The sequence below is a fragment of the Lyngbya aestuarii BL J genome (genome assembly GCF_000478195.2).
Lineage (GTDB): Bacteria > Cyanobacteriota > Cyanobacteriia > Cyanobacteriales > Microcoleaceae > Capilliphycus > Capilliphycus aestuarii.
The window spans coordinates 1-57,671 of record NZ_AUZM01000021.1; the positions used below are offsets into that span (position 1 = coordinate 1).

A 57,671-nucleotide genomic window follows, 5' to 3' on the forward strand; every position below is an offset into this window, starting at 1 on the left:
GGTGATCCGCGTATTTTATATTAATAAAGCTAAACCCCGTTACAATAACGGCAAACAGCGACGAGAAGGCTATAATAATTCTTATTAGATTTCATTAAATCATCTTTAAAATGCCTCACTTTGATCGGGTTTTGCAGCTTTTGCAAGACCCTTTTTAAGTTGGATTTCATATTCGAGTTGGACAGGTTAAACCATTTTTGTTTTTTGTTTAATTTCAGATAACCTGTCCGCTTCACATCGTCAATTTCTAAAACGGAATTAAACAAACGTAAAGTAATCTTCTTCAAGCACAACAGGGAAAGATGTTCCCTGAATAATCGCAATCAGTTCATCTTGACCCCCAACAGTATGATAGAGTGCAGTTCCTTGAGGTAAACCCTCGGGTTGAACATCCAGTCGATAATCTTCCGCATTTCCTGCGAGTTGAATAATATCTTGAGTGCTGTCGAAATCTTGAACTATAGCGTAATCTTCTAAACCGAGGTTATTGAGATCGCCATCTTCATAATAAACTTGAATCTCATCACCCAGAACAAATGTATCCGCTCCTGTTCCCCCTACTAAAGTATCAATTTCGTTCTGTCCGGCATCAGTTATATTGGGATCGGCACCAATCAAAATATCATCTCCATTATCTCCACTAACAAAGTCATTTCCCGCTTCACCTTCGAGAACATCATTACCTTGTCCTCCGTAGGCTAAATCATCACCGTCTCCTCCTTTAATGGTGTCATTTCCTAAATTACCATTGAGCCAGTCTGCATTTTCTCCACCATAGAGGAGGTCATCATCTTGATCGCCAAATAGACTATCTTCACCTGCATGACCGAGTAATGTGTCATTTTGTTTACCGCCAAATACGGTATCGTTTCCTTCGTTTCCTTCTAGGAAATCCTCATTTTGATTTCCAAACATCAAGTCATTACCCTCACCTCCAAAAAAGTTATCTGGTTGAGCGAAACCAAAGATAATATCGTCTCCAGAAAATCCTCTAAAAATTTCACTGTCATTGTCACTACCGAGAAGATTATCGCTGAGATCGGTACCATTAATGGTCAAAACTGTGAAACCGGATATATCTGGAGGAGTCGGTTCAAACTCAGGTTCGGGTGTGAGAACAGGTTCTGTTGGGGTGGGATCATCTAATCCTGTCCCCGATGGAGATTCATCTCCGGTGGTCGGATCATTGGATTCTGTCCCGGATGAAGACTCCTCTTCGGTGGTCGGTGGAAATTCATCATTTGATGGAGGATCAACAACAGGTATATCCTCACCAGAGGAATTGTCTGGAGTCGAAGGCGGGTCTACATCCGGGTCGGGTTGAGAATCCGGTTCTTGTTCATTCTCAGGCGTTTCAACGGAAGGTCTGTCATCCGTAATCGGATCGTCGATCTCAGCTTTTGGAGGAGGATCGACTTCAGTTTCATCGGTTTCTTCTTGTGGGTCTAAATCGGCTTCATTTTTCGATGGGGGAGTCTCGGGAGTTTGAGGTTCGGGTAAAGCTGCGTTCTCTTGACTGGGAGATTCCGGTTCAACTTCTGTACGAGTTTCAGATTCCTGATTTGAGTCTGAACCCTCATCTGAATTTGAGGGTTCAGAGGGTTGGGGATCTTCCGGCGGATCTTCCGATGGAGGTCGGGATTCTTCCTCAGTGGGATCAATATCGGCTTTTGGAGGAGGTTCGACTTCAGTTTCATCGGTTTCTTCTTGTGGGTCTAAATCCACTTCATTTTTCGATGGGGGAGTCTCGGGAGTTTGAGGTTCGGGTAGAGGCGTTTCCTCTTGAGTGGATGGGGATTCCGGTTGGATTTCTATGCGAGTTTCGGGTTCCATATCTGATTCTGAAGAAGGTTCTATTTCGGAAGGAGATTCCTCGTCTGAATTGACATCAGATTCGGACTCGGGTTCAGAAGGTTGCGGATCTTCTGATGGAGGTCGGGATTCTTCTTGAGAGAAATCAATATCGGCTTTTTCAGGAGGATCGACTTCAGCTTCATCGGTTTCTTGTGGTAGATCTACATCCACTTCATTTTTCGATGGGGGAGTCTCGGGAGTTTGAGGTTCGGGTAGAGGCGTTTCCTCTTGAGTGGATGGGAATTCCGGTTGGATTTCTATGCGAGTTTCGGGTTCCATATTCAGCTATTAAGATGGGTTTTCTGGTCAGTTATATGGAGATTAAAGTCCGAATTGATCTTCTGCTAGAATTGAGGAAGTTAGAGATTAAATTCTCTCTTGAATCCAATTATAAATTCGCTCTCATTCGATAGATTTATCCAATTAAACCTCATCTTCGATTCAGTTAAAGAATTGAGAAAATGAGGTAATATTATCAATAAAAACCGGAATGAGATGAAATGATTAATTCGGCTTTTCTCCTGAATATTTTCTGCCGTATAATGCCCCAAACTGGGGGTTTAGACATCAGGAAATATGCTTGCCGTGTAAATTTCCCAGTCATTTCCATCCCAAGCTTCCCAAGTGACATAATTACCTGCAATTTGAGGGTTAACTTCATCATTGGTACTGTTAACCAAAGTTTGAACCGTTGAACCATCATAAACAGTTGAACCATCATACAGAAGAATATCTGTATCTGAGGAATCATATTCATGTTCCCAGACGACAAAACCTAAATCAGAAACTTGGGGATTAATGTCATCTTGAGAATTATTGGTGAGTGGAGTGATCGCGCCTGTGAGTCGATCATGGAGATAGATCTCCCAGTCATTGCCATCCCAGGCTTGCCAGGTGACATAGTTTCCTGCTATTTGAGGATTGATTTCATCAAAACCACTACTGGCTAAGGTAAAAGTATTTCCGGTAGAGAAATCACGGAGATAAATATCTGTATCCGTGCTACTAAACTCATACTCATAAACAACATCTCCAAATTCAGAAACTTGGGCATTGGTTTCATTGCGTATAAAGTTGGTTGCAACTGGAATTTCGATTCCCGTTAAGTCATTATAGAGGTAAAGATCGGTGTTAGAATTACTATTTTCTCGTTCATAAACAACGAAATTACCTGCAATTTGGGGATTAATTTCATTAAAAGCCGTCTCTGCGATGGGAGTGTTTGTGTTGGTAAACTCATTATATAAATAGATGTCTGTATCAGAGGAAGTAAACTCGTATTCATAGGCAATAAGATTCCCTGAAATTTGAGGATTGGTTTCATCCCGTGCTATGCCAATCGGAAGCAATGTTGTCGTATCAGTATTTACATCATACAAACGGACATCAATATCACCAATGCCATATTCCCACTCATAAACAACGTCACCACCGTCAGAAATTTGAGGGTTGGATTCATCATTGAAAGTTGAAGCAATGGTTGTTATTTCCTCTGTAATGCCATTGTAATAACCGAGATTAAGATTACCGAAAACCTCAGATTCCCAAACAACATCACCGTAATCGGCTGCCACTTGAGGATTGGTGTCATCATTAAAATTATCGGTGAGTTGATTAATATTGAGCTTGGCCATCGTGATACTCCTATTGGGTAGATGTCGGTTGATTTCAGTCGGGAAATTTGCACAAAAAATCCCCCGAGCAAGCAGAATTTTAAGCTTGACCTTTCGTTTGTTTGTTTCTCATTGATCGTCAGCAATTCTCGCAAGCAATGGGACTAGCATTGAAAACAAGAACGGTGCTGACAATATTCGCTTTGATCGAGTTTTAAACCCTCGAACAGCTAGTAACGGTTAAACCGTTCACTTCCTCTATCAGATGGGGTTGGCGGTTTTTACGGGAATTCTGGAAGAAGTTACAAAACTTTATTATTTTTTGGGAGTTTGTGGTGCAGCCAACTCGGTCAAATCCCTGAAAATCAATGTATACAGTTGTATGTGGTTTACTCAGACAGCAAGCCATTGACCCGAAGCTAATGACTCTTCCGACTAGACTCTCAACCTAAATTAAGAGGGTAAACACTTCTCAAACCACTCTACATCCCAATATCGATCAAACTTACGACCCACCTCTCGATGAACGCCAACACTCTGAAACCCAAACTTTTGATGTAGCGCAATAGAGGCTGAATTTGGCAACGTAATTCCCGCATAGGCGCGATGCACATCCTCAGTTTTCAAAGATTCAAATAGAGCCGAATAAAGTAAACTTCCGATTCCTTTTTTGATGGTTTTGGGATGAATATAAACACTGGTTTCTATAGACGTTTCATACGCTGCTTTAGCTCGAAAACAACTACTACTTGCATAGCCAACGACTTGATCTTCAACTTCAGCGACAAACAACTGATAACGACCTGTAGAAGAATAATGTTCAAACCATTCTTCCCGGCGACGTTCTACCGTAAACAGTTTGAGATCAAAAGTAATCGCCGTATTGAGAATATAATAATTATAAATTTCAGTTAGCTGAACAATGTCTGAGGGTTGAGAAAAGCGAATGATAGGAGTCATTTGAGCTTTAAAAAATTCACTAGATCATCAATAAAAACACTCAACAAGCACTCAACATCAGTTAAAATCAACAGAAGTTGAGGAATAATTTCATTATCCGTTATCCTGGAGAGTGTCAAGTCAGTTTTCCGACTGGATATCCGTTCCTTAAGATCAAAATTTGAGCAGATTATAAAGATACGATAGGGTGAGAGCGCAGAGAAAGAACCCACTGCGGGGAGTTGAAAGGAATCAGATGAACCTAGACGACGAACTTAACAATACAATTTTAAACTTCACCGACATTCAAGCAGAGTTAAACCTGCGGGATGCTCAAGAGGTCATGCGTGAAATTATTGGCCATCTAGATTTAACCCCCGAGGAACGAGCTGGACTCGAAACGGAAATACACGGGTTAGAAACGATGATGGATAAACTCGAACAAACTCGCATCCAAATTGCAGTGTTTGGGATGGTAGGACGGGGTAAGTCCTCGATTTTGAATGCACTTTTAGGTCAAAAGATCTTTGAAACAGGCCCAATTCATGGTGTGACTCAAGCCACTCAAGCCCAAAGTTGGCAAGTTTCTGATACGCCTATCCAAACTTCTGATCTGGGAAATGATGTGGTTTCCTATCGCATTTCTCAAGTTGAATTAATAGACACTCCGGGAATTGATGAAGTTGATGGAAAAACCCGAGAAAAAATTGCACATCAAGTCGCACAACGGGCAGATTTACTTTTATTTGTGATTGCGGGAGATATTACTCAAGTTGAATATGAGGCGTTATCTCAACTGCGTGAAGCCGGAAAACCGATGTTATTGGTGTTTAATAAAGTTGATCAATATCCTGAAGCAGACCGTATGGCAATTTATCATAAAATTCGAGATGATCGAGTCAAAGAATTGTTGTCTCCTGATGAAATTGTCATGGCTGCGGCATCTCCGTTAATCGCGACCGCAGTTCGTCGTCCTGATGGGAGTATTCAACCTCAATTAACTCGCTCTGAACCTCAAGTTGAAAACCTCAAACTCAAAATTCTTGAAATTTTAGATCGGGAAGGAAAATCATTAGTGGCACTCAATACAATGCTCTACGCTGGAGATATTAACGAACAGTTAGTACAGCGAAAGATGGAGATTAGAGAACAAAGTGCTAATCGGGTGATTTGGAATGGAGTGATGACCAAAGCCGTCGCGATTGCCTTAAACCCAATGACGGTTATTGACTTAGTAAGTGGGGGGATTATTGATATTAGTATGATCCTGACTTTATCTAAATTATATGGAATTTCTATGACCCAACAAGGTGCTATTGATTTATTACAAAAAATCGCGATTGGTATGGGTGGAATTACGGCGAGTGAATTAGTGGCGAATTTGGGTTTAAGTTCTTTAAAAGGATTATTAGGAGTGACCGCACCGATGACGGGAGGGGCTACGTTAATTCCTTATATGTCGGTGGCGATTACACAAGCGGGTGTTGCTGGGGTTTCTTCCTATGGGATTGGACAGGTCACAAAAACTTACCTTGCTAATGGTGCGTCTTGGGGCGATGATGCGCCAAAAGCTGTCGTTAAACGGATTCTTGCTTCTTTGGATGAGACGTCTATCCTCAACCGCATTAAAGCTGAATTACAAGCCAAACTGGATTTAACTCGCCATTCGACACCCCAAAAAGAATGATTTGAATCCCCCCTACATCTAGCAGGGATGCGAGCGTTAAGACCCTAAAATTTGATTTCTGGGGAGGTGAGGAGGTAGGGAGATAGGGAGATAGGGAGATGTTTAAAATTAGTCTATCTCCTAACGGGTGATTGTCGGGCTAAAAATATTAAAAAAGGCTTTAATTTTGCGAACTTGAGAACAAAATAGATTTTAATTTTATCAAATGTTTAATGATCTAATCTGGCTATAATTTGTGAGTGTTTAATGACGAGTATTCAATTAGTTGTCTTTGACATGGCAGGGACAACCGTTCAAGATAACAACGAAGTTCAAGACTGTTTTTGTCAAGCTGCTGAAATCACCGGATTAAAGGTAGACTCTGAACGTATTAATTCTATGATGGGATGGTCAAAAAAGTTGGTTTTTCAAACTTTGTGGTCTGAACAAATGGGTACAGATAATCAGAGTTATGCCCCTCAAGTTGAACAATCTTATACTCGATTTAAACAAATATTAGAACATCATTATTTAACTCAATCTGTTGAACCGACTGTCGGTTGTTTAGAACTATTTCACGGGTTAAAACAACAACGAATTAAAATTGCTCTCAACACTGGATTTTATAGAACTGTTACTAATATTATTTTACACCGCTTAGGTTGGAATCAAGGCTTGAATTCTGACTATGTTGGCTCAGATGATACAATCATTCAAGTTTCAGTTACACCGGATGAAATTTATAATAATGAAGGTCGTCCGGCTCCCTATATGATTCAAAAAGCAATGTATAAATTAGGAATTAAAGACTCAAAAAAAGTGATTCATATTGGTGATACTCCCGTTGATTTGGCAGCAGGAATGAATGCAAATTGTTTATTATCTTTAGCCGTAACAAATGGCACACATACCCGAGAAAAATTACAACAATATCCCAATCATGGTTTACTTAATTCCTTGATTGAACTTAAAAATATAATCATTAATTTGTAAAATAAAAACAAAAGTCTCAAATATTATGACTCAAATTCAATCAACAGAAATTGCAATTGTGGGGGCGGGAATTGTTGGTTTAGCCCATGCTTTAGCCGCAGCTAAACGAGGATTTAAAGTGACTGTTTTTGAACGCAATCAACAAGCAGTCGGGGCTTCAATTCGCAATTTTGGTATGATTTGGCCGATTGGTCAACCTCAAGGTTTACTGTTTAATCGAGCCTTAAAATCTAGGGAAATTTGGCTAGAAATTGCCGAAAAAGCTAAGTTTAATACAGATAGTTGCGGTTCGCTTCATACTGCTTATCATCCAGATGAATTAGCGGTTTTAGAGGAATTTATTGCCACAACAGGTCAACAAATTGATTCAGTCGCTTTGTTAACACCCAAAGAAGTCACTCAAAAAAGTGCAGCCGTCAAGACAGAAGGGTTACTGGGAACATTGTGGAGTTCAACGGAAGTTATTGTTGATCCGCGAGAAGCGATCGCCAAAATTCCGGCGTTTTTAGCAGCCGAATATGGGGTAGAATTTGAATGGGGAACTGTTGTCACCCAGATTAATTATCCTCAGTTGATTGCAGGGGGAAAAACCTGGACAGCTGATCAGATTTTTGTCTGTAGTGGGAGAGATTTTGAAACCATCTATCGAGAGGTTTATGCTCAAAGTGGGATAACAAAAGTTAAACTACAAATGATGCGGACTATCCCTCAACCCAATCAATTTAAAATTGGGGCTTCTCTTTGTGGAGGGTTAACTTTAACCCATTATGCGGCGTTTTCTCAACTCCAATCTTTGAGGGCTTTAAAAGATAGAATTCAAGCCGAAACGCCTTATTTTCCCGAGTGGGGAATTCATGTGATGGTTTCGCAAAATTCTCACGGTGAATTAATCATCGGAGATTCTCACGAATACGGTTTAACTCCTGATCCGTTTAACAAAGCGAAAATTAATCAATATATTCTCGACTATCTCCAAACCTTTGTACAAGTTCCCTCATTAGAAATAGCAGAAACTTGGAATGGAGTCTATGCAAAAATCCCTGGAAAAACAGAATTAATCGCCCCTGTTGAAAAAGGCGTTACCCTCGTTAACGCTTTGAGTGGGGCGGGAATGACGCTTTCCTTTGGTTTAGCCGAAGAAGTCTTTGCTTCTCTGTAAAAGGTCTTATACTCAAACTTAAGCAGACTCAGGTTTGGGTAACGAAGACGGATGAACTAACAACTCCGCCGTTGATCGTTTTTCAACCATTTCTTTCGTCACCTGACATCGTTTTACATCCTTGCGAGAGGGTAATTCATACATGACATCAAGCATCAATTCTTCCACAATTCCCCGCAATGCCCGAGCGCCCGTTTTACGACGAAAGGCTTCTTGGGCGATCGCTTGAATGGCATCTTCTTCAAACTCTAGCTGCACATTATCCATTCGCAGCAATTTCTGATATTGTTTAACTAAGGCACTGCGAGGTTCAGTCAGAATCGCCATCAAGGTCTTTTCGTCTAACGGATCTAGAATGGCGACCATCGGAATACGACCAATCAACTCTGGAATTAACCCAAATTTCACCAAGTCATCGGGTTCCATTTTCTTCAAGGTTTCAGGCGATTGTTGATCTTTGACTTGTTCCTTTTCACCCTGAATAAAGCCCATTGACTTTTTGCCCGTTCTCTGATCGATAATCCGATCTAGCCCGACAAAAGCACCCCCGCAGACAAACAAAATATTACTGGTATCAATTTGAATACAATCTTGGTAGGGATGCTTACGTCCACCTTGAGGCGGGACATTAGCCACTGTTCCTTCTAACATTTTCAGAAGCGCCTGTTGAACTCCTTCTCCTGAAACATCCCGTGTAATTGAAGGATTTTCGCTTTTACGGGCGACTTTATCAATTTCGTCAATGTAGACAATTCCTCGTTGGGCTTCTTCGACATCAAAATCTGCTACTTGTAACAATCGCAACAGAATATTTTCAACATCTTCGCCCACATATCCCGCTTCTGTTAGCGTGGTTGCATCCGCCACGGCAAATGGAACTTCCAACATCTTCGCCAGTGTTTCTGCTAACAGCGTCTTCCCGCTTCCGGTAGGGCCAATCAGCAAAATATTAGACTTTTGTAACTCAATATTATCTTCTGAGGATTGGCGATTTTTCCCTTGAATAAAGCCAAGCCGTTTGTAGTGATTGTAAACGGCGACCGAAAGAACTTTTTTGGCTTCATCCTGACCAATCACATGATTATCTAGATGAGCTTTAATTTCTACAGGTTTGGGAACTTGGTTGAGCGCAACTCGACTAGGACGAGGGCGGCGCTTAGGCGGAGGAGCAGCTTGTGGACGAGCGGGAGGAGGAGAGCTGCTGGGATTGGAGTCGAACAACTCCTCATCTAAAATCTCATTGCATAACTCCACGCATTCATCACAGATATAGACCCCAGGCCCCGCTATCAACTTCCGAACTTGTTCTTGGGATTTGCCGCAAAAGGAACATTTTAGATGGGAGTCGTACTTAGACATAGTTGCCTCGTCTTATGTTGCTGGGACAGATTCTCCAGGAATAGGACGATTCTGTTTAGAGATCACCTGATCTATTAGACCATATTCTTTGGATTCTTCAGCGGACATAAAGAAGTCCCGTTCAGTGTCCACCTCAATTCGTTCAATCGGTTGGCTTGTATTTTGCGCCAGAATTTCATTAAGAATGCGCTTATGATACAGAATTTCTCGGGCTTGAATTTCGATATCTACCGCTTGTCCTTGAGCTCCGCCGAGAGGTTGGTGAATCATCATGCGGGCATTCGGAAGTGACATTCGTTTTCCGGGAGTCCCGGATGACAACAAAAATGCTCCCATACTGGCCGCTAAACCATAACAGATTGTCACCACATCAGGACGAACTTGCTGGATAGTGTCATAAATTCCCATTCCGGCGGTTACCGAACCCCCTGGAGAATTAATGTAAAGTTGAATGTCTTTTTCGGGATCTTCAGCATCTAGAAATAACATCTGGGCGCTGACGGCGTTAGCAATCTCATCATCAATTGCGGTTCCCAGAAAAATAATTCTGTCTCTGAGCAACCGGGAGTAAAGATCAAACGCCCGCTCTCCCATACCCGACTGTTCGACGACCATAGGAATCATTACGTTCGCCGGATTTGTTGAATGGATTTCTTTTTGGCTAACGCTTTGGAGATCACGATTGTTAAAACTCACAACAGGCTGATGAGAAGACTCAGATGTAATCATGGGATAGAGAATAGGTTTTCAACAGTTGATTTTAAATTAACCCCTTGATTTTATTAAGTAGTGCCTTCCGCACGTTGGGCAATTATTGCATTCAAATGAACTTAATACGATCTATTATGCCTTAACTCAACTCAAACGGCTCAAGATTAACTGAGATTCACCTCTAAAAATTGGGCGGGAGTGGGGACTCGTCAGTTTGCTGGTGTTGATTGTTGACTCTGTAGGTTGAAAAACTGAAATGTCACCAGTTGGTGACTCGATCGGGTAAAAAGGCAAAACTCAGACCTGAGAAGTTTTTTTCTTTCCCCATCTCCCTACCTCCGGTCCCGTTGACAGGGGTAAGGGGATGAGAGATTTTTAATCCTTAAATCAAGTTTGGGAATTAACCCTCAAACTTACTCCGAGGTTTCGGAGGTCAAGACTTCGACTTCCACTTCCGAGGTGACTTCTTCGGACATTTCAGTTTCTTCAGACTCCTCAGACTCCTCAGATGGACTTAAAGAACCTTCTGGAACCAATTCCACTGTGGAATTTTCTTCTAACCAACTATAAGTCTTTTTCTTGAGTAAGTTTTCGTTAACCACTTCACGCAAACGGTCAGGGTCAACCTCTTGTCCCTGTAATTGCGCCATTGTTTTGGCTTCTTCTGCCTGGATTTCCTCCTCAGAAACCGTGATCGATTCTTGCTTGGCAATTTCCTTTAACGCTAAGGACTGCTTTAGCTGTTCAATCGCTTGGGGACGAGAACGCTCTCGCATTTGAGGAATCATTTCTTGGGTAAACAGCCGCTTAATATCGACACCCATCTGACTTAACTGCATGGCTTGCTGAGTCAGAACTTGATCCACTTCCTCTCGAATCATCGTTTCCGGTAATTCGACTTGCAAATTTGCAACAATCGCCTCAATTAAAGCTTTGTTTTTGTTCGCTGTTGTTTGTTCGTCGGCTTCCTCTTGAAATCGCTTTTCTAAAGACTCTCGGAGTTCGGCTAAGGTTTCAAACTCACTGACTTCTTCAGCAAAGTCATCATCAAGTTCTGGAAGTTCTTTGACCTTAAGTTCATTTAAGGTAATCGTAAACACCGCAGCCTGTCCGGCTAATTCCTCATTACCATAGTCATCGGGAAAAGTCACTTGAAGTTCCTTCGTTTCGCCGGGGTTCATCCCAATCATTCCCTCTGTAAAACCGGGAATAAATTGTCCCTCAACTAACTCAACTTGGAAATTTTCCGCGCTTCCTCCGGGAATTTCTTGGGGTTCGCCTGCAACGTTAGTTTCCGTCGCAAATACGCCTTTGAAGTCTACAAATGCTACATCACCCGTTTGAGCGGGTCGGTTTTCAACGGGAACTAACGTTGCTAGTTTCGTCTGTTCCTGTTCTAACACTTCCTCTACGCGAGCTGGATTAAACTTCACTTCTTCGGCTTGCACATTTAAGCCTTTATATTCACCGAGTTGAACTTCAGGGGCAACATCAACCGCCGCTTTAATGGTTAAAAGCTGTCCGGGTTCGTACAAGGAAACCAATTCTTCAACATCACCCCGGAGTTCAAAACTCCCAATAGCAGGGATATTTTCCTGTTCAACCGCCTTGGGTAAGCACTGCTGCATCAAATCATCGAGGGCCGCCGCTTTAATACGACCGATTCCTAAGCGTTGGACGAGAATATGACGCGGTACTTTCCCTTTGCGGAACCCAGGAATATTGACTGAACGAGCATATTGACGAATCACTTGCTCGTAAGCGTTCTTGGACATTTCCGGAGAGATTTCGATATCTAGCCCAATTTGGCTAGCGGGGAGTTTTTCCTGGGTAACTTTCATAATCGTGGTATTCTGGAATTCAATAACCCCTCAACACATTTTGACTCTGGGGAACTATAATTTGGGTTGAGTTAGTCGATAGACTAGATGTGCAATTGTATCTTATCTCGCGATCGCTATGGGTTGTGAGCCGCAATTCACCCCGGTGTTTGATCGCCAAGTGGCTGACCCAAACTAAGATTCAGACGATGTAACGGGGAGAGGAGAGTTTTAGATACAGAGTCTTATTGTAGATTAACGATTTTGTTTGTTATTAATTTTGTTATTGAAATTTCAGGTTTATTTTAGAATTGTCTCTGAGGGAGGGTTCTGAGTTTGTCTAAGTCTTACCGAGTTGCAATTTTAGGAGCAACAGGTGCAGTTGGAACAGAATTAATACAGTTATTGGAAAGTCGCAGCTTTCCAGTGGCCGAATTAAAACTGTTAGCCTCGGCGCGTTCAGCCGGAAGCCAACTGCTGTTTAAAGGAGAAAATATTACAGTCGAAGCGGTTGATGAACAGTCATTTAACCAAGTAGACATTGTTCTGGCCTCAGCAGGTGGAGAGACGTCCAAACGATGGGCGGCAAAAGCCGTAGAAGCTGGTGCTGTCTTCATTGACAACTCCAGCGCCTTTAGAATGGATGCTCAGGTGCCGTTAATCGTACCCGAAGTGAATCCCGAAGCGGCTGCATCTCACCAAGGGATTATTGCCAACCCCAACTGTACAACCATTTTAATGGCGGTTGCCATTTGGCCTCTTTACCAAGTTCAGCCCATACGCCGGATTGTGGTTTCGACCTATCAGTCAGCCAGTGGGGCAGGAGCCAGAGCGATGGAGGAAATGATTACTCAGGCTCAAGCCATTTTACAAGGAAAAACACCCCCGACGGAAATTTTTCCCTATCCCTTGGCTTTTAACTTATTTCCTCATAATTCACCCTTGGATGAATCGGGATATTGCCAAGAAGAACTCAAAATGGTGAATGAAACTCGGAAAATATTTGGCGTGGAAGAGTTGAGAATTTCTGCGACCTGTGTGCGGGTTCCCGTACTTCGCGCTCATTCCGAAGCGATTAACCTAGAGTTTGATCAACCCTTTGATGTGGCAAAAGCACGAGAAGTCCTTTCTCAAGCACCAGGGGTAGAACTCCGAGAAGACTGGAAGGCAAATTACTTCCCCATGCCCATTGATGCAACGGGTCGTGATCCGGTCTTAGTCGGTCGCATCCGTCAAGATATTTCTCATCGGTGTGGGTTAGAACTGTGGCTGAGTGGGGATCAAGTTCGCAAAGGGGCAGCATTAAACGCCGTACAAATTGCTGAGTTATTAGTGGCGAATAATCTTTTACGTTCGTCTCTAGTCGCGAGTCATTAATGAGAGTGAGGTTGGCAGTCGGACAGGACAACACCGCTTGGGAACGTGAGTTGAGTCCATCGTCAATTCAAATAGAGAAGGGATTGGAAAAGATTGAGTCCACACCTGATGGCAGGCGATGCGAACAGAAACAGCACAACTGATAGAAGGTAGATGGTGAGTTTTGGAAAGGTGATGACGGCGATGATTACGCCGTTTAAAGAGGATGGTAGCGTTAACTATGAAGTGGCAGAACAGTTAGCCGCTCATTTGGTTGACAACGGTACAGATACCCTAGTCGTCTGTGGAACAACAGGAGAATCTCCCACACTCACTTGGTCAGAGGAGTACGAACTGTTTCAAGTGGTGCAGAAAGCAGTTTCTTCTAAAGCCAAGATTATGGCGGGAACCGGATCAAATTGTACTCGAGAGGCGATCGAAGCCAGCCAAAAAGCTGCTAAACTAGGATTAGATGGATCGTTGCAAGTGGTTCCCTATTACAATAAACCTCCTCAGGAGGGGTTGTACCAACATTTTAAGGCGATCGCCCAAGCCAGCGACGATTTACCCATGATGCTCTATAATGTCCCGGGTCGCACCGGACAGAGCTTACAACCCGAAACGGTCGCTCGTTTAGCAGAAATCTCTAATATTGTTGCAATCAAAGAAGCCAGCGGCAATTTAGACCAAGTTAGCCAAATTCGACGCTTGACACCTCCAGAATTTAAGATCTACTCTGGAGATGACTCTCTAACATTGCCCCTATTGGCAGTGGGCGGTATCGGAGTGGTGAGCGTTGCGAGTCATTTAGTGGGAGATCGATTACAGCACATGATCAAGGCGTTTGAAGCGGGTCAAGTGCAAGTCGCCACTGAAACTCACCTACAACTCTTCGGATTATTTAAGGCACTTTTCTTAACGACAAACCCTATTGCGATCAAAGCAGCCCTCAAACTGCAAGGCTGGAAAGTTGGTCAGACTCGCCCGCCTCTGTGTGACCCTTCTGCGGTCGTAACCCAACAACTACAGCAAGTGTTAAGTGAACTTAATTTGCTCAAAGCTTAAAAGCAACAACATGGATAGATCGAGTGTGCGCCCGCAGGTGATGCACCCCTATCTTCCAAAAAGCAAAGTTTCAGACAACTGAATATTGATGAACATTTAATCGTTAGTGGATCAAAGATTTAGTGATCGAGTTTTCGACTCAGATTAACATTCAGCTATCGAAGTTCATTGTTAAACAATAAACCTTCACACAAAAAGGAAAACATGGTTAAAAACGGAACAACACCCATCATTAAAAGTAAAAATTCAGTTCGTAAACCCCTCAGTAAAAGTGACGGGAATGGCTTAAAAATCATTCCTTTAGGTGGCTTACATGAAATTGGTAAGAATACCTGTGTGTTTGAATATGACGATGAAATTATTCTCCTCGACGCCGGACTTGCCTTTCCCACAGACGGAATGCACGGCGTTAATATTGTTCTCCCGGATGTCACTTATCTACGGGAAAATCGCCATAAAATCAAAGGCATGATCGTGACTCATGGTCACGAAGATCATATTGGCGGTATCGCGTTTCACCTCAAACAATTTGATATTCCCGTCATTTACGGCCCGCGACTGGCGATGGCATTACTTCAGGGGAAATTAGAAGAAGCGGGCGTTTCGGATCGCACTGAGTTAAGAAGTGTTCGTCCCCGAGAAATTGTGAGACTTGGCAAGAGTTTCCTGGTCGAATATATCCGCAATACTCATTCAATTGCTGATAGTTTCACCGTAGCCATTAATACCCCGGTCGGTGTCGTCATTCATAGTGGTGACTTTAAAATTGATCACACCCCAGTCGATGGAGAACACTTTGATTTTCAACGACTCGCAGAATACGGCGAAAAAGGGGTTCAGTGCTTGTTGAGTGATTCGACCAATGCAGAAGTTCCGGGATTTACACCCTCAGAAAGTTCAGTTTATCCCAACTTAGATCGGATTTTTTCACAAGCACCTGGACGTATTTTAGTCACCACCTTTGCCTCTTCAGTCCATCGGCTAAATATTATTTTGGATATTGCCCAAAAACAGGGGCGTTCAGTCGCCGTTGTCGGTCGGTCGATGCTGAATGTAATTGCTCATGCCCGAAATTTAGGGTATATAAAATGTCAAGATGATCTGTTTATTCCATTGAATACGTTGCGAGATACACCCGATGATCAGGTGTTAATTCTCACCACCGGGTCACAAGGAGAACCGCTTTCGGCGATGACTCGTATTGCCAATGGCGCTCACCGACAAATTAGCATTAAGCAAGGTGATACAGTCGTCTTCTCTGCTAACCCGATTCCGGGTAATACCATCGCAGTTGTCAATACCATTGATAAGCTGATGATGTTAGGCGCTAACGTGATTTATGGTCGTCATCACGGCATTCATGTTTCAGGTCATGGCTGTCAGGAAGATCACAAATTAATGCTGGCATTAACTCGTCCAAAATTCTTTGTTCCCGTCCATGGTGAACATCGGATGTTGATTAAACATTCTCAAACTGCTCAAAGTATGGGAATTCCTGCCGAAAATATGATCATCATCGATAATGGGGATGTTGTCGAACTGACCAAAGATTCTATTGGTGTGATCGACAGAGTGAAAGCAGGGGTTGAACCTGTTGATTCTTCCCGCACAGGTGTCGTTAAAGATGATGTCATGCAGGAACGGCGTCAACTGGCTGAAGATGGAGTTGTAACCGTGGCAGTGGCGGTTGACTTGGAAGGTAAGTTAATTTCACAACCGAAGATTCATTTCCGAGGTGTCGTCACCTCTGTAGACCAGACTCTGCTACAGATGTCAATTAATAAAGCGATTGAATCTACTTTGAATAATCGCTGGTCAGAATTTGTACGGTCTTTTGAGGGTCAAAAAGAAGTAGACTGGGTAGGGGTAGAAACTCAAGTTGAACGTTCAATTGAGCGATCGCTCAAACGGGAACTTAACAGAAGTAATCCGTTAGTCGTGTTGCTGATGAATACCCCAAATGGGGATACCTCTGATCATGCTGAACAAGAGGAGAAACCCGCACCCAAAACAACCGGACGGCGACGGACTCGCACTGCGGCTAGAGTGGCGTCTTAAAGTGTCGCTATCACTTCAATACCAAAGGATGGGTTGTTAACTGGCCTATCCTTTACCCTTGACTTTACCCTCGGTGATACTCGAAGTCCGCTAAAGCCCAACAACGAAGCTAAAAAAGATTTTTGGGGAAAGGGGTTGACAATCTCGCGAAAGCTCTGTACTATTAGTAATTGTCGAAGGTTACAGAAGAACGCGAAACAAAGCAACTTCTGATTAACTCAAAGACATAAGAAAGCATTTTAAAGCTTTTTTGGTGTCTATGGCTCGATGGAACCACACCGATCCATCTCGAACTCGGATGTGAAACGTTGACACGGCGAAGATACTTGGTGGGTAGCTGCCTGGGAAAATAGCTCGATGCCAGGATAAATATAAAACTAGAGCTTCTTATCCAGTGATAAACGGAAAGAGGCTCTAGTTTTTGATGGATCTGTGTTAATCAATCACAAACCATGAACGCAATTTTACCTCCCCCGATTGTTTTAGACCCGCTCCTACAACAATGGCTTTGTGAAGATATTGGTCGAGGCGATCGCACCACCGCGAGTCTGTTCTTGCAAAATCATCCGTTGGGAAGCGCTCATTGGGTGGTGAAAGAATCAGGAATGGTGGCGGGATTAACAGTAGCGGCGCGAGTTTTTGAACTGTTAGACAGAGAAGTAAAGTTTACACCGATGATTACCGAGGGGCAATGGTGTGAAGCTGGCCAAATGATCGCCCAACTCAAAGGGCCATTAGAAGCCTTGTTAACTGGGGAACGAGTGGCCTTGAACCTAGCGATGAGGTTAAGTGGAATTGCGACCCTGACAAACCGATACGCTGAAGCCATTGCTGACTTACCAACACAACTGGTAGATACCCGTAAAACCACGCCAGGACTGCGACTATTAGAAAAATATGCAACCCAAGTCGGAGGGGCAAAAAATCATCGTCTAGGACTCGATGATGCCGTGATGATCAAAGATAATCATATCGCAGCGGCCGGAGGAATACAAGCAGCGATCGCCCAAATTCGAGGAAGTATTCCCTATACTCTCACCATAGAAGTTGAAACAGAAACCCTCGAACAAGTTCAGACGGCATTAGAAAATAAAGCTGATATTATTATGCTGGATAATATGCCGCTGAAAATGATGTCTGAGGCGGTGGAGAAAATACGCGCTGAAAATGATCGCATTAAAATCGAAGCCTCGGGCAATATTACCCTAGAAACCATCCGCAGTGTTGCAGAAATGGGTGTTGACTATATCTCAACAAGCGCCCCAATTACCCGTTCAACTTGGCTAGATTTAAGTATGAAATTGGGCGCGTGGAGATTGGGGAATGAATTATCCGTTTAGTCGAACCGTTTAAAGTGAGAAACAGACAATTTATTAACAAGTTGATTAATCATTTCCCCCTTTCTCTCAACAACTTTACTTAGAAATAAAATGAACCCAAAAATTACCATCAGGGATACAAAGTCGCCGAATTAATCCATAAGAATAATGTAGATAAGCACCACTTAAATCGGTACGATATCCCGTAGAAAACCACTCTCCATAGGGATCATGAACAATCAATCCATATTCATCATATCCAACCACGACAACGATATGACCAAAGGAGGTAAAATAACCGTGAATGACAGAAGGATTTCCTGCCGAAATCCAGTCTAGAACATCTTCAATAATGGCGTATTCTGTAAAATAATCTTGACAGCCATAATCTCTAACAATTCGGGCTAAATCATAGGGATTGTGACGACTGTAGCCTCGGTCGAGTGCATACTCATACAGTTCATCTTCAAACTGTCCATAACTGAGCCGTCTGGATGCTTTTAAATACTCCAAACACATGGCAATTGAAGTCACATTACAGGCACCCGTCGGATTAAACCAATTATCAAGTTGATAACGATAGGGAAAATTATTGATTCGATAACTTGTGGGTAAACGCTTAGGATAAACTAACTTATCCTCTTCATAAATTTCGGCATGAGGCCCCCAAATATATAACATCGAATATCCACCGAAGCTTTCACTGCGAAGTGCAACTCTCAAATGTCCTCGAATCGGATCATGAGCCAAAATCGCAAACTCTTGACCTCCGGCTAGGGGAAATTTTTCGGAGTCGCTTAACTGAGAAGAAGCAATCGGTTTTACCTTGAAAACCGTACTTTTAACGGTTCTTAGAATGGGAGTAGGAATGGGAATATCTGCGAGTTTTGTTTCAATTAACTTCTCAGCAGTGATCGCACCTAAAAATCCCGGTTCACCACATTTCATTAACTTTTGAAACCGATGCAGGGCTGCCGTTGACTTCGGGCCAAATATTCCATCGGCAGGGGGATCAAGGAGTCCCAAATCAATCAGGCGAATCTGAATCTGACGACTCAGTTCGGGGTCAGCATCAATTTTCTTGACATCATACTTGATATCTGTTCCCAGAAAGTCTTGTAATCTCATGCTCACTTACTTAAATTAATCGCGGTTGTAGGGAGAGGAAAGTCATGGTAATTTTACCGATATTATCAGCTTTGATGACGACTATTGACAAAGATAACCGGATTTTATACCCGATTTGTCTGTCCACTCGCTGCAATCTCCCGACTCATCCGGTATAGCAGATAATTTAACTGTGAGAAAATTCAAGATTTCAAAAAAAACTAAAAGCCTACACAGCGGGTAGGCTCAAGTTCAAGGGGCAAGTTCATCGAATCGAAAATCAAACCGACTGAACTATTCAGCTACTTCCTGTAAAGATGACTTCAGGAAACTTCGCCTGAGCTTCTGGTAGCGGACGCCCTCTGCCTTCTTCTTGCCAATAGTTGATCACTTCGGTTGCTTTGTTGAGCAACTCAACCCGCTCAATATCTGAAATCCAACGTTTAGATTCCATTTCAGTTTTGAGCTGTTCCCAGGCATCATTTCTTGGCCAGAAAAAGTAAGAGGTTAAAGGGCTAGAACCTTTGCCCACAATTTGGTCTACGGCTAATGCTACGTTGTCGTCGAGCCACAAAACCTTGAGTACAAATCGATCCTGCGATACTTCTGTTTCCATCGGCAATTTTAAAAAATATTACAACCTACTACTCTATCACAGTATTCGACTTCTGTGCTATTGAGTGGATAGTTCATTCTTCAACTGAGATCGATGAAAGCCATTGCAATTTTTGATATTGACGGTGTAATTCGGGACGTGGGGGGTTCCTATCGACGGGCGATCGCTGACACTGTAGAACATTTTACTCAAAATGCCTATCGTCCCACTCTCCAAGACATCGACAAACTCAAGTCTGAGGGCATTTGGAATAATGATTGGGAAGCGTCTCGGGAGCTAATCTATCGGTATTTTGAACATCAACCCAATTCCATCCCTTCCCCTGATTCAACGGAGTCTGCGGTGAGTGTAGGCTTGTCTCGTAACCCGATTGATCTCAACTATGATGATTTAATTGCATTTTTTCAATCTCGTTATCGAGGGCCTGATCCTAACCACTGGACAGGCTATATTTGCTCAGAACCGTTGCTGTGTGAACCCACGTATTTTGAACAGTTAACTCAAGCGAATATTGGTTGGGGATTCTTTAGCGGGGCAATGCGGGATGAGGCTTTATATGCGCTGACGGGGAAGTTAGGGTTGGTTTCACCTGTGTTAGTGGCGATGGAGGATGCACCGGGAAAACCCGATCCAACCGGACTATTGATGGCAGTTGAACAGCTACAGCCAGAGAACTCCACAACCATTGTCTATGTCGGTGATACGGTTGGCGATATGTACACCGTTCAACGAGCCTCTGAACAGCAACCTGAGCGGGCTTGGATCGGTGTGGGAGTGTTACCTCCTCATGTTCAACAAAACTCTCAGCAGGCTCAAGCTTACCGTCAAACCCTGAAAGCCGCAGGTGCAATTCTGGTGATGCCGAGCGTTGAACAATTAGCTGCTGTTGTGATCGAACAATTGGTTACTGCAAATTAAGAAACTTATCCAAGGCATTGACCACTTCAGGCGGCCAACGACGCACTTGAGTAACCCATTCAAGATCTTTGTACCGCCCATCTAGTCCAATCACCGCAACCCAATTACTTTCAGCTTCTCCGCGTTTGCCTTTTTCCCATAAACACGCACTTAAAGCGGCTCGCATATCGGCAAAATTCGGATATTTACGAACTAGATTTTTCATCGTGCGAATTGCTTTTTCCGTTTGTCCGTCTTGATAGAGTGCTAAGGCATAATTTGCCCGAGCAAAGGCATAATTGGGATCAAGTTCTGCTGCGGTTTCATAGTCAATAATGGCGGCTTTCCAATTCCCTAAACCCGCTTCAGCATTGCCTCGGTTGTTGTAGGCAACGGCATCTTCGCCGGAGAGTTCTAATACATGATTGTAGTCTGCGATCGCCGACGCCCAACGTTCTAAGCGCTCATAAGCGACGCCTCGGTTTAAATAGGGATCAGGAGCATTGGGAGCGAGTTCTATGGCTTTATTGTAGTCAGAAAGGGCTGCTTCTATCTTATTTTGACTCACACGAACATTACCCCGATTACTCCACATTGCAGCGTTATCGGGGTACTGTTTAATAATCTGAGTCCAGTAGGTTTCGGCTTCAGCAAATTTTCCGGTTGTTGTCGCATCAAAGGCTTGGTTGAGAAGGTTCTCGACGTCTTGAACAACTGGTGTTGATTCTGCTAAAGTCTCAGAAGCGGCAAAGGCAGGATTTGAATATCCTCCCAATGTGTAAAGGCTGAAAACAATCAAAGTGACAATAATCGAGATCAATTGCATCATTTGAGTGAACCGATAACGGTGATTAGTGTTTAATTCTAATCGATTACTGTCTCACTTCAAAGAGAATCTTCTTGATTTTGTCTGTTCCTCTCGACGCTTGAAATTTAACTATCTTTCAGAGCGAGTTGTGTAATCGGAGTGGCTCGGTTAACAATTCTAATTAATTGTAGAGGGGTTGTATAGCGGTTGACGGGAACTCTAGAAATTTGGAAAGGATTTCTGAGGCGGTTGGGTCGAGAAATAATTCCATCATATAAGTATCCAGTTAAATGATATTTTGGTAAATATTTTTCGACTTTTTGGCTAACTGAACCATAGGGATAGGCAATATGAGCGGCGACCCATTTATTGGGGTCTAAATCTGCCGTACATTCTCTAAGTTTTGTTTTAGATTTTTCTAACTCAAGTTCTAGATTTTTGAGATCTAATTTGCTGAGGTTTTGATGAGCAAACCCATGAGACTGAATATCATAAAATCCTCGTTTGTAGCCATCTCTGAGATCATTACAACTCATGTGAGGAACAAAATATTTGATATTAACTCCCATATAACCAGGGTTGATAAAGAGAACAATTTTGACTTTTTCTCTGTAGGTTTTTTCGAGATCTTTTAAGATCGGTAAAACATTTTCATGGACTCCCAAGTAACCATCATCAAAGGTAATCATAATGGGTTTACGATGCAAATATTCAGGCGGGATAGGTTTGGATTTTTGAATAAAGTAAGTAAACAAATCTTGACTGGTTAAAAACCAATAGTTATTTTCAACTAAGTAGTTTAATACAGTATAAAGTTCTCGTTTACCATAATCGTGATCAAAGGAAAGGGGTTTAATCTTTGTCTGTTTTGCGATTTCAAAGTCAATAATATTATGAAAACCGAGGATGGGAACCCGAATTGAGGGTGTTACGGCTGATTTTGTCGCACCTGAAAGACTTAAACCCAAAACAAACATTAGTAACAAACAGATTAATCTATTTTTGATCAGGGTAGAAAACTTGAGGGGTAGATACTTTTTAAGCCAGTTTATCATCTTACATAAATCTTCACTCCTGATACCGTATCGTTGGATCTTACAGGAGGATTATTTCACAATCCGAATAATTTGTCATCTTTTAAGCTTAGTTTAGAGTTGGCTGTTTAATGTCACCTAAAAGATGTTATCCTGAAGCCAAAGTCTCAAAAATAACCCTTGCTCAGTTAGTAACGAGGAAGTTGATTTCTATCCCTGCTGAAAAGGCTGAGTTTAGAGACTCGAATAAGTTGATAAATACCCTCTTGATCAAGTTGCTGGTATTGCGGAACTTGTAACCCTGTCTTTAAAATTTCTTGGGGAGCAGCTAAGATTAAAATAGTATCGGGTTGAGTCTTTTGAATGCGAGGAGTGCGAAGATAGTCAACAGCATCACTAGGATATTGGAAATATTGTACAGGATTTTGGGTATAAAAAACTAAACTGGGTTTCTTAAAGCCAATCATCACTAATTCTTCTTGAAAGACTCTTTCTATTCTGACGGTTTCCGCGAGTTGTCGTAGGGGGTGCTGGCGATGAAGATCAAATAATTGATTAGCGGGAATAATTGCAAAGATCAAAAAAGCGACAAACCCGATTAAATTAACGGTTACAATTCGTTGCGGTTGTTTTTTCAACCAAAAAAATAATATAAATATAGCCGTCATCATCCAAATTAATGCACTAAATTCGAGTAATCCTGAAGTCTGAAGTTGTTCTCGAAAATCAGGAATCTCAGGATCATGTCCTATCCAGTGATAACTCCAAAGAATGAGAAAAGAAATTCCAATAACAAAAACAATATTTAAGCCAAATGAAATAGAAGTTAATAAATATTTTTTTCGAGACTTAGACTGTAAAAAAAATATCTTTTTGTGTTTGAAAATATCATTCCAAAATAAAGCAGTTAGTAAAGCAGCGGCAGGCATCAAGGGTAAAATATAACTAGGCAATTTAGTAACAGAAATTGTAAAAAACAAGAAAATACATCCAAACCAAAAGCAGGCAAATAATGATAAATGTTCGATTCTATGACGATTTTTCCAATATTTTCGCTTCCAAAAATTAGCTTTAACAATAGCAACGGGTAAATAAACAAACCAAGGTGCAAATCCAATAACAACCACAATAAAATAAAAATACCAAGGTGCTGCATGATGATTAACAACTTGAGTAAAGCGTTGAAAATTGTGATAACCAAAGAAAGCGTTAAGATAGGTAAACCCGTGTTTAGATGTGACTAAAATGTACCAAGGTAAAACAATAACAAAAAAAATGATGCTTCCTAAAAATGGATGAATTTCTCGTAAAACTTTCTGAGTATTTCCGAGATAGAGCGTAAATGATCCAATAATAAAAACAGGTAAAACAAAACCAATCGGCCCTTTAGTTAAAACAGCCAAAGCCAGAAAAATATAAAACGCTAAATACCAAGGTGAGATTCTTTGATTAGATTTTTGATCAGATTTAATAGACTGAGGTTCAGCATAGCCCCGAAAAAACGCAAATAAAGCCGAACCCATACAGGCATTTAATAACATATCCGAAACACCAATTCTAGCCCAAGTAATAGTTTCGGGATTCAATGCAATTAAAGTGGCACCGATCCAAGGTAAAGGATGAAAGAGAATATTGGGTTGAATTAAATTTGGAGAAATTCGGGAATTAATCTTGATATTTTTGACATAAAATAGTAAAATATAAAAACAAAAAACAGTTAGAAAAAAAGCAGCGATCGCAGAAGGAAGACGCACACCCCACTCATTCACCCCAACAATCCGATAAGCGATCGCCATCAACCAATAGATCAAAGGGGGCTTATCAAAGCGAGGTACTTCATTAAAGACAGGCGTGATCCAATCTCCCGTGATCAACATTTGACGGGCGGCTTCGGCAAACAGAGGTTCTGTCTCATCGACTAAACCTGTGTTCCCCAAATTCCAGAAAAAAGCAATCCAACCGATTAAACTTAACCCACTAATCGCCAGCAGACCCCTAAACAGAAAAGACTTGAATTGAGATGGAAATTTAGAGGTGAACACAAGTTTAGACTTCAGTTTCATCCCGTCGTTTGTTGATGAATTCGCCACAACTTATAGATTGTATTGCCAATGGGGTTCATTAGCAGACAATGTTCGGGAAATGGGGTGATAGGGACAGATGAAGTCATCTTTCTGACCTGTCTCCTGTCTCTTGTCATCTGTTTCTAGGGTTGGACAAATAACTGCCATTCCTCAACTTGAGAATTCCACGTGGGTGAGGCTGTTTTCCCAACAATATAAGGCCCCCAGTATCGCCGAGAACCATCTTGTGCAAAGACAATCAAGATATCTCCCGGTTGCAACGTTAAATCGGTATCTGGAAGCGATAACATCAGTCCATTGACACTTCCTTCTTGAGGGGCAAAATCCCAGTGAACAGGTTCAGAAGTTGGGGATCGCGATCGCCATGCTATTCTGACGGGATGATTACTCTGGTTACTGACCCGAAAAGCAGCTTCTTGTCCCCTAGAAACAGGCTCAGAACTGGGCTTTAATCTATTTTCTGGTGTTGCATTTTCCGTTAAACTCGGAGTCGGAGTCGGATTCGGTGTAGAATCAGGGATTGTAGAAGGAATAAAAACAGGTACATTGTCGGGATCAAGTGATTGTTCAAATTCTGTTGAACTGATACAAGTGTTTAACCAAAGTTGCCGGAAGCCTAAACTCAAAACGATAATCGCCCCGGCAACCCAAATTCCAGGGTAAGGTCTAAATTTCATGGTCTTTTTTGTTGAGCGTCTAATTCGATTAATTTCACAAGTTGTTCTATGCAGAACACTCGTCTAAACCGATTAACAAATGTTCTCAGTGAGCGACTGGGGCGATGGTTACGCAATCCTTGGCGACGGATCTCACTGCTAACGATTAGTGTGCTATTTGGCTCATTCTCCGGTATTGTGATTTCTACGATAGCCGGACAGGAAGCAGAGTGGGATGTAACAGCAGCTTTTCTTTTATTATTGATCACCGAAGGCATTAATTGGCTAACTTATCGCAGCAAACCCCTCCTTCGCCAACCCCTATGGATTGAGAACCTCAATGCCTTTAAAATTGGTGTAGTCTACAGTTTATTTTTACTCGCGTTTTTACTCGGTTCCTGATGATGTTAACGGTTCTCGGTAAAAAGCAAAGTCTCCCAGTCTCCCTATCCGTCAATGCTTGACAGTTATCCAATTATGATTGAGATTCTAGAGGCTTGGGCGAGGGGAAATGAACCCTCAGCCGATGAACTCAAACAGTTAGCAATATTAGAACTCAATGATCGCCTGCGATCAACTGCTTTTGGAATCACAACCGAAAATGTTGAAACTCTCCTGGAAAAGCGATCGCAATTATTTTGCTCTCTACTTCAACACCACTGTGATTTACCTCAAGTAAAAACGGGTTTAGAACTGTTGTGGAAATTGTGGCTTCCTTTAGCAACTCAACTCACCCAACATTATCAAAGCTTAAATCGGCCAATTATTCAAGGGGTTCTAGGCGGACAGGGTACGGGTAAAACGACTTTAGGTAAAGCTTTAACTGCAATTTTAACATTTCAAGGTTATAAAACTCTCAGTTTATCGATTGATGATCTCTATAAAAGTTATGCTGATCGAGAACATTTGCGACAGCTTGATCCCCGGTTGATTTGGCGTGGCCCACCCGGAACCCACGATGTGGAAATCGGGTTAAAGGTGTTAGATGACTTGCGTCAAGGTCAGACTTCTGTGAGGGTGCCTCAATTTGATAAATCATTGCACAATGGATTAGGCGATCGCATTGAACCACAACTCGTTACCGGGATCAATATCGTCTTATTTGAAGGATGGTTTGTGGGTTGTCGTCCCGTTGACAATAGCCGATTTGATCAGGCTCCTGAACCGATTATCACAGAAAGCGATCGCCAATTTGCTCGGGATATAAATCAGACGTTAAAAGATTATCTCCCGTTGTGGGAATGTTTGGATCGATTAATGGTTCTCAATCCCATTGATTATCGCTTATCAAAACAATGGCGTCAACAAGCCGAACAAGAAATGATCAAGAGTGGAAAGTCAGGAATGACGGATGCAGAAATTGAACAGTTTGTAGACTATTTTTGGAAATCTCTGCATCCAGAACTATTCATTTCGCCGTTAGTTGAAAACCCACATTTAGCAGATCTTGTGGTTAATATAAACGCCGATCATTCAGTCGGTCAAATTTATCGGCCTGGGGATTTCATCTAACAAGATTCTAACAACATTCTGAGGGATCACAGCAAGAATCACTGTCGGGTGTTGTCGTCAAATGATAGTCAGTTCCTTTCGTTTCTTTGGGGTTGCGAGTTGCTTTTGGTTTACAGTTGAAGTTTGTGGCATCTTCGAGGGGAATTTCTTGATAGGGTGAAAGGGCTAAAATATTCTCAGCATAAGGCCCATTTGCATCCGTATAAAGGTTGAACGTTTGATCACAAACGGCCATCCGTTGGCCTCGACAAAGGGTATGACCATCATCATCAACTACTTGCTTCCACGGGCCTTTATAGATTACCGCTTGTTTGCGTTCTAAACAAGGGCCTTCTTTTCCTTTAAAGGCTTGAACCGTTACAGAACGAAATTCTATCCCTTCTACAACTTGCCAAGGTTCGGGTTGACGAGCTAAAATTTCAATACCGTAGAACCCCGCTTGTTCAAACATTTCTAAAAAGGTATCTTCTCGAAACGCCCCCGAAATACAACCACTCCAAAGTTCGGGATCTTGAATCATTTCTGGGGTCGGATTTTCATCACAAACAATATCAGAAATAACCGCCCGACCTCCTTTTTTGAGAACTCGATAAATTTCTTGAAACAGTTGCTTTTTGTCTTGGGGTCGAACCAGGTTTAAAACACAATTAGAAATGACAACATCAACGCTATGATCAGTGATTAATGGGTTTTCTTGTCGCAGGCGATCGCATTCGGCTTCTAAGGCAGAAATCCCATCGATTGATTGTACAGGATTTTGAGTTAACCATTGTTGTACTGAGTCTAAGTCTAGAGCTAAGTCTTGAATTTTACCCTTGACAAATTTAGTGTTTTGATATCCTAATTTTGCCGTCATTTCATCTTGATATTTACGAGCCAGGGAGAGCATTTCATCATTAAAGTCAACCCCAATCACTTCACCCTGTTCGCCGACAATTTGGGCTAAAATATAACAGTGTTTACCCGCACCTGAACCGAGATCAACAACCGTTTCACCGGATTTTACATAACGAGTTGGATCACCACAGCCATAGTCTTTCTCAATAATTTCTTGAGGAATTTTTTCGAGATATTGTTTATTGTAGCTGGTTGGGCAACAGAGGGAAGGTTGTACTTCTTTTGCGCCTTGTTTGTAGCGATCTAGAACAATTGATTCGACTTCGTAGTTAGCAACCATTTCTTTTTATCTTTCTGTACAGTTGAATAGGGATTTACTCATTTTATCGCTTATTTTTCAAAGCAACATCCAATGAACAAAAATCCAAAATAAAAACCTTAGTTTTTGATTTTCAGATTCAATCTCAACGACCAGTTTAGACTCTCATTAAATCGGAAAAAACTTAAAGTTTCCTGAGAATCATCTAAATTCTTGGCGGTTGCGTTCTACAATACAAGAATTAAAATGCTTTTCTTCTAAAATCACTGAAACAGTTTTTCCTGAGTAATCGTGAGTAGGATCACTAAAGCGGGAGCAACGAAAAATGCTTGTTACTGCTTGTTTAAGACTCAGATCACCAATGAAGTCGGTGTAGGTACTGGAAATGGGATCAAAAAGTTTGCAAAAAAGCATCTTTTATGATATTTAAATCAGACAAAAATCAATCTTCCCAAAGAATATCCTTCCGTTGGAGGAAGTCATCCTCCGAAATATCGCTTATTCTAGAAGTAGAGAGACTTAAATACTTTGTCTCAAAAGTTTAGATAAAATCGGGAGGACATTTTAAAATGAGCATCTTCTCCAAAACCACACTCGTAATCGCCAGTTCTGTTTTATTCTCTGTCGGTTTATCCAATTCCGCTCAAGCCCAAAACCCGGCTCATATTCAACAGCTAGTTGAAACAGGTACTTGTCAAGGCTGTGATCTGCGGGGAGTAGATTTAAGCAAACGTCACTTGATCGGAGTAGACTTAAGGAACGCCGATCTCTCAGGGGCGAATCTAGCCTACACAAATTTAGAGGGCGCTGACCTCAAAGGAGCCAACCTCACAGAAGCAAACTTACAGGGCGCATTCTTAAATAGTGCGGAGTTAAACAACGCTAACCTGTTCGGTGCGAATTTAACCAACGCCAACTTGATTCAGGCTCAACTCGATGGAACTAACCTGATCAAAGCGGATCTCAATGGTAGCAGTTTCTGGGTACAATCTCTCGAAGAAGCGCGATGGTCTCCAATCGGTTCAGCAGAAGAACTTGGGAAGCAAGAACAATTGAGAATTGGGCGAGATGATTCTAGTTTAACCTTTCCAATGGGAGGAGCAGAACCCGGGGAATTTGAATATTCAAAAGAATATCTTGATGAGCTTTTTGAACCTTTAGAAGCCAATCCTGAGCCGGATGCAGGCATAGATATTCCTTTTCCACCTCGAATTGAGTTTTAGAGAAAATATTGATCGAACTTAAGTTGAAGTTGATGGAAAGTCGAATTCACACAACAGGGGTTAATCTTCTATAAGATCTTGAAAGTCTTAACTAAAACAGAAGATTTCAACCCTTTTAAAATAATTTCTAGATTTTTGATCGAGTCAGAATTAAATTAATTTAACCTCTAGAAACTACAGAAATTGTCGCAACTGAAATTCTGCGAGTCGTTTAGCTTGATCAATAGTTTCTTTGGGTTCCCAAATCCCTTGAGCAATTAAGCTACCGTCTGGGGAACGATATTGATAGCTGACTCGATAATGATGTATTCCACGAATAGGATGGTGGATTTCCTTTTTGATATATAGTTCTATGGTGCCTAACTCATCGGTATAGGCTGCTTGACAAGTGTGATCTTTCTCTATCCAGTTGAGTTGAGAAGCGTGATTAACCTCACTCTTTTTGAGAACAGTCCAGGTTGTAGAGAGGGCTGATTGAGTTTTAACAGCATCAGCGATTTGAGAGAAAATATTCTGAGTCTTCATAAGTGAGTTCTGAGAATTTGGTAGATGTTGACCACTAATAAAATGGAAATACAGGATTTCAGCCTGCGATCGTTGCAACTGACTTCCAATTTTGATTTGATTGAGACTCTAAGCTAAAAAACCACAGATATTTTGACAAAGATCATTCCGTCAAAACATCTAATATTGGTTATATACACCGTAGAGATGATGAATTCCTGAAGATTCCTCAAGTCAGGCTCCTCATTGAATTTAGAATTTAATCGACAAGATATGCTACCCAGTTAAATAAGTAATTCGACTTGAAGAAGTTTGACCTGATTAGAATTCTCTCCTGGGACTTCTGGGCTGAATTTAAGCTAGCCCCATTTTCTATGACTGGTTATTTTCAATTTGAGAGCACGATCTTTAAGAAACTGAACACACAAGATACTAATACAAAAAAATCATAAAGAGCAACTCATGTCATCTTAGCTTGACCAAATCTTTACAATAAAATTGTTACCTAGAACACATCACTTCACATTAGAGGGCGTTATGTAAAGCTGTTCATCTGAATTTGTATCACTTCTAAAGTCAAACCTGTTGATTTTTACCTCCAATACATTAACTATTATTTTGAGCCATGATTTTTTCCGATTGATGATTGATCGAGGAGGATCTGCATTAACAATTGTGTCAAGCCATAATTGCATAGTAAAACAATATTGTCAATTTTGCAGCCTATCATGTGAGAAAAAACGAACAACCCTCTTAGGAAAGTTTCTGCTAAAATACTTGCATAGTAGCGGTTTTAGGGATTTTAGCCACCGAATCTGAGCGTTTTTCACATTCAATTTTCTACCTTTAGATAGAATATTTTTAAAGCCAACCGGGGAAGATTTCGGTCTTGTCAGATACAGTTCACCTTGAAATGGCTTGCCCCCAATTAGCGTAAGCTGGAGAGGATACTTCACTCTCCATTCACAACTTTCAATGAAAATTCTGATTGTGGAGGATGACGGGGAAATCGCCCAACTCATCCAACAAACATTAGAAAATGAGGGGTTTTCCTGTGAAACCGCCCGTGACGGTTGGGGGGCTTTAGAATGGTTTCAAAATCAGCAGCCAGACCTTCTCGTTCTTGACTTGATGCTTCCCGGTCTTGATGGCTTAGAAGTCTGCGCCCGTATTCGTCAACAATCGGGTGTAAAAGATCCCTATATCCTGATGTTAACAGCAAAAGGAGAAGAAATTGATCGGGTGATTGGTTTGTCTACCGGGGCTGACGACTACTTGGTCAAACCCTTCAGTCCCCGAGAATTAGTCGCCAGGGTTCGGGCTTTGTTGCGTCGTAGTCTGCGTCATGGGGGACAAAGCCAAGTCTACCGCACGACTCATTTTACCATTGATCTCGATCAACATTTGGCTTACCGACAACTCGACCCTCAAACTTCAGAACTCCTAGATTTAAGTCCTTTAGAATTTAATTTACTGGTTACTCTGGTGAGTTATCCGGGTCGGGTTTGGAACCGAACTCAACTAATTGATAAACTTTGGGGAGATGACTTTTTTGGAGATGAACGAGTAGTCGATACTCATATCGCCCGACTCCGAAAAAAAATTGAACCCGATCCAACTCATCCTCAGTTTATCAAAACAGTTGTAGGAACAGGATATAAATTTGAAGACTCGACAACAGACAAGTGATCAAACTTGGGGAGAGGTTAATGAGTGATCCTCATTCCTTTAAAAAACACTATAGAATTGTGAGTCAGAAATGGTCATCGATTTTTTCTACTGTGATAATGTCAAGCATCAATCATGCCTAAGCTAAACTTGCGATCGCGTTTACTTTTGTCTCATTTGTTAGTCATGGGAGTCGGACTGGGTAGCTTTATTTTAATGAGTAAAGTATATTCCCCTCGTTTATTTGTTTTACAACTTGAACGTCTTGAACAAACCCAATTTTTTAACGTTCGTTCTGTGAGAACTTACCTAGTTCGGGGGTTTGAAATCACGTGGAATCGGAGTACATTATGGTCAGTTGGGGTCGGTGCAACTGCCGCAGGTGCGTTGAGTTATTGGGTCGCTAAACGAATTACTCAACCCTTGACTCAAATGCGAGAAATTACCCAAAAATTTGCAGCCGGAAACCTAGACGAACGTATGATTAAAAGTGAAATTCCTGAACTCAATCAACTGAGTTTAAGCTTTAATCGTATGGCAGAAAGCATCGAGGGAATTGAACAGCGACGTCGAGAATTGATTAGTGATATGACTCACGAATTGAGAACACCCTTAACAGTTGTACGAGGATATTTAGAAGAAATGGCAGAAGGCCAAATTCAACCTTCTGATGAACTTTATAACCGCTTAATCCGAGAAACACGCCGTTTAGAACGGTTAGTGAATGACTTACAAGAACTCTCCAAAGCAGAAGCCGGGTATTTAGTGATCAATCCTCAGCCTCTAAATTTACGTCCACTTTTAGAGTGTTTAGTCGCTCGTTTTGGGGATCAACTGTTAGAAGATGGGCCTGTTATAAACTTAGATTGCCCGTCTAATTTACCAACTGTTTTTGCTGATCTAGATCGCACAGAACAAATTTTAGTTAATCTTTTAGGAAATGCAATTCGTTATACAGAAATAGGTTCAATTACCCTTAAAGTTTGGCAAAATTTAAACTTTGTTTGGGTAGCAGTTATTGATACAGGAGTAGGAATTTCTGAAATAGATTTACCCCATGTTTTTGAACGGTTTTGGCGAGGAGAAAGATCGCGATCGCGTCAATGGGGTGGAACAGGAATTGGATTAGCAATTACAAAGCGTTTAGTTGAACTTCAAGGGGGTAAAATAGAGGTTGAAAGTGAATTGGGTAAAGGAAGTATATTTCGCTTTTGTTTGCCGATTACTTAAGTAAAATTTTGTCATTTTTAAAATAAAAAATTATCTCACAAATTTTCAAAAACTTTATTCTTTCCCTTCTCCCTGAAAGACAAACAGTGTTAAAATCTCAAGTCAATTTTTATAAACATATTCTTCTAAACCTTACGATCTAGCTTAAATTATCATTATTTTTCCTTGATTTGTGTTAATATAATTAGAATTATATCTGAATAATGGAATGAGTTTAAGAGCAATAAAGTTATGACAATCTCAGATAGACCCAAAACCGAAAACCTCTCTCTAGATGAGTTTTTAGCTTTACCTGAAACTACACCTGCTAGCGAGTATATTGACGGAAAAATTTATCAAAAACCCATGCCAAAAGGAAAACATAGTCGTATTCAAAAATGTCTAATTGACGCCATTAGCGAAATCGGAGAAGAACAACGGTTAGCCTGTGCTTTTCCCGAGTTACGCTGTTCGTTTAGTGAACGTTCAATTGTGGCGGATATTGTTGTGTTTGAGTGGGCGAATATTCCCCTTGATGAAGAAGGTGAAATTAGGAATGATGTTAACATCCAACCCGACTGGACAATTGAAATTTTATCACCCGGTCAAAATACGACTCGCGTCATTAATAATATCTTATTTTGTCTTAAAAAAGGAACAAAGTTGGGTTGGTTAGTTGATCCCAAAGAACGATTAGTATTAGTATTTAAACCCGATCAACAACTAGAATCTTTTGAAGGTGAACAAGTTTTACCTGTGCTTGAAGTGTTAGCAGATTTACAACTCTCAGTGAATACTTTATTCAGTTGGTTAAGTTTTCCCTCCTAACAAAGATCGGGAAAATTTCAGTCGGAATCTATAAAAATGAGTTCTTAATAAAATCAATAAAAAACTATAAAACTGCCCTATTCATTCGGAATAAGACAGTTAGACTCTGGTAAAATAACCAGAAATTGGATTCAATAAGTCAGATCAAAGAATCAAAAGTTAACTGGGATTAAAAATCCCCCTATTTTTTCAACGGGGGAGTATATCAATAATTGACCTAGCACTTCTAGGCGAATTAACGATTGAAATCAAACCCTAACTAATAACCCGCAGGTAGAGACACAGGAGGTAACGGTTTGGTTGGCGGTTGAGACGAAGAACGATGTCCGTTTTTCTGGGTTTCTGGATGATCTTCAGAAATCAAAAGTTCACGAATTAACCGTGCTGCGGTTTTTTGGGCTAATTCACCCGCCACCTGTTGACCCAGTTGACGAACTTCTGGCTTGGCCAATAAGTCCGGAACTTTCTGCACCAAAATCATCGGGTCAAACCCTTGAGTCTCTTGCAAAATGGCTACAATTCGCTGAATATGTTCTAAATTACTCTGATTTTGATTTAATGTGGCGACAGGTTTTGTTCCATTCGATGAGGAGGGTTTGATCCCCATCCACTCCGCCACCTTCAGTTGTGCGTTTGTCAAAGCATTACGAGAAGCCAAATCGACATTTTTAACAATTTCATTGGCTAACTTTTCTCGAATAAACTCCCCCCGTTCTGAGAATAAAAAGTCTAATGTCTGATCAAGAACTTGATTAATATCGTAATCATCACTATTCCGAGCATTTTTTAACAGATTTTCTAGACGATTCCAGCGCAGAGAACCATCTTTAAACAGCAAATCTTTCAGGGAAGTACGCAGTTGAGGAGACGGGTCAGTTAATAGGCGTTTAGCCACGTAGGGATAAGCTTTACTGAGTACCTTAAAGTTGGGATCAACATTAATCGCAATTCCTTCTAGAGTCACCAATGAACGAATAATCAGCGCATAATAAGCCGGAACTTGGAAGGGATATTCATACATCAACGCCGAGAGTTTATCGGTTATACTTTTGAAGTTAAGTTCTGCCACACTCGCACCGAGCGCATCATTAAAAACAGAACTTAAAGCGGGAATAATCGGTGTTAGGTCAGTATCAGGGGTTAAAAATTCTAATTTGACATAATCATTGGCTAATCCCTCAAAGTCTCGATTAACCAAATGCACAACAGCCTCTAGTAAGCCATAGCGTTGATAGGGTTTAACCTCACTCATCATCCCAAAATCGAGATAAACCAACTTGCCATCAGGACTGGCGAGTAAGTTACCGGGGTGAGGATCAGCATGGAAAAATCCATGTTCAAGTAATTGACGTAGAGAACATTGTACGCCCACTTCAATTAGATAACGAGCATCAATTCCTTTGGCTTGAATTTCATCTAAATTGGTTAATTTAGTTCCATTCACCCACTCCATCGTTAGCACTCGTTTTCCGGTATATTCCCAATAGATTTTAGGAACATAAATGTCGGGTAAATGACCGTAGAGTTCATTAAACCGTTCCGCGTTGTGACCCTCGTGGGTGTAGTCCATTTCTTCAAAAATTCGGTAGCCAAATTCATCCATAATGGCTACTAAGTCGCTGCGGATTTGGGTAATATTTTTTTGCGCCCAAATTGCCAGGGTTCGCAACAGGTAAATATCGAGTGCTATCAATTCTGATAAACCCGGACGTTGCACTTTAACGGCGACGGTTTCGCCTGTTTTCAGTTTTCCTTTATAGACTTGTCCCAAAGAAGCGGCTGCTAAGGGATCGGGCGAAAGTTCAGCGTAGATTTGTTCTGGTTTTCCTCCCAGTTCTTCTTCGATAAAACCATAGGCAATTTCATTAGAGAACGGGGGAAGTTGATCTTGAAGTTTGGTTAATTCTTCTAAGAAAGTCGGAGTCACTAAATCGGGTCGTGTAGATAAAGCTTGTCCAACTTTAATAAATGCTGGGCCGAGTTGAGTCAGTGTGACGCGGAGTTGGGTAGCCCGCTTCCCCTCATTTTTTTCTGCACATCCCCTTTTGCGATCAAGCCAGATTCCTAAAGCGAGGGAGGAAAATTTCCAGATCACCGTTAATAGCCGTCCCCAGACTTTTAAAAAGCGGGAGCGGTAATAATCGGCAATGGCAAACGGATCGTAACGGAGAGAAACATGGGGATTGGTATAAGATTGATCCGCCTCGGATTCCCCTGCGGTGGGAATGTCTTCAACGGTTACGAGTTGCGATCGCACATCTACAGTATTAGATGCAACGGGATCAACGGGATCTAGCTGTGTGGCTCTCATAGGAGTGGGGGTTTGTGAATCAACCAAGGGCAAAGTCGGCGATACCGTCTTGATATCCATAAAGTACAGGATTAAGTCTGAGCAGTATTGTTAACTATTGTAACAATATTAGCTCATGCACTTTCAATCTCATCTGAACTAGACTTGACCAGGCGATTATAAATCTCAGATAGATGTTGTCGTGTATTGGCTGGAAGTCTCGGTTGAGGCACTTCTGAGTTCGGCCAGGTTGGTAAATCAAAGCAAGGACAGCAGCTTGGAGGCATTCCCTTCGTTCGGAATATGACAGGCATTGAACATCGAGCGCATTGATCAATCTCCCAATTCGAGGTCAATAATTCATTAATGGAGACATCTGTGCCTTCTAAGTAACAGTCTCCTGACTCTGAAGAGAGGATTTCTTGCCAACATTTTTCAAACTCGGGGCTGTAGTGATCTCCCTCAAATAAGGGTTTCGGTAATAGAGATTGATCTCCATTATGAATCATCACTTTTTTACCGAGTTGTAACCAGTATGCGAGGTATTGTTTAACTTGACGATATGAAGCCATAGGGGTTTTTCTTAGACAGTGAGCTTTGAGTTGACAAAATTGACCACTAAAGTGGTAATCAAATTTTAAGTTGCAGTTTTCGTTTGTCTTTATTTTATCGAGACTTGGGAATTTCGGGGACGTTATCTTCTAGAATAAATCTAAAGTTTATTCGGGCTGAGGAAATACCATAGAAAGACTCAATAAAAAAAATCAGCTTAACTTAATTATCTAGTTTCCAAGTATTATGTAGTTATAATATTAATTTAAGTTTCAAGCAATTGCCTCAGACTTTGGATATAAAAATCAATCATTCTATCGAAATAAGTACAAGTTTATAGAATTATTCAAATCTCCTAATTGATGAAAAAGATGAATGCAGTTAAAAATCTAACCCCGACCCCACCCGACAAGCAATCGTAGTTCTAAGCGAGGAATATCGCCTATCAGTAGAAGCAAACGACTTCTCTGTTGCTTGTCGGTAGTCGGAATTAAGTGTAAAAGGCAAAACGCTGTAAGTCCTTATCTGTCAGTAATTCACCTTTTCGGATTCAACGTTTATTGATCACCACCTACTCAATTATATTCGGCAAAATCTATGAGATTTCCTGCAATTGGGTCTAAATCGAACTTAAGGTAGGTGACAATAACAATCAGGATCTTGACGTTCCCTAGTTCTATGCGAGTAATATGGGGTAAGAATAGATTTGCAACTCATGCAGTCAATCCATTACGATTTTTAAGTCAGATCGTTGGTTGTACGAGTGCAGAGGGGTGTAAGTGATTTCAGGAAAAACTCGTCCTGATAGTCAAGTCTCAATAGAGATGATTCGATAATCAATTTATTGTTTAGTTGTCACTTAGCAGGAGAAATACAATTGATGCAGCGCCGAGGTGTAACAGTGTGGTTCACGGGGTTGAGTGGTGCAGGAAAAACCACAATTACTCGTGCAATAGCTGAGGAATTACGTGCTAAAGAATGCCAGTTAGAGATTTTAGATGGCGATATCGTGCGCGAAAACCTAACTAAAGGTTTGGGCTTTAGCAAAGAAGACCGAGACATCAACATTCGCCGGATCGGATTTGTTGCTCATCTTCTCACCCGCAACGGTGTTATTGTGTTAGTCTCAGCAATTTCTCCCTATCGCGAAGTTCGCGAAGAAGTTCGTAAAACCGTTGGTGACTTCGTAGAAGTTTTTGTCAATGCTCCCTTGGGAACTTGTGAAGAACGGGATGTCAAAGGCTTATACAAACGAGCCAGAGCAGGTGAAATCAAACAATTTACAGGAATTGACGATCCCTATGAACCCCCTCTCAACCCAGAAGTTGAATGTCGCACCGACCTCGAAGAATTATCTGAGAGTGTCGCTAAGGTGATGAATAAATTAGAGGAGTTGGGTTATATTTCCGCCAAGGTTGCCGTTTAACCGATTTCCTCAAAACCCTTTAAAAACTTAAACGATTTCTACGCGACACCCAAACCTACAACTTAAGGTTTAAGGTAAAAGTGTCGCGTAGATTTGCGTTTTTGATCAAAGAGGATAAACTCTATGAACATCTCGACCGCTTGGAAACAGTATCGTCAGTTAAAGCTGTGGCTCGCCACAACCGTTTTAACCCTCTGCTTCAGCTTAGGAGGATGCTCACAACCCGGAGAGTCCGCCAACACAGTTAAAGTGAGTCCCGAGTTTGAACAGCAGGTGATTCAAGTGATTCGTGACAACCCCGAAGCAATATTAGAGTCCGTACAAGCTTACCAACAGCAACAGCAACAAAATCTTCAAAGTTCCCGAGAGTCTTTCCTCGAACAGATGAAAACCGATCCGGGTGCGATTATTGGTAGCTCGCCGACAACCGGAGCATCGAGTCAGGAGATCGTGTTGTTAGAGTTCTCCGACTTTCAATGTCCCTTTTGTTCCCGCGCTCATCAAACCATTAAACAATTTATGGATAAGCATCAGGGACAAGTCACACTCGTTTACAAGCACCTACCCCTCAGTCAAATTCATCCCGAAGCACTCCCCGCAGCAAAAGCGTCTTGGGCTGCTCAACAACAAGGAAAATTCTGGGAATACCAAGATGCTTTATTTACTCAACAAGAACAATTGGGTGAAGATCTCTACCTCGAGATCGCTAACAATTTAAACCTAGACCTTGAACAGTTTAATCGCGATCGCCAAAGTCAGGAAGCCGCCACTGCCATTCAAAAAGATCTCGAACTGGCTCAAGCTTTGGGAATATCCGGAACACCCTTTTTCGTGATGAATGGCGAAACCTTCTCAGGAGCAGTAGAACTCTCCAAAATGGAAGAAGTTTTAGCTCAGGTAAGTTCTAAAAGCTAGTACCGACTCGATCAATTTCTGTGCGTTAGTTTCAGAACGTTCAAAAACCTGATAGTCTAAATATCATCCGATCAATGTTGATAAGCAGTGGCGAATCGAGAACCCGTTGAGAGTTTAATTCTCTACTATTTATTTAAGCATTCCGTTGTCAATCCCCTGTTTCGGGTGTACTTTCGGGGAAAAGTTTATGGAGCCGAAAGCATACCCCAACAGGGAAAACTGATTATTGTCAGCAATCATGCCAGTGATTTTGATCCGCCTCTTTTGTCTAGCTGTATGCGCCGACCTGTCGCTTTCATGGCAAAAGAAGAATTATTTGATGTTCCTGTTCTCAAGGATGCTATCCGCTTGTATGGCGCTTATCCAGTTAAACGGGGATCAGCCGATCGCAGTGCCATTCGAGCCGCTCTAGCCGCCTTAGAACAGGGGTGGGCAGCAGGTTTATTTTTAGAAGGAACTCGCACCCCCGATGGTCGCATTCACAGCCCTAAATTGGGTGCCGCGATGATTGCCGCGAAAGCCAACGCCCCGCTATTACCTGTGTGTTTGTGGGGAACTCAAGCCATTGTTCGCAAAGGTTCGACCATGCCCCGACCCGTACCCGTAACCGTTCGCATTGGGGAACTGATTGATCCGCCTCGTTCAACTCAACGCGGGGAACTCGAAGCATTAACCCGAAAGTGTACTGATGTTATTAACACGATGCACGACTTGGGTCGATGAAAGTTAATACAATTCGAGATGAAATCTAATCCGAAATCGGGTTCTAATACTTCTCTTATTTTCGGAGCCTAAATTCTTATAGCACTACGCCGGCGCGGTTAGGACATTAGTAAAAGCGAAAAGTTGAGGCAGTGCGGTCTTGCCTTTTGCCAAATGAGCTGCACGTAGCGCTATATATAAAAGAGTTTGGATACCTTGGACAGAAGTACCGACAGCCAAAATCAAGTGGCAATATAAATGGGTATGGCTTTATGGTTTCGTTTGTCCCGAATCAGGGGAAACAAAAAGAGTGGCTATTGCCAAAAGTTAATACAAAAATATTTAGTCAAGTTTTGGAAGATTTTGCCAAGAACTTTAGTATATCATTAAGATAACAGTCACTAGAGACGGATGTATTTCTTTACTATTGATGCTCGCCTCATCAAGAATACTCCTAGATATGATTTAATAATAAACCTATGACTTCCAAAGAACCACTCACCCAAGAACTGGAAAACCTGCCCGATCAACTCATGGATCGAATTTTAGATTATATTGCTTTGATCAAGTCTCGCCATGTTTTAAAGTTGGAAAAACCCAATTTAGAATTGAGAGGTTAAACACTGCGTTGAGTCAATTATTTTATAGAAAGGGTGAAAATACTAACCTGAAAAGTAAGTCTTATTTTGGGGGAATTTAAAGATGATAGCATATTGTAGATTGATCCTGTTTCTGATCTTATTCGTGGTGCTGTTTGTAGTGCCAGTGAAAGATTATGCCTATGCTGAAAATAGGATAATCATCGGGGGTAAACCCGGGTTAATTGAATCGAAGTCACGGGTTACTCTTGAAACCCAAAAAAACGAGGCGATAGGCATCCTTAATAATAAGTTTAAAGGCATCGCTTATACAGATAATATCCCCCAAAATTATTCTATCAATTATGAAGTAAATCCCAATTTTAATCAAGAAGAACAAGAATATATTTCTAAAATTGATTTCATCCCAATTTGCGTTGACCCCGATTGGATGCCTTATGAAAAAGTAGATGAAAAGGGTAATTATTTGGGTCTAGTCGCCGACTATATGAAGATTATTTCTGATAGCATTGGAAAAGAATTCCGGGTAGTAAAAACAAGTTCTTGGGATGAATCTTTGTCCTTCGCCCGACAACGAGCCTGTGATATTCTTCCGGGGGCTGTTCCCACACCATTGCGTAAAGAATTTTTGAATTTTAGCGAACCCTATATCTTTTTGCCATTGGTTGTTGCTACCAATTTAGAGGAAATATTTATTCTTGATTTCGAGCGGGTTGCAGGCAAAAGTTTTGCCCTAATTAAAGGGTATGCAGCTATTGAATTGCTCCGCAAAAAATATCCTGAGATGATCATAAAAGAAGTTCCTGACGCCCGGACTGGATTGGAAATGGTGCGGAAAAAGAAAGTGTATGGATATATCGATACTTTACCGACAATTAGCTATCAACTGAAAACGAATAGAATGCCCAATTTGAAAATTTCGGGTGAGCTTGATTTGGATTATGATGTGTCAATTGCCGTGAGAAATGATAGACCGCTATTATTCTCGATCATCAACAAAGCCATTGCTACTATTTCTTCTGAAGAGCGTCAAAAGATATTTTATAACTGGATATCTGTGAGTTATGATAAGGGATTTGACTATGTATTTTTTTGGGAAGTCGTGGGTGTATCTCTTGTTATTTTATCTTTGCTGTTTTATCGAAACTTGATGATCTCTAGGTATAACAAAAAACTGATTGAAGCGAATAAGAAGCTAGATTTTCTCTATAAAACCGATAAGCTAACTGGCTTATTCAATAGACATATCATTGATGAAGAAACTGAAAAGGAAGTTCTTCGTGCAAACCGATATAATCTTGGTTTTTCTGTTGTTCTTTTGGATGTAGATCATTTTAAACAGATCAATGATACCTACGGCCACCATGTTGGGGATTCTGTTCTGGTAGAAATTGCATTTATTCTGAAGAATAACTTGCGAAAGACAGATGTAGTGGGACGTTGGGGCGGAGAGGAGTTTATTGTGATTTGTCCTGAGACTCAACTAACTAACGCGGCTCACCTGGCTGAGAAGTTGCGAAGTCAGATTGAGTGTCATCAATTTTCAGGCGTTGAAAAGACAATTACTGCTAGTTTTGGTGTTTCTGCATACAGAGTCGATGATACGGTGGAAAGTCTAATCAAAAGAGTCGATAGCGCCCTATACTTTTCTAAGCGTAATAATCGCAATTGTGTGACGGTCAGGGATTAGCAGTTATAACCCATCACTTCCCGCTGAAAATACCCGGTTTAAGTCTAAAATAAATAATAGAATCCTTCAACGGAGTAGAATCGATGTCAGCGTTAGATTGTTTGGTGAGGATAGATCAATCTGGGTCATCCAAACAAAATTATCCCCATAAACGTTAGACTAATAAAACGTCTTTTAAGACTGTGGTTAAGAACTCAGGAAAGATTATGCCGGAATTGAGAGAACAACTCGCAGAAAACTTAGATGAAGCTAGATGGGAATGGTTGATTCCTCATCACGAACGAGAAGTGGTTGTAGTGGTCAACGAAGACCTTGATTTACTCGATGTGGGGGAGGCAATCGCCAACGATAATACATCTTCTGTACAGAGTTGGATCAATGAACAACTCATTTACAAACCTTCTATGGAGCAGGTCAGTGTGTGGAACAATAACCGATCTCAACGGTTCAATGCACTGATTGTAGATCCATTTGTCTTAGTGCAGGAACTCTCAGCTTAAATGCGAAGAATGGGGGAGGATGAGATTGAGCGGTAGAGCGAGTTTATCCTCCCCGAGCTTCTTCATCAAGACTTTAGTCCTCAACCACCTCTAGTCCACACACCTCAGCGACTTGTTGGGCTAAACTTTTGTATCTTCTCAGTGAAGATTGAGGGGTATTAAAATCTAAATTAAATCCTTCGACAACCCGTTCTACGAGTTTCTCACGCCATTGAGCTTCGATTTCATAATCAGAACTCAAACTCCCTTCTGACAACGCCGCCATTAATTTATCTAGCATCTGAAATTGTCCAAGCAAATAGGCCGCTCTTGCAACCTCACAGCCGTCTACATCAAGACCATCGAGTTCTCGTAGTACCCGTCGCCATTCAGTTTCAATCAGTTGAGTAATCACAAATCCTGCTCGTGCATATCGTCTATCGACTAAAACTTGAAATTGATCTGCCGTCATTGCTTCTATTGCTCCTAATGAGAGGTTCTATACAATCCAACTTAATTGAGCTTGATTTTAAAATCAGGGTTTTTCGGTCAATTTTAGCAATTGGGCGAGTTGGACAATAGAAAAGCAATTCTTCACAACGGCAAAACGATCAAGTTAAATCAGACCCAGATGAGTGAGGCGAGTGGCGAGTTTAGTGGGGAGGAGAGAGGAATTGGGTAAAGACTCCCATACCAGCAGAGTCCCCCGCAGATGACAAAAATAGATTTCCAAGACGCTCAAGCCTCGACGACGCATAGAATGAGCATACTGAACATTGGGTGTCGATGATCTGCGAGTACAACACCAGAGACGAATATTGTCCGGGATAGGTTGAGACGGAAAAAGCTGTGAATGGTCGGGTTGCATAATTTAAGTTTTTATTGGTTCTCTACTCCAACATTAATCTCGGGTTGAGAGAGCTAATGCACACCATCACATTACATAGAAGCTATAGTTTGAGCAACTATGAACTCTAATTTTTAATTCCAGTCGCCGCAATACCGCGAATAAATTGCCGTTGACCCAGAAGAAACAAAACAACGACAGGGATTGTCGAAATCACGACGGCTGCCATCATTAAAGACCAATTACTGGTAAATTGTTCTTGAAATTCAGCGAGGGCTAACTGTACAGTTTGGAGTTCAGGCCGAGTGGTAAAAACCAGGGGTTTAAATAGATCGTTCCACTCCCCAATAAAGGTAAACAAAAATAGAGTCACTAATGCAGGTCTAGCGCAGGGAAGAATCACTTGCCACAAAATTTGCCAACGGTTCGCCCCATCAAGAGCCGCCGCTTCCTCCAATTCCACGGGAATAGTTAGGAAATATTGACGGAGGAGAAAAATCCCAAACCCATTAACAGCAGTTGGTAAGATTAAAGCCGCGTAGGTATTGATCAGATGTCCCCACTTAAGAACCAGAAAAATAGGAATTACCAACAACTGAAAGGGTATAATCAGAGACATTAAAACAATCAGTAACACCGCCTGTCGTCCACGAAACTGTAAACGAGCCAGCGCATAACCCGCTAAAGCCGAAGTAAGGATCTGAAATCCAGTTACAGCCAAAGCAACGAGAGTAGAGTTGGCAAAGGCTAACAAAAAATTACCCCGTTCCCATGCCTCTTGGTAGTTCGCCAGAGTGAACTCTCCGGGATTGTTAACAGAGCCGACGCGAGAAAATGAAGTCAGCACCACAATCACGAGCGGTAGGAGTACGATTACTGCTCCTAGCAATAGTAAAGCTAAACTTAAGCTTTTGAGAAATTTTGAGGATTGTATCAATTTTATCATAAGTTTTGTATGAGGAATAAACCAAACAATTAAGTGAAACTTATATAAATGGGAATTTAGATGAATTTATTGACCAATCCTTCCTCAGAGGGGACAAAATTAGCCAAATCTTCGCTTAAATAGGTAAAGTAACTATAGGCTCAGTATTTTCTCCTAAGTAGGAAGGGTAATCGGTCAATCAACATTGAGTGTGATTTCAATCCTCTCCGAAGAGGGTGATCAGATCAACAACAGTCTGATGTTAGCGCCGAATCACTTCCAGACCTGGTGAACGCTGAATCTAAAAAAAAACGTATGTTTGCGTTAGACTAAGCGTTTGAGATCGAATCCGATCTTAAACCATGCCCCAACCCAAAAGCGAACTTGATCCTTCAAGATCTCGCGTTCTGTCAAAATCAATCGTAAACTCATTGAACTCATTTGTGATGAGGAGCTAATAAACTTATGCCACAGCTTGAAGCTATTGCAGAAATCGACTTTAACACCAACACTTACAAAGATGCCTACAGCCGAATTAATGCGATTGTAATCGAGGGGGAACAAGAAGCCCACGATAACTACATCAAGCTGGGTGAAATGTTACCCCATGAAAAAGACGAGTTAGTGCGCCTCTCCAAGATGGAAAAGCGTCATATGAAGGGATTCCAAGCCTGTGGTCGTAATCTAGAAGTGACTCCAGATATGGGCTATGCTCGCCAATTCTTTAGTCAATTGCATCAGAACTTTCAAGATGCAGCCGCAGAAGGAAAAGTGGTCACTTGCTTACTGATTCAATCTTTGATTATCGAAAGCTTTGCGATCGCAGCTTACAATATCTATATTCCCGTTGCTGACCCCTTTGCTCGCAAAATCACAGAAGGGGTGGTTCAAGACGAGTATATGCACCTCAACTTTGGTGAGGAATGGCTCAAGGCTCATTTTGAGGAATCTAAGGCTGAACTCGAAGAAGCCAACAGCCAAAACTTACCCATTGTGTGGAAAATGCTCAATGAAGTTGAGAAGGATGCACACATCCTGGGAATGGAAAAAGATGCTCTCGTTGAAGACTTTATGATTGCTTATGGCGAAGCTCTAAACAACATGGGTTTTACCACTCGGGAAATCATGCGGATGTCTGCTTACGGTCTTAAAGGCGCCTAAATCCTGAACCATAAGGGACGCATCAATCAGTGAACAGTCAACAGTGAATCACCAATTGTCAACGGTGAACAGTCAATAGTGAATGAAAAACTTGATCACTGAGAGCTGATAACACTGAAAAACTGTTCACTGTAAGTTGTAAACAGCCAAAGCGGCTCACCGACATCCAGCCCTCGCTCAAGTTACAATCTAAAATCTATTTAAAGTGTAGTGACGGACTATGTTTGGTTTAATTGGTCATCTGACAAGTTTGGAACACGCCCAGTTGGTTGCTAAAGACTTGGGTTATCCAGAATATGCCGATCAAGGGTTGGATTTTTGGTGCAGTGCGCCTCCCCAAATTGTGGATGAAATTAAGGTGACAAGCGTTACAGGCCAAGTTATCGAAGGCCGTTATGTTGAATCCTGTTTCCTACCCGAAATGTTAGCCAGTCGTCGCATTAAAGCCGCGACACGCAAGATCATTAATGCGATGGCTCATGCTCAAAAACACGGCATTAATATCACCGCCTTGGGTGGATTCTCCTCGATCATTTTTGAGAATTTTAACTTAGAGAAGATTAAGCAAGTCCGCAATATCAAGCTAGAGTTTGAGCGGTTTACAACCGGAAATACCCACACCGCTTACATTATTTGCAGTCAAGTTGAACAAATGGCGCCGAAGTTGGGAATTGATTTATCCAAAGCGACAGTTGCAGTTTGTGGCGCGACAGGAGATATTGGCAGTGCGGTTTGTCGCTGGCTTAACCAACGAACTCAGGTGGGAGAATTGTTATTGATTGCTCGCGATCGCGAACGCTTACAAAACCTGCAAGGCGAACTCGGACGAGGCAAAATCTTAGGGCTAGAAGAAGCACTTCCCCAGGCTGATGTGGTGGTTTGGGTGGCGAGTATGCCCAAAGGGGTAGAGCTCGATCCGACGACCTTAAAGCAACCCTGTTTGCTAATTGATGGGGGTTATCCGAAGAATATGGCGACTAAACTTCAACACCCCGGCGTTCACATCTTAGAAGGCGGTATTGTGGAACATTCTCTCGATATTGACTGGAGAATTATGAAAATTGTCAATATGCAAGTTCCCGCCCGTCAACTGTTTGCCTGTTTTGCAGAGTCGATGTTGCTGGAGTTTGAAAAAATTTACACCAATTTTTCTTGGGGGCGCAATCAAATCACTGTTGACAAAATGGATCTGATCGGTCGAGTCTCGATTAAACACGGATTTAAACCCTTACTGCTTTCCCTTTAAAGACAGTAACCCGTATTGTAAGGGCGGGTTCCACCGAGATGTATATTGATCGCCAATCTGTATCAACCCCTCACCGTCACCCGTGGGAAAGGCTGTTAATGTGTTGAGTGGGTTCAGATCGGTTGTTGCTAAAAACACATACATTTTCGCGGAACCCGCCCCTACAAAATAACGATCAGGGCGGGCTTATTAATGTTGTTTGTCGGAGATCTAAATGTAGGCTGAATTTGCCCTTACTGTCTCAGTTTCTCAGACCACACTCGTGTCGGTAATCCCCAAATATAGATAAACCCTTCAGCCGCTTTGTGATCGAAGACATCTTCTGATCCATAAGTTGCCAAATCCATGCTATAGAGGGAATTTGCAGATTGACGCCCAACCATGATTGCATTGCCTTTAAACAATTTCACCCGCACGATTCCAGTCACTCTTTCTTGCGTCTGCTGAACAAAGGCATCGAGCGCTCCTTTCAACGGGCTAAACCACAAACCATTGTAAACAAGCTGGCTATAGGTTTCTTCAATTCCCCGCTTATAGCGCGTCACATCTGCCGTTAAGGTTAAACTTTCTAGATCCCGATGAGCATGAATTAACACCGTCATCGCCGGACATTCATAAATCTCGCGAGACTTAATCCCGACTAAACGGTTTTCAATCATGTCAATTCGTCCAACGCCATGATTACCTGACATTTCATTCAGCTTGGTAATCAAAGCGACTCCGCCCAGAAATTCTCCGTTTAAACTGACGGGAATCCCTTTTTCAAAGCCAATTTCTACATATTCTGGCTCGTTGGGTGTGTCTTCAATGGCTTTGGTGAGGCGATAGACATCTTTGGGGGCTTCTACCCAAGGATCTTCAAGTGGCCCGGCTTCGATTGCCATTCCCAACAAATTGCGATCTAAGCTATAGGGAGAGGACTTTTTCACCGGAGACTGAATTCCGCATTTTTCCCCATAAGCAATGGTTTCTTCCCGACTCATTCCCCATTCCCGGGCGGGAGCGAGAATTTTGAGTTTCGGGTTGAGTGCGGTAATTGAAACATCAAAGCGCACCTGATCATTTCCCTTTCCGGTACACCCGTGAGCAATCGCATCCGCCCCATATTTTTCGGCAGCTTCGACTAAAATTTGAGCAATCAGTGGACGAGCCAAAGCCGTTGAGAGGGGATAGCGATTTTCATAAAACGCATTGGCTTGAATGGCGGGAAAGGCGAACTCGTTGACAAATCTCTCCCGCACATCAATTACAAGAGATTCCTCGGCACCCGAATCAAGTGCTTTTTGCTTAATCGGTTCGAGTTCATCTCCCTGTCCTAAGTCAGCGGCTAGCGTGATGACTCCTTCGACTCCAAACTCATTTTTTAAATAGGGAATACAGACAGAGGTATCGACTCCACCGGAATAGGCTAATACAGCTTTCGTAGCGCGACCCATGAGTTGTTTACTCCTAACACAAGTTAAACTTTCATTATTCACCCATTTTTGGCGAGTGGTTGTCAGAGATGATGCAGATTTTTTAATCTCTGGTTTGTCGAGACAAAAATCAAAGGTTAAGCTACGGTGATTATCGTCTCGATTTAGACAAACAAATGAATGTCTAAATATACAATCGCTAGATAGGCAACTAACCAAATTATTAAGCTTAATTTAATCATCCGATCTTTCAGCACAATCCGATCCGGTTCTTCTCCAATCGCCAGAACTGTCACCATCCATTTATAGTGCATGACGGCATAGTAAACTATCGGCACCGTGATCACCAGTGAGGGATTTTTATCTGAGGCAATGGTAAACAACGCATAACACATAATCGTCATGGTTGCGGTGCTATTGAGTAAAGAATCTAGGAAAGGAAGGGTATATTGTTCTAAAACAGGACGTTGTTTATTGGCTTGACCGCGTTGATAAAAGAGTTGGAGATAATGTCGATTAATAAGCGGGGTTTGATGGGGTTGAAATTCTGATTCTAAATTTGATGTTGATTCAGAATTAATATTTTGATTGAGAAGGGCTAACAGTTCGGCTCGGCGTTTGGCAAATCCTAAAAATAGAGTTAGAAAAAACGTACAGAGGGTAATCCAAGCCGTAGGAATATCGCCTAAAGCATAAATTCCAGCTAAGAGTCGCAAGACAAAACCAAAGGCAATACAACTCACATCAAATAGAGGTTGATTTTTAAGATGGAGAGAATAAAAGATATTATTGATAGCATAAAGTAATACACAGGTTAAAGTTGCCCATCCTAAATGAGAGGCTCCCACAATTGAAAATGTTGCTAAAAATAACCCAATACAAAAAGCAGTTTTAATCCTAATTTTACCACTCGCAATTGGGCGAAATCGTTTTTTCGGATGTCGGCGATCTCGTTCTACATCTTGAATATCATTAAAGATATAAACGGCTGAGGCCATTGCCGAAAATAAAACAACGGTTAACCCACTCAAAATGATAGACTGAGGTTCTAATAATCGTTCCCCAAAAATCACCCCCGCTAGACATAAAAGGTTTTTTGTCCATTGATGAGGACGCAATAATTTAATGATCTCTAAACCTTGACTTTGTTGAGACTCTAGAGAAGAATCACCCTCTTGAATCTCATTGGATTTTGCAGATAAAGAGATTTTTTCTGAATAAGTCTCTTTCATTTTCCAGTCCTCACTCACACCACTGACATTTCGTTAAGAGAGAATCATAATCCTGGTATTTCTTAACGTGACATGATTATAATCCCTGCGAGGATCATTCCTAACCCTATCCATTGATTAATTTCCAATCGTTCCCCAAAGAACCAAACCCCCGCCAGCACAATTAAACCAAATCCAATTGAAGCAAAAACGGGATAAGCGACAGAAACGGGCAATTTTTCTAAGGCTTTGGCGTATAAAATCACGTTAATACCATAAACCCCTAATCCAGCAAGAAACCAAGGAGACAACAGTAAGCCGAGAAGACTAGAATCTGTGGCAACTAAACGGGATTTTTTCAGGAGTAAACTCCCCATCGAGTTATTGATCGCAGCGATCAAAACAAAAGCCCAACCACTGAGATTTAAGTTCATATCATTGCCTCATTTTTAATTAGGTTAGCACTCTTTTTAGTTTTGGTTTAATGAAGTCAAATATCCGATAGAAACAACAGTAAAAAGATTAAATCTAGTGAAATTTGATGTCAACCTTAACCCCTTCAGGTGATTCTGACCCTAAAATTAACCTGATAAAAACAGTGAAAAACTGCTGTTAGCCAGAGACTAGCAGCTAGTAAGACTTTAATGACAATTCTCTAACTGGTTATTGGGTTTGAGAAAGGATTCTGAAACATCTCTATTGTTTTATTCAGAAAAGACAAAAGAGAATCAGTAGATCTCAAGTTAAAAAAAAAGTTTCCCCGTAAATTTTCTTCCCAAGTGACTGTTCTTTGTTGATAGTCTTCGCGATCTGAAGGATAAATCGGTGGAACCCGAACATGAAGCGATCGCGCTAACAGTAACCAACGCTGATTATTGGTAATATAACCAATTTCAACCAGATAATCGCGATCACTCATCGGTACAGAAATATGCCATTCACGCGCCAGTTCATCACACTCATAAAACTCAACACTATAAGGATCTTGAGTATCGAGATCAATCTCTGTCACATCACACACCCGTAAGGCGAGTTGTTTTCCTCCTTGTTGGCGTAACTTTTCTCGATCTTCATTGGGAATATCCCAATACACATAAATAAAGTTGGGATCAATTGGTAAAAGAACAATTTTTGTTTCACCATAACCTTCTGGTAACTTAGGCAACCCTTCATCGACTACTGCCAATTGTTCAGTTGTCTCTGACTGTCCGAGATTAAATTTAGTTGCCGCAATATTAGACTGAGTTTCATCCTCTGAAAGCGTTTCTGCCGCCGAGGTTGAGGCTTTTTTTGCTGGTTCTTCTACTAACTGAGGACTTTCTATGGAAAATATTTCCACCTTCTGAACCGACTTCGGTTGTTCTAGTTTTGGAGAACTTATATTCGGTTTTCTTGTCGTTTTAACTGTTTCTGTTGAGGGAATATTTTGATCTAATTCTTGATGTTTAACTGATGTAGATGGGGGTTCGATCACAGCAGTTTCTTCTGTTGAAATCACGTCTAAACCCGATTGAGTTTGCGGTTGTTCAACATCCGTAATTGTCTCTGTTTCTTCTGGGTGATCTTCTAGAGAAGGTTCAATTTGATCAGTCGGTTCAGCCGTTTCTTCTTCCGGTTGATCAACGGGTTCATCCTCAGCTTCATCAGTTGTTTCTGGGGGGGTTTCTGGCCAAGGAAAATCCCAGGGAAAGTGAATATAAGTGGAACGAACTAACTTTAACCAACGACCTTCTTCTGTCACGTAGCCGATTTCTGCAATATAATCCCGTTGTTTCATCGGCACATGGATATATAACTCTTTAGCCGACTCCTCACATTCATACTCTTGTAAGCTGTGAGGCTTTTGAACATCCATGTCGATAAAGGTCACATCGTAGAAACGCAGTGCAAACTGTTGTCCTCCCTGTTGACGGATTTGCTGTCTATCTTCGTCGAGGATATTCCAATAAGCATAGAGGTTCTCAGGATCATGAAGTTCGAGAACAATCCAGCTTTCGTGATCACTGAGAGAGGATTCTTCCTCTGAAGCCTCTACTGAAGCCTCTACAATACTAGAAGCAACTTCGGAATGTTTGGGTTGCTTTGGGGGATTAGAAGCGGTCACTGTCGCTGGCTGAGAGGTCCCTGTCTGTGGTCGAGGAACATCTGTCATTGAACTGATTGTGTCTGTTGTCTGCTTGATGTCTTGGGCGTTGTCTGATTTAGAATCCGAGGCAGAATCTGAACCGTTGTCAATTTCTGGAAAAGCCATTCCTGCTATTGCTCCGCCAACTCGCGTAGAACTATCTGCTGTTGAGTCTAGAGTATCAGAAGTTGCCGCACTGATGTTTTCTATTTCTGGAGTTTCAGTGTGTAAAGACTGATCGACAATGGCTTCACTCGCCTCTACTGGGGCTTCTATCTCGTCTGCTTCTTGGGGTTCGTTGACAGTATCGAGAGATTCTGTACTCACTCTCGACGCCACTCCACCTGTTAAGGCAACATTTCCGGGTTGTGTTAAATTGTCTGTTAAGTTTTCTGTTAAACTTTCTGTGGTTTTTTCTTCTTTTTCTGCAAGATTAGTGATGATTTCTGGAGGTTTAATCTGATCTTCTTCTAACGTCTTTACCAGTTCCGCGATCGCAAAATCAATGGTAAGTTCTTCAGATTCAATATTTTTGAATTGATCGTCTTGTGTTTCGGTTTCTGAGTCTAATTCTGAGTCTAAAATTATAGGTTCTGAGTCTAAGATTATCGATTTGGCTAAGGTTTGAGTAGATTTTACCTGATCAATCTGATTCTTGTCTGATTCTGGAGTGACTGATAGTGTTAAACTAGGTTCGGTTTCTTCAATGTGATTATTTTGTTGTTCTGCTAACGGTTCATTTTCTACTGCTGAAAATATGACTTCTTCTTCCTGAACTTCTGTAAGATTTTTATTTTTTTCTTGAGTTTCATCAAGATGATTGACTTCTAAGACCTCATTCTCAACTTCTGAAACATCCTCTATTTTTTCTTCTGTATCGTGCCAAAGATCTGCTTCTAAGTCGTGATCTTGATAACGTTCTATCACTTGATTATCAAGAACAACAAACGGTTCAGCCCTAATGTTTGCAAGGATTGGTTCTTGGTTCTCTTGGGTTGAAACTTCTTCTAAATTTTCTGGAGTCTCGTTAATCTTCTCGTCTTCTGAGTGATTAAATTGAGAACTTTCTTCTAACGATTTATCCTCGATTTTTGCACTATTCGTCACTTCTAAAATCGAAGGATATGAAACAGAATCAGTCTCAGAAATCGTTTGTGTTGCTGAATGAGTAGTTTCTAACGCTTGATTTTTCGATTGAGAAGTGGTGGATAAAGGTTGATTATTTTTAGTAATCGGTTCAGACTTGGAAGAACGATTTCTTAGCATCCAAACTGAAACCCAACCAAATAGAATTAAGATCGGTATTAATCCCCATAACCCAATCGGTATTTGTGGAACTTCCGAGTTAGCAGGTTGTTGAGTTTGTGGATATTCTTCGATGGGGCGATTAGACTGTTGAGAGATAATTGTCGAGGAAATGTTGATCGGGCGATTCATAACGGGGGAAACAGTCGGACTCATTGCTATTGTATCCGTTAGATGGGTTGAGATTGCCCAATTTGAAGTCGATTGTTCAATCTCCAAGAAAGCCAGTTTTGTCTCGACTGCTGACACCGGGGTTATGTGAGTCAACCCTAAAAAAGCTTGAGGTCTAAAAACCAGATCTTGATCCGCCAACTCACTGTATTGATCAAGCGGAAAAGAGTCTGCTAAAAAGTAGAGTCGCGTTTGTGGCATCACGGGAAGATTAAGGTGATCGGGGTTTAGCACTTCCGAAGCGATCGCACTGCTAATTTTACCATCTAAAGGTCATAAAGTCTTGCCTTCTGGCAATGATTTAGAAATATTTTTCTAGAATCTTAACGAAGATACTCAACAGTTATACACCCCGATCTATTGATCTGGGGTGCTTGCTTGATCATTTTTCTGTGGATTCGCCGGATATAGATTGTTCTTGGTTGCGTCTCTTGTTGGGTGTTGCTGTGTGGAAGATTGTTTTAATATTTTTTTAACAAGTTAAGAACACTAACAAGGGTTAAATATCAACGATGCCAAAAACAACTCTATAAAGACTTCAACTGGATCAAGTATTGATTTCTATGACTTTTCCTCTGGTGCTTCTTCGCTTGCATTCGGGGAAGATTGATACAAACTATCGAGTTGAGTACGAGCATCTTGCATTGAGAAAGAACGCATCACCAGTAACGGCTCTCTAACCATATTACCGGAATCATCGAGGAGTTCAGGATGGTCAGCATTTCTCAAGATACCCGATGAGTCGCGATAGGTATTTCGAGGCATGGGAGGTCGCTGAGATTCCATACCCACAACGATCAAACTGTGAATCAAATTACGCACAGCCAGAAATGCAAGAATTGTAAAAGCAAGGATGTAGATCAAATGTAACATCGTAATTCTCCTTTGAATTTATGAGTCTGCTAGTGGAAGTAACAAAGATTTTTAAAATGAATAATCAGTAAATCACAATCGGCTTAACGGTCGTCAACTTAAATCGGCACTATATAGATTTTGACATACTCTTACCCTCACAGACCGGGACTGAGTAATAATATCTATACTCTACAGATCCAGTCAGAAGACTATTTAGATCACGTACAACCCCGAACCTAGTCAAACAGCTAACTACTCACTTCAATGACTTTGAGTTCATGTCTCCAAAATTGCTAATTCGACAATTTTCTCCCTCTTAATTCCTAACTTTCCACGCCTTTAGACTGTTCTAAGCGAAAACGAGTAGAAATCTGCCAGCATTCTGTCAGAAGTTTATGCCAAGGCATTAACACGGTCATTTCCACGCCGACTTGACCATCGGTGGCCTGAAACAAGACTTTAGCCGTTGTTACTTCTTGTTGAGCGTGTTTCACCCGCTCTAGCAAATCGATTTGCTGTTTTTCACTCAAAAATGAAATCTCCTCTGTTTCCAGCAGATTCCGTGAACGCTCAAACCAGTATTGAAAATCTTCTAACAGAGGTTGCAGTATTGTTTTGAGGAGTTCGGGTTCAGGTAGGTTGGGACTGAGCATGAATCGTTGTTCTGCGACTTACTAACATCTAATCTTAACACTCTTTAAGTTTTGTAACATTTTTTTTAAGAAATCTTTCATAATACCGACTTTTTTCCAGGAGTCGGGATCACAAGTCAAGCGTCTATCTGGGGTTGAGTGCAAGCGTCTATCTGTCGATTGTGAGCAAGAATGGTAGGATAAAAGAAAATTGTACCTGTCAAAAACCAGTGAATCGGTAGAGTTGGATGGCTCTCTCTAAAACCCAAACCTAGAGCCACCCAAGCTACAATTTGTCAACAATATACTCCAGTGATCGATGGCTACCGCAGAGTCAAACGCTTCTCCCGAACAGCCCGAAAAAATCCATTTACCGAAAACGAGCGAATCTGAAACCCTAAAAAAGATTCGCCACACCGCGTCTCATATCATGGCGATGGCAGTTCAGAAGCTCTTTCCCAAGGCTCAGGTAACGATCGGCCCTTGGATAGAAAATGGCTTCTATTACGATTTTGACAGTCCAGAACCATTTACCGAGAAAGATCTCAAAGCCATTCAAAAAGAAATGGCAAAGATCATCAAGCGCAAACTACCTGTAGTCCGCGAAGAACTCTCCCGTGAAGAAGCCAAACGTCGAATTGAAGAACTCGGAGAACCTTACAAACTAGAGATTTTAGAGGGTTTAGAAGATCCCATTACCATTTATTACCTCGGCGACCAGTGGTGGGATTTGTGTGCTGGCCCTCACGTAGAAAATACCGCAGAGATTCATCCCAAAGCGATTGCACTCGAAAGTTTAGCCGGGGCTTATTGGCGAGGGGATGAAACCAAAGCCCAACTCCAACGAATTTACGGGACAGCTTGGGAAACTCCCGAACAACTGGCTGAATACAAACGCCGCAAGGAAGAAGCCTTAAAACGCGATCACCGGAAACTCGGTAAAGAGTTAGGATTATTTATTTTTGCCGATGTCGTCGGGCCAGGTTTGCCGTTGTGGACTCCCAAAGGAACAATTCTACGAACGGTATTAGAAGATTTCCTCAGAAAAGAACAGCTTAAGCGGGGATATCTACCCGTCGTTACGCCCCATATTGGCCGAATTGATTTGTTTAAAGCATCGGGACATTGGCAACAATATCGTGAAGATATGTTTCCGATGATGGCAGAAGATGAGGAAGCTGCCAAGTTAGAACAAGGGTTTGTTCTCAAACCGATGAACTGTCCGTTTCATATCCAAATCTACAAGAGTGAATTACGCTCTTACCGAGAACTTCCGATCCGACTGGCTGAATTTGGGACAGTCTACCGTTATGAACAGTCAGGAGAATTAGGAGGATTAACTCGGGTTCGTGGGTTCACAGTCGATGATTCTCATTTATTTGTGACTCCCGAACAGCTAGAAAGTGAATTCTTAAATGTTGTCGATCTGATCTTGTCTGTTTTTGGCAAATTAAAACTGAGTAACTTTAAAGCGCGACTGAGTTTCCGTGATCCCGAGTCCGACAAATATATCGGTTCTGATGAGGTTTGGAACAAAGCCGAATCAGCCATCACAAAAGCGGTAGAAACCCTGGAGATGGATCATTTTCTCGGAATAGGAGAAGCGGCATTTTATGGCCCGAAACTGGATTTTATCTTTCAGGATGTCCTTGATCGAGAATGGCAACTTGGAACAGTACAGGTCGATTATAATTTGCCGGAACGGTTTGATTTAGAATATGTAGCTGAAGATGGAACTCGTCAACGTCCCGTGATGATTCACCGAGCGCCTTTTGGTTCTCTCGAACGCTTGATCGGGATTTTGATCGAACAATACGCGGGAGATTTTCCCCTGTGGTTGGCTCCGGTACAAGTGCGGTTATTAGCAGTCAGTGATGAGTTTTTACCTTATACCCAAGAGGTTGTAGAGAAAATGCGATCGCTCGATATTCGTGCTGAGGTTGATAGAAGCCGGGAACGGTTAGGAAAACAAATTCGCAATGCAGAAAAGGAAAAAATCCCAGTCATGGCGATTATCGGAGCAAAAGAGGTTGAGGCCAATAGTCTGAGTATTAGAACCCGCGCCTCGGGTGAATTGGGGACACTCGCGGTGGATGAGGTTTGTCAACGGATACAAAATGCGATCGCTAATTTTGAAGACTTCTAAATGGGAAAAAAAAGACCTTAAAAAATGCTGACCAATCGGGATAAATTTGATATCATCGATTTGCAAGTGATGGCAGTTGCTGATGCTAGTATCTCCCTCTGGGGAAAACTACTCAGTCAACGACCTCCTGCATGGACTACCTTCTAAATCGAGAATTGCAGCCGAACTCTCTAGTTCATTAGGGGTGCAGTATCATTTGAGGAATATCAAGTTCCCCATGACTATAAATTTGTAAGGTAATATTACAATTTTTGGGGATAACAATCGCTGGAACATTGCATTTAAAGGACTGTATTGTGCATCGTGAAGTTAAGGGGATCGGGTATAATAGACTTAGACGAATTTAATTAAAACAAACTAATATGAGTGCAACCAAGAAAGAAATAGAGTCTTTGTTGAAGCATTTACCCGATGACTGTTCCCTGGAAGATGTCCAATATCACCTCTATGTAATTGAAAAATTTCGGCATGGAATTGCTGTTTTGGATACAGCGCGAAAAATGACACAAGATGAAGCAGAAGGTTTACTGAGTAAATGGATTATCAAGTAGTTTGGTCGCCAAAAGCCTTAGATGATATTGATGCCATTGCTGCCTATATTGCCAGAGATTCTGTCTCTTACGCAGCGGCAGTTGTGCAACGCATCATTGAGGCAACTCGTGAGTTGAGTGATTGTCCACTATCGGGCAATATCATTCAAGAGTTTGGTGATGAAACTATTCGAGAGCAACCTGCTTATAGCTATCGAATTTTATATCAAGTTAAGGATGAGACTGTGACGGTGGCGGCCATCGTTCATGGAAAACGATTATTAAAGTTATAGTTACAGAACAGTTAACCTCTCTCAAATCTATTAGTAAGAGAGAGGGATTTCTCATTCTAAAACTCAATTCTCAATGCTCAATTAGGGGTACAAATACAGTACCCCTATATTGTTAAAAAAGACAGAAATTAATTAAATAAATGCACCACCATTAACCCGACGAACTCCAATCACCGCAGGTTTAGGTGGGCCGTTTGGGTCGCCCTGAATATTACTTGGCCAATTACTCCCCCGAGGGACTAACCGCTCTTGGTTGAATAGAGTTCCATCTAAACTCAACATCGGAATAGAACGAGCCAGTTTCACACCATCACCGAGGGGAACGCTTTCGCCCGGATGCTGAACCGCCAGAAGTAAAGTATCATCCTGTCCGGCTGCATTACGAATAAAGTATGGCCCCGTCATTTCACACCGGACTGGGCCGTAGGCAAAGGGAATCACTTCACCTGCCATTGCACCACTCATCGGAATGACAAACAGCCAGTTATTGCCAAATACCCCTGACAAGTTACTCGCAGATCCGGTTGTCGTATGGTCGATTTCTCGTGCTTCAGGATTTGCTCCCGTTGTAAACCCATTGTGACGACTGGTAGACATATCGGTTACGCCCCAAACATTACCCAGGGTGTCAAACTCCAGGTTATCAACGTTGGCATAACCCGCACCACTTAATGCTCCACCTTCGCCCCCTTTAGCTACGTTTTGCCAGGTAAACGTCCGGGATGCAGGATCATTGCCATCTTCAACAATTTTGTACAAACCACCAGAAGTTTGAGGGGCTGTGATGTCAGATAAATACTTACTGACGATAAAAATACGAGAGTCTGGATAACCATCACCACCTGGTTCCCCGTCAGTGTAGGCAACGAAGACTTCCCCAGTCATCGGATTGATATCCACATCTTCTGGGCGAGCAGTTGGCGTTCCTCCCACTAAATTAGC

The 57,671-nt window shown here is 41.7% G+C and carries 53 protein-coding genes and 1 rRNA gene (1 of these 54 running past the window's edge); 27 read left to right on the top strand and 27 right to left on the bottom strand.

The window, feature by feature from the left end; genetic code table 11:
- Nucleotides 1-258 precede the first annotated feature (258 nt).
- From M595_RS10940 to M595_RS10950, 3 genes are all read right to left on the bottom strand, one after another.
- Complete coding sequence (locus tag M595_RS10940; protein WP_023066357.1) at nucleotides 259-2,133, bottom strand: calcium-binding protein; 1,875 nt, start codon at nucleotides 2,131-2,133, stop codon at nucleotides 259-261.
- A 281-nt stretch (nucleotides 2,134-2,414) separates the two neighbouring features.
- Entirely contained in the window at nucleotides 2,415-3,488 is a 1,074-nt protein-coding gene (locus tag M595_RS10945; RefSeq protein WP_023066315.1) for a TolB-like translocation protein, read from the bottom strand.
- A gap of 432 nt (nucleotides 3,489-3,920) precedes the next feature.
- On the bottom strand, nucleotides 3,921-4,427 hold the full coding sequence (locus tag M595_RS10950; protein WP_023066304.1) for a GNAT family N-acetyltransferase: 507 nt from the start codon (nucleotides 4,425-4,427) through the stop codon (nucleotides 3,921-3,923).
- A 235-nt stretch (nucleotides 4,428-4,662) separates the two neighbouring features.
- On the opposite strand from M595_RS10950, the gene M595_RS10955 reads away from it, so the two are divergent.
- The 3 genes from M595_RS10955 to M595_RS10965 all read left to right on the top strand — a co-directional run bounded on the left by M595_RS10955 (nucleotide 4,663) and on the right by M595_RS10965 (nucleotide 8,224).
- Nucleotides 4,663-6,093 (top strand): GTP-binding protein, encoded by a 1,431-nt coding sequence (locus tag M595_RS10955; protein WP_023066281.1) that lies wholly within the window; start codon nucleotides 4,663-4,665, stop codon nucleotides 6,091-6,093.
- 246 nt (nucleotides 6,094-6,339) lie between these two features.
- Nucleotides 6,340-7,065 (top strand): HAD family hydrolase, encoded by a 726-nt coding sequence (locus M595_RS10960; protein WP_040483946.1) that lies wholly within the window; start codon nucleotides 6,340-6,342, stop codon nucleotides 7,063-7,065.
- Nucleotides 7,066-7,090: 25 nt separating this feature from the next.
- Nucleotides 7,091-8,224 (top strand): TIGR03364 family FAD-dependent oxidoreductase, encoded by a 1,134-nt coding sequence (locus M595_RS10965; protein ID WP_023066335.1) that lies wholly within the window; start codon nucleotides 7,091-7,093, stop codon nucleotides 8,222-8,224.
- Between the two features lie 18 nt (nucleotides 8,225-8,242).
- On the opposite strand, the gene clpX is transcribed toward M595_RS10965, so the two are convergent.
- The 3 genes from clpX to tig all read right to left on the bottom strand — a co-directional run bounded on the left by clpX (nucleotide 8,243) and on the right by tig (nucleotide 12,135).
- Nucleotides 8,243-9,583, bottom strand: a complete 1,341-nt coding sequence (gene clpX / locus M595_RS10970; protein ID WP_040483947.1) for an ATP-dependent protease ATP-binding subunit ClpX — start codon at nucleotides 9,581-9,583, stop codon at nucleotides 8,243-8,245.
- Between the two features lie 12 nt (nucleotides 9,584-9,595).
- Nucleotides 9,596-10,312 (bottom strand): ATP-dependent Clp endopeptidase proteolytic subunit ClpP, encoded by a 717-nt coding sequence (gene clpP / locus M595_RS10975; RefSeq protein WP_040483948.1) that lies wholly within the window; start codon nucleotides 10,310-10,312, stop codon nucleotides 9,596-9,598.
- A gap of 395 nt (nucleotides 10,313-10,707) precedes the next feature.
- Nucleotides 10,708-12,135 carry a trigger factor gene (gene tig / locus M595_RS10980; RefSeq protein WP_023066324.1) on the bottom strand — a complete coding sequence of 476 codons (1,428 nt, stop codon included), beginning with the start codon at nucleotides 12,133-12,135 and terminating at the stop codon, nucleotides 10,708-10,710.
- A gap of 315 nt (nucleotides 12,136-12,450) precedes the next feature.
- On the opposite strand from tig, the gene M595_RS10985 reads away from it, so the two are divergent.
- The 5 genes from M595_RS10985 (at nucleotide 12,451) to nadC (ending at nucleotide 17,933) form a co-directional block, all read left to right on the top strand.
- On the top strand, nucleotides 12,451-13,491 hold the full coding sequence (locus tag M595_RS10985) for an aspartate-semialdehyde dehydrogenase (protein ID WP_023066305.1): 1,041 nt from the start codon (nucleotides 12,451-12,453) through the stop codon (nucleotides 13,489-13,491).
- A gap of 153 nt (nucleotides 13,492-13,644) precedes the next feature.
- Nucleotides 13,645-14,535 (top strand): 4-hydroxy-tetrahydrodipicolinate synthase, encoded by an 891-nt coding sequence (gene dapA, locus M595_RS10990; protein WP_023066340.1) that lies wholly within the window; start codon nucleotides 13,645-13,647, stop codon nucleotides 14,533-14,535.
- 204 nt (nucleotides 14,536-14,739) lie between these two features.
- The gene (locus M595_RS10995) at nucleotides 14,740-16,593 is read left to right on the top strand and encodes a ribonuclease J (RefSeq protein ID WP_023066318.1); all 1,854 of its coding nucleotides are present in this window, start codon (nucleotides 14,740-14,742) and stop codon (nucleotides 16,591-16,593) included.
- 249 nt (nucleotides 16,594-16,842) lie between these two features.
- Nucleotides 16,843-16,959: ribosomal RNA gene (rrf, locus tag M595_RS11000) — 5S ribosomal RNA — on the top strand.
- 86 nt (nucleotides 16,960-17,045) lie between these two features.
- A complete protein-coding gene (gene nadC, locus M595_RS11005; protein ID WP_023066350.1) occupies nucleotides 17,046-17,933 on the top strand; it encodes a carboxylating nicotinate-nucleotide diphosphorylase in 888 nt (295 codons plus the stop codon).
- 75 nt (nucleotides 17,934-18,008) lie between these two features.
- On the opposite strand, the gene M595_RS11010 is transcribed toward nadC, so the two are convergent.
- Entirely contained in the window at nucleotides 18,009-19,040 is a 1,032-nt protein-coding gene (locus M595_RS11010) for a C39 family peptidase (RefSeq protein WP_023066312.1), read from the bottom strand.
- A gap of 277 nt (nucleotides 19,041-19,317) precedes the next feature.
- A complete protein-coding gene (locus tag M595_RS11015) occupies nucleotides 19,318-19,635 on the bottom strand; it encodes a 30S ribosomal protein PSRP-3 (protein WP_023066297.1) in 318 nt (105 codons plus the stop codon).
- Nucleotides 19,636-19,728: 93 nt separating this feature from the next.
- Here M595_RS11015 and M595_RS11020 point away from each other — a divergent pair, with 93 nt between their 5' ends.
- A complete protein-coding gene (locus tag M595_RS11020) occupies nucleotides 19,729-20,553 on the top strand; it encodes a TIGR01548 family HAD-type hydrolase (RefSeq protein WP_023066301.1) in 825 nt (274 codons plus the stop codon).
- Here M595_RS11020 and M595_RS11025 read toward each other — a convergent pair.
- From M595_RS11025 to M595_RS11040, 4 genes are all read right to left on the bottom strand, one after another.
- Entirely contained in the window at nucleotides 20,540-21,358 is an 819-nt protein-coding gene (locus M595_RS11025; RefSeq protein ID WP_375339241.1) for a tetratricopeptide repeat protein, read from the bottom strand. The genes M595_RS11020 and M595_RS11025 overlap by 14 nt on opposite strands.
- Nucleotides 21,359-21,465: 107 nt before the next feature.
- Entirely contained in the window at nucleotides 21,466-22,317 is an 852-nt protein-coding gene (locus M595_RS11030; protein WP_238987060.1) for a polysaccharide deacetylase family protein, read from the bottom strand.
- A 245-nt stretch (nucleotides 22,318-22,562) separates the two neighbouring features.
- Nucleotides 22,563-24,416 (bottom strand): ArnT family glycosyltransferase, encoded by a 1,854-nt coding sequence (locus M595_RS11035; RefSeq protein ID WP_023066280.1) that lies wholly within the window; start codon nucleotides 24,414-24,416, stop codon nucleotides 22,563-22,565.
- Nucleotides 24,417-24,580: 164 nt separating this feature from the next.
- Nucleotides 24,581-25,135 (bottom strand): hypothetical protein, encoded by a 555-nt coding sequence (locus M595_RS11040; RefSeq protein ID WP_023066286.1) that lies wholly within the window; start codon nucleotides 25,133-25,135, stop codon nucleotides 24,581-24,583.
- 48 nt (nucleotides 25,136-25,183) lie between these two features.
- Between M595_RS11040 and M595_RS11045 the strand changes: the two genes are divergently transcribed.
- A complete protein-coding gene (locus M595_RS11045) occupies nucleotides 25,184-25,516 on the top strand; it encodes a DUF565 domain-containing protein (protein WP_023066279.1) in 333 nt (110 codons plus the stop codon).
- A 75-nt stretch (nucleotides 25,517-25,591) separates the two neighbouring features.
- A complete protein-coding gene (locus M595_RS11050) occupies nucleotides 25,592-26,626 on the top strand; it encodes a glycerate kinase (protein ID WP_023066353.1) in 1,035 nt (344 codons plus the stop codon).
- A 7-nt stretch (nucleotides 26,627-26,633) separates the two neighbouring features.
- On the opposite strand, the gene M595_RS11055 is transcribed toward M595_RS11050, so the two are convergent.
- Both M595_RS11055 and M595_RS11060 read right to left on the bottom strand, forming a co-directional pair.
- A complete protein-coding gene (locus M595_RS11055; RefSeq protein WP_023066355.1) occupies nucleotides 26,634-27,803 on the bottom strand; it encodes a DUF8838 domain-containing protein in 1,170 nt (389 codons plus the stop codon).
- 180 nt (nucleotides 27,804-27,983) lie between these two features.
- Nucleotides 27,984-28,196, bottom strand: coding sequence for a hypothetical protein (locus M595_RS11060; RefSeq protein WP_023066283.1), 213 nt, complete (start codon nucleotides 28,194-28,196; stop codon nucleotides 27,984-27,986).
- 155 nt (nucleotides 28,197-28,351) lie between these two features.
- Between M595_RS11060 and M595_RS29225 the strand changes: the two genes are divergently transcribed.
- Nucleotides 28,352-29,005: a pentapeptide repeat-containing protein gene (locus M595_RS29225; protein ID WP_023066360.1), complete on the top strand. Its 654-nt coding sequence runs from the start codon at nucleotides 28,352-28,354 to the stop codon at nucleotides 29,003-29,005.
- A gap of 174 nt (nucleotides 29,006-29,179) precedes the next feature.
- On the opposite strand, the gene M595_RS11070 is transcribed toward M595_RS29225, so the two are convergent.
- Nucleotides 29,180-29,530 carry a hypothetical protein gene (locus M595_RS11070; protein ID WP_023066306.1) on the bottom strand — a complete coding sequence of 117 codons (351 nt, stop codon included), beginning with the start codon at nucleotides 29,528-29,530 and terminating at the stop codon, nucleotides 29,180-29,182.
- A 954-nt stretch (nucleotides 29,531-30,484) separates the two neighbouring features.
- On the opposite strand from M595_RS11070, the gene M595_RS11085 reads away from it, so the two are divergent.
- The 3 genes from M595_RS11085 (at nucleotide 30,485) to M595_RS11095 (ending at nucleotide 33,214) form a co-directional block, all read left to right on the top strand.
- Nucleotides 30,485-31,198 (top strand): response regulator, encoded by a 714-nt coding sequence (locus M595_RS11085; protein ID WP_040483954.1) that lies wholly within the window; start codon nucleotides 30,485-30,487, stop codon nucleotides 31,196-31,198.
- A 114-nt stretch (nucleotides 31,199-31,312) separates the two neighbouring features.
- Nucleotides 31,313-32,407: a sensor histidine kinase gene (locus M595_RS11090; protein ID WP_023066361.1), complete on the top strand. Its 1,095-nt coding sequence runs from the start codon at nucleotides 31,313-31,315 to the stop codon at nucleotides 32,405-32,407.
- A gap of 231 nt (nucleotides 32,408-32,638) precedes the next feature.
- Nucleotides 32,639-33,214, top strand: coding sequence for a Uma2 family endonuclease (locus M595_RS11095; RefSeq protein ID WP_023066325.1), 576 nt, complete (start codon nucleotides 32,639-32,641; stop codon nucleotides 33,212-33,214).
- Nucleotides 33,215-33,473: 259 nt separating this feature from the next.
- Here the strand turns inward: M595_RS11095 and M595_RS11100 are convergent, their stop codons facing one another.
- Complete coding sequence (locus tag M595_RS11100; RefSeq protein WP_023066347.1) at nucleotides 33,474-35,585, bottom strand: ABC1 kinase family protein; 2,112 nt, start codon at nucleotides 35,583-35,585, stop codon at nucleotides 33,474-33,476.
- Nucleotides 35,586-35,638: 53 nt separating this feature from the next.
- Nucleotides 35,639-36,076, bottom strand: coding sequence for a hypothetical protein (locus M595_RS11105; RefSeq protein ID WP_023066285.1), 438 nt, complete (start codon nucleotides 36,074-36,076; stop codon nucleotides 35,639-35,641).
- A gap of 860 nt (nucleotides 36,077-36,936) precedes the next feature.
- Here M595_RS11105 and cysC point away from each other — a divergent pair.
- The 6 genes from cysC (at nucleotide 36,937) to M595_RS11135 (ending at nucleotide 41,888) form a co-directional block, all read left to right on the top strand.
- Entirely contained in the window at nucleotides 36,937-37,482 is a 546-nt protein-coding gene (cysC, locus tag M595_RS11110; protein WP_023066313.1) for an adenylyl-sulfate kinase, read from the top strand.
- A 123-nt stretch (nucleotides 37,483-37,605) separates the two neighbouring features.
- A complete protein-coding gene (locus tag M595_RS11115) occupies nucleotides 37,606-38,397 on the top strand; it encodes a DsbA family protein (RefSeq protein WP_023066354.1) in 792 nt (263 codons plus the stop codon).
- Between the two features lie 87 nt (nucleotides 38,398-38,484).
- On the top strand, nucleotides 38,485-39,120 hold the full coding sequence (locus M595_RS11120) for a lysophospholipid acyltransferase family protein (protein WP_023066331.1): 636 nt from the start codon (nucleotides 38,485-38,487) through the stop codon (nucleotides 39,118-39,120).
- Between the two features lie 458 nt (nucleotides 39,121-39,578).
- A complete protein-coding gene (locus M595_RS31135; RefSeq protein WP_023066284.1) occupies nucleotides 39,579-39,719 on the top strand; it encodes a hypothetical protein in 141 nt (46 codons plus the stop codon).
- 124 nt (nucleotides 39,720-39,843) lie between these two features.
- On the top strand, nucleotides 39,844-41,388 hold the full coding sequence (locus tag M595_RS11130) for a diguanylate cyclase (protein ID WP_161809818.1): 1,545 nt from the start codon (nucleotides 39,844-39,846) through the stop codon (nucleotides 41,386-41,388).
- Nucleotides 41,389-41,594: 206 nt separating this feature from the next.
- Nucleotides 41,595-41,888: a DUF2288 domain-containing protein gene (locus M595_RS11135; RefSeq protein ID WP_009783014.1), complete on the top strand. Its 294-nt coding sequence runs from the start codon at nucleotides 41,595-41,597 to the stop codon at nucleotides 41,886-41,888.
- Between the two features lie 73 nt (nucleotides 41,889-41,961).
- Here the strand turns inward: M595_RS11135 and M595_RS11140 are convergent, their stop codons facing one another.
- The 3 genes from M595_RS11140 to M595_RS11145 all read right to left on the bottom strand — a co-directional run bounded on the left by M595_RS11140 (nucleotide 41,962) and on the right by M595_RS11145 (nucleotide 43,660).
- The gene (locus M595_RS11140) at nucleotides 41,962-42,339 is read right to left on the bottom strand and encodes a hypothetical protein (protein WP_009783013.1); all 378 of its coding nucleotides are present in this window, start codon (nucleotides 42,337-42,339) and stop codon (nucleotides 41,962-41,964) included.
- Between the two features lie 144 nt (nucleotides 42,340-42,483).
- Nucleotides 42,484-42,735 carry a hypothetical protein gene (locus M595_RS30610; RefSeq protein ID WP_152983562.1) on the bottom strand — a complete coding sequence of 84 codons (252 nt, stop codon included), beginning with the start codon at nucleotides 42,733-42,735 and terminating at the stop codon, nucleotides 42,484-42,486.
- A gap of 106 nt (nucleotides 42,736-42,841) precedes the next feature.
- The gene (locus M595_RS11145; protein ID WP_023066346.1) at nucleotides 42,842-43,660 is read right to left on the bottom strand and encodes a carbohydrate ABC transporter permease; all 819 of its coding nucleotides are present in this window, start codon (nucleotides 43,658-43,660) and stop codon (nucleotides 42,842-42,844) included.
- Between the two features lie 444 nt (nucleotides 43,661-44,104).
- Here M595_RS11145 and M595_RS11150 point away from each other — a divergent pair, with 444 nt between their 5' ends.
- The gene (locus tag M595_RS11150) at nucleotides 44,105-44,800 is read left to right on the top strand and encodes an aldehyde oxygenase (deformylating) (protein WP_023066316.1); all 696 of its coding nucleotides are present in this window, start codon (nucleotides 44,105-44,107) and stop codon (nucleotides 44,798-44,800) included.
- Between the two features lie 220 nt (nucleotides 44,801-45,020).
- Nucleotides 45,021-46,046: a long-chain acyl-[acyl-carrier-protein] reductase gene (locus tag M595_RS11155; protein WP_023066310.1), complete on the top strand. Its 1,026-nt coding sequence runs from the start codon at nucleotides 45,021-45,023 to the stop codon at nucleotides 46,044-46,046.
- A 233-nt stretch (nucleotides 46,047-46,279) separates the two neighbouring features.
- On the opposite strand, the gene M595_RS11160 is transcribed toward M595_RS11155, so the two are convergent.
- The 6 genes from M595_RS11160 to M595_RS11185 all read right to left on the bottom strand — a co-directional run bounded on the left by M595_RS11160 (nucleotide 46,280) and on the right by M595_RS11185 (nucleotide 53,781).
- Complete coding sequence (locus M595_RS11160; protein WP_023066298.1) at nucleotides 46,280-47,482, bottom strand: argininosuccinate synthase; 1,203 nt, start codon at nucleotides 47,480-47,482, stop codon at nucleotides 46,280-46,282.
- A gap of 143 nt (nucleotides 47,483-47,625) precedes the next feature.
- Nucleotides 47,626-48,693: a UbiA prenyltransferase family protein gene (locus tag M595_RS11165; RefSeq protein WP_023066341.1), complete on the bottom strand. Its 1,068-nt coding sequence runs from the start codon at nucleotides 48,691-48,693 to the stop codon at nucleotides 47,626-47,628.
- A 62-nt stretch (nucleotides 48,694-48,755) separates the two neighbouring features.
- Entirely contained in the window at nucleotides 48,756-49,106 is a 351-nt protein-coding gene (locus tag M595_RS11170; protein ID WP_023066288.1) for a DMT family transporter, read from the bottom strand.
- A gap of 221 nt (nucleotides 49,107-49,327) precedes the next feature.
- Nucleotides 49,328-52,474 (bottom strand): DUF4912 domain-containing protein, encoded by a 3,147-nt coding sequence (locus M595_RS32280; protein ID WP_023066345.1) that lies wholly within the window; start codon nucleotides 52,472-52,474, stop codon nucleotides 49,328-49,330.
- A gap of 360 nt (nucleotides 52,475-52,834) precedes the next feature.
- A complete protein-coding gene (locus tag M595_RS11180) occupies nucleotides 52,835-53,146 on the bottom strand; it encodes a DUF2973 domain-containing protein (RefSeq protein WP_009783004.1) in 312 nt (103 codons plus the stop codon).
- Nucleotides 53,147-53,451: 305 nt separating this feature from the next.
- Nucleotides 53,452-53,781, bottom strand: a complete 330-nt coding sequence (locus M595_RS11185) for a DUF2605 domain-containing protein (RefSeq protein WP_023066309.1) — start codon at nucleotides 53,779-53,781, stop codon at nucleotides 53,452-53,454.
- Nucleotides 53,782-54,079: 298 nt separating this feature from the next.
- Between M595_RS11185 and thrS the strand changes: the two genes are divergently transcribed.
- The 4 genes from thrS (at nucleotide 54,080) to M595_RS11200 (ending at nucleotide 56,729) form a co-directional block, all read left to right on the top strand.
- Entirely contained in the window at nucleotides 54,080-55,906 is a 1,827-nt protein-coding gene (gene thrS, locus M595_RS11190; protein WP_023066338.1) for a threonine--tRNA ligase, read from the top strand.
- Between the two features lie 24 nt (nucleotides 55,907-55,930).
- On the top strand, nucleotides 55,931-56,053 hold the full coding sequence (locus M595_RS32705) for a hypothetical protein (RefSeq protein WP_023066302.1): 123 nt from the start codon (nucleotides 55,931-55,933) through the stop codon (nucleotides 56,051-56,053).
- Nucleotides 56,054-56,268: 215 nt separating this feature from the next.
- Entirely contained in the window at nucleotides 56,269-56,457 is a 189-nt protein-coding gene (locus M595_RS11195; protein ID WP_009783001.1) for a hypothetical protein, read from the top strand.
- Nucleotides 56,442-56,729 carry a type II toxin-antitoxin system RelE/ParE family toxin gene (locus M595_RS11200; protein ID WP_009783000.1) on the top strand — a complete coding sequence of 96 codons (288 nt, stop codon included), beginning with the start codon at nucleotides 56,442-56,444 and terminating at the stop codon, nucleotides 56,727-56,729. The genes M595_RS11195 and M595_RS11200 overlap by 16 nt, the downstream gene beginning before the upstream one ends.
- A gap of 132 nt (nucleotides 56,730-56,861) precedes the next feature.
- Here M595_RS11200 and M595_RS11205 read toward each other — a convergent pair whose 3' ends face one another.
- Nucleotides 56,862-57,671, bottom strand: the 3' end of a protein-coding gene (locus M595_RS11205; protein ID WP_023066323.1) for a PhoX family protein. 1,560 nt of this gene lie beyond the right edge of the window; only the last 810 of its 2,370 coding nucleotides appear in the window; the start codon falls outside the window, past its right edge — the gene reads right to left on this strand; the stop codon is at nucleotides 56,862-56,864.

What these genes read in the sequence shown, in the direction of transcription:
- M595_RS10940 (WP_023066357.1), bottom strand. Translation starts at nt 2,133, where the DNA reads ATGGAACCCGAAACTCGCATAGAAATCCAACCGGAATTCCCATCCACT.
- M595_RS10945 (WP_023066315.1), bottom strand. Translation starts at nt 3,488, where the DNA reads ATGGCCAAGCTCAATATTAATCAACTCACCGATAATTTTAATGATGAC.
- M595_RS10950 (WP_023066304.1), bottom strand. Translation starts at nt 4,427, where the DNA reads ATGACTCCTATCATTCGCTTTTCTCAACCCTCAGACATTGTTCAGCTA.
- M595_RS10955 (WP_023066281.1), top strand. Translation starts at nt 4,663, where the DNA reads ATGAACCTAGACGACGAACTTAACAATACAATTTTAAACTTCACCGAC.
- M595_RS10960 (WP_040483946.1), top strand. Translation starts at nt 6,340, where the DNA reads ATGACGAGTATTCAATTAGTTGTCTTTGACATGGCAGGGACAACCGTT.
- M595_RS10965 (WP_023066335.1), top strand. Translation starts at nt 7,091, where the DNA reads ATGACTCAAATTCAATCAACAGAAATTGCAATTGTGGGGGCGGGAATT.
- clpX (WP_040483947.1), bottom strand. Translation starts at nt 9,583, where the DNA reads ATGTCTAAGTACGACTCCCATCTAAAATGTTCCTTTTGCGGCAAATCC.
- clpP (WP_040483948.1), bottom strand. Translation starts at nt 10,312, where the DNA reads ATGATTACATCTGAGTCTTCTCATCAGCCTGTTGTGAGTTTTAACAAT.
- tig (WP_023066324.1), bottom strand. Translation starts at nt 12,135, where the DNA reads ATGAAAGTTACCCAGGAAAAACTCCCCGCTAGCCAAATTGGGCTAGAT.
- dapA (WP_023066340.1), top strand. Translation starts at nt 13,645, where the DNA reads ATGGTGAGTTTTGGAAAGGTGATGACGGCGATGATTACGCCGTTTAAA.
- M595_RS10995 (WP_023066318.1), top strand. Translation starts at nt 14,740, where the DNA reads ATGGTTAAAAACGGAACAACACCCATCATTAAAAGTAAAAATTCAGTT.
- nadC (WP_023066350.1), top strand. Translation starts at nt 17,046, where the DNA reads ATGAACGCAATTTTACCTCCCCCGATTGTTTTAGACCCGCTCCTACAA.
- M595_RS11010 (WP_023066312.1), bottom strand. Translation starts at nt 19,040, where the DNA reads ATGAGATTACAAGACTTTCTGGGAACAGATATCAAGTATGATGTCAAG.
- M595_RS11015 (WP_023066297.1), bottom strand. Translation starts at nt 19,635, where the DNA reads ATGGAAACAGAAGTATCGCAGGATCGATTTGTACTCAAGGTTTTGTGG.
- M595_RS11020 (WP_023066301.1), top strand. Translation starts at nt 19,729, where the DNA reads ATGAAAGCCATTGCAATTTTTGATATTGACGGTGTAATTCGGGACGTG.
- M595_RS11025 (WP_375339241.1), bottom strand. Translation starts at nt 21,358, where the DNA reads ATGCAATTGATCTCGATTATTGTCACTTTGATTGTTTTCAGCCTTTAC.
- M595_RS11030 (WP_238987060.1), bottom strand. Translation starts at nt 22,317, where the DNA reads ATGTTTGTTTTGGGTTTAAGTCTTTCAGGTGCGACAAAATCAGCCGTA.
- M595_RS11040 (WP_023066286.1), bottom strand. Translation starts at nt 25,135, where the DNA reads ATGAAATTTAGACCTTACCCTGGAATTTGGGTTGCCGGGGCGATTATC.
- M595_RS11045 (WP_023066279.1), top strand. Translation starts at nt 25,184, where the DNA reads ATGCAGAACACTCGTCTAAACCGATTAACAAATGTTCTCAGTGAGCGA.
- M595_RS11050 (WP_023066353.1), top strand. Translation starts at nt 25,592, where the DNA reads ATGATTGAGATTCTAGAGGCTTGGGCGAGGGGAAATGAACCCTCAGCC.
- M595_RS11055 (WP_023066355.1), bottom strand. Translation starts at nt 27,803, where the DNA reads ATGGTTGCTAACTACGAAGTCGAATCAATTGTTCTAGATCGCTACAAA.
- M595_RS11060 (WP_023066283.1), bottom strand. Translation starts at nt 28,196, where the DNA reads ATGCTTTTTTGCAAACTTTTTGATCCCATTTCCAGTACCTACACCGAC.
- M595_RS29225 (WP_023066360.1), top strand. Translation starts at nt 28,352, where the DNA reads ATGAGCATCTTCTCCAAAACCACACTCGTAATCGCCAGTTCTGTTTTA.
- M595_RS11070 (WP_023066306.1), bottom strand. Translation starts at nt 29,530, where the DNA reads ATGAAGACTCAGAATATTTTCTCTCAAATCGCTGATGCTGTTAAAACT.
- M595_RS11085 (WP_040483954.1), top strand. Translation starts at nt 30,485, where the DNA reads ATGAAAATTCTGATTGTGGAGGATGACGGGGAAATCGCCCAACTCATC.
- M595_RS11090 (WP_023066361.1), top strand. Translation starts at nt 31,313, where the DNA reads ATGCCTAAGCTAAACTTGCGATCGCGTTTACTTTTGTCTCATTTGTTA.
- M595_RS11095 (WP_023066325.1), top strand. Translation starts at nt 32,639, where the DNA reads ATGACAATCTCAGATAGACCCAAAACCGAAAACCTCTCTCTAGATGAG.
- M595_RS11100 (WP_023066347.1), bottom strand. Translation starts at nt 35,585, where the DNA reads ATGGATATCAAGACGGTATCGCCGACTTTGCCCTTGGTTGATTCACAA.
- M595_RS11105 (WP_023066285.1), bottom strand. Translation starts at nt 36,076, where the DNA reads ATGGCTTCATATCGTCAAGTTAAACAATACCTCGCATACTGGTTACAA.
- cysC (WP_023066313.1), top strand. Translation starts at nt 36,937, where the DNA reads ATGCAGCGCCGAGGTGTAACAGTGTGGTTCACGGGGTTGAGTGGTGCA.
- M595_RS11115 (WP_023066354.1), top strand. Translation starts at nt 37,606, where the DNA reads ATGAACATCTCGACCGCTTGGAAACAGTATCGTCAGTTAAAGCTGTGG.
- M595_RS31135 (WP_023066284.1), top strand. Translation starts at nt 39,579, where the DNA reads ATGACTTCCAAAGAACCACTCACCCAAGAACTGGAAAACCTGCCCGAT.
- M595_RS11135 (WP_009783014.1), top strand. Translation starts at nt 41,595, where the DNA reads ATGCCGGAATTGAGAGAACAACTCGCAGAAAACTTAGATGAAGCTAGA.
- M595_RS11140 (WP_009783013.1), bottom strand. Translation starts at nt 42,339, where the DNA reads ATGACGGCAGATCAATTTCAAGTTTTAGTCGATAGACGATATGCACGA.
- M595_RS30610 (WP_152983562.1), bottom strand. Translation starts at nt 42,735, where the DNA reads ATGCAACCCGACCATTCACAGCTTTTTCCGTCTCAACCTATCCCGGAC.
- M595_RS11145 (WP_023066346.1), bottom strand. Translation starts at nt 43,660, where the DNA reads ATGATAAAATTGATACAATCCTCAAAATTTCTCAAAAGCTTAAGTTTA.
- M595_RS11150 (WP_023066316.1), top strand. Translation starts at nt 44,105, where the DNA reads ATGCCACAGCTTGAAGCTATTGCAGAAATCGACTTTAACACCAACACT.
- M595_RS11155 (WP_023066310.1), top strand. Translation starts at nt 45,021, where the DNA reads ATGTTTGGTTTAATTGGTCATCTGACAAGTTTGGAACACGCCCAGTTG.
- M595_RS11160 (WP_023066298.1), bottom strand. Translation starts at nt 47,482, where the DNA reads ATGGGTCGCGCTACGAAAGCTGTATTAGCCTATTCCGGTGGAGTCGAT.
- M595_RS11165 (WP_023066341.1), bottom strand. Translation starts at nt 48,693, where the DNA reads ATGAAAGAGACTTATTCAGAAAAAATCTCTTTATCTGCAAAATCCAAT.
- M595_RS11170 (WP_023066288.1), bottom strand. Translation starts at nt 49,106, where the DNA reads ATGAACTTAAATCTCAGTGGTTGGGCTTTTGTTTTGATCGCTGCGATC.
- M595_RS32280 (WP_023066345.1), bottom strand. Translation starts at nt 52,474, where the DNA reads ATGCCACAAACGCGACTCTACTTTTTAGCAGACTCTTTTCCGCTTGAT.
- M595_RS11180 (WP_009783004.1), bottom strand. Translation starts at nt 53,146, where the DNA reads ATGTTACATTTGATCTACATCCTTGCTTTTACAATTCTTGCATTTCTG.
- M595_RS11185 (WP_023066309.1), bottom strand. Translation starts at nt 53,781, where the DNA reads ATGCTCAGTCCCAACCTACCTGAACCCGAACTCCTCAAAACAATACTG.
- thrS (WP_023066338.1), top strand. Translation starts at nt 54,080, where the DNA reads ATGGCTACCGCAGAGTCAAACGCTTCTCCCGAACAGCCCGAAAAAATC.
- M595_RS32705 (WP_023066302.1), top strand. Translation starts at nt 55,931, where the DNA reads ATGCTGACCAATCGGGATAAATTTGATATCATCGATTTGCAAGTGATG.
- M595_RS11195 (WP_009783001.1), top strand. Translation starts at nt 56,269, where the DNA reads ATGAGTGCAACCAAGAAAGAAATAGAGTCTTTGTTGAAGCATTTACCC.
- M595_RS11200 (WP_009783000.1), top strand. Translation starts at nt 56,442, where the DNA reads ATGGATTATCAAGTAGTTTGGTCGCCAAAAGCCTTAGATGATATTGAT.